This is a genomic window from Flavobacterium sp. N1719, assembly GCF_025947045.1.
GTDB lineage: Bacteria > Bacteroidota > Bacteroidia > Flavobacteriales > Flavobacteriaceae > Flavobacterium > Flavobacterium stagni.
This window is the reverse complement of the sequence record NZ_CP109993.1, coordinates 519,044-576,714: the sequence shown is the minus strand read 5'-3', so window position 1 is coordinate 576,714 and position 57,671 is coordinate 519,044. Positions and strand designations below refer to the sequence as shown.

The 57,671-nt window shown below is 40.2% G+C and carries 42 protein-coding genes and 1 tRNA gene (1 of these 43 cut by a window edge); 23 read left to right on the top strand and 20 right to left on the bottom strand.

Annotated features, from left to right (window positions below; all coding sequences use genetic code 11):
- Window positions 1–324 carry the 3' portion of a hypothetical protein gene (locus tag OLM45_RS02210; RefSeq protein WP_264511592.1) on the top strand. Its footprint begins 123 nt before the window's first position, so the window shows 324 of its 447 coding nt (coding positions 124–447); the start codon falls outside the window, past its left edge; it ends in the stop codon at window positions 322–324.
- Complete coding sequence (locus OLM45_RS02205) at window positions 308–1,111, top strand: M48 family metallopeptidase (RefSeq protein WP_264511590.1); 804 nt, start codon at window positions 308–310, stop codon at window positions 1,109–1,111. The genes OLM45_RS02210 and OLM45_RS02205 overlap by 17 nt, the downstream gene beginning before the upstream one ends.
- Window positions 1,112–1,156: 45 nt before the next feature.
- Here the strand turns inward: OLM45_RS02205 and OLM45_RS02200 are convergent, their stop codons facing one another.
- On the bottom strand, window positions 1,157–2,197 hold the full coding sequence (locus tag OLM45_RS02200) for an aldo/keto reductase (RefSeq protein WP_264511588.1): 1,041 nt from the start codon (window positions 2,195–2,197) through the stop codon (window positions 1,157–1,159).
- Between the two features lie 135 nt (window positions 2,198–2,332).
- Between OLM45_RS02200 and OLM45_RS02195 the strand changes: the two genes are divergently transcribed.
- The 6 genes from OLM45_RS02195 (at window position 2,333) to OLM45_RS02170 (ending at window position 11,301) form a co-directional block, all read left to right on the top strand.
- Window positions 2,333–3,013 carry a response regulator transcription factor gene (locus OLM45_RS02195; protein WP_264511586.1) on the top strand — a complete coding sequence of 227 codons (681 nt, stop codon included), beginning with the start codon at window positions 2,333–2,335 and terminating at the stop codon, window positions 3,011–3,013.
- Entirely contained in the window at window positions 3,010–4,374 is a 1,365-nt protein-coding gene (locus tag OLM45_RS02190) for a sensor histidine kinase (RefSeq protein ID WP_264511584.1), read from the top strand. The genes OLM45_RS02195 and OLM45_RS02190 overlap by 4 nt, the downstream gene beginning before the upstream one ends.
- 82 nt (window positions 4,375–4,456) lie before the next feature.
- The gene (locus OLM45_RS02185) at window positions 4,457–5,707 is read left to right on the top strand and encodes a TolC family protein (RefSeq protein ID WP_264511583.1); all 1,251 of its coding nucleotides are present in this window, start codon (window positions 4,457–4,459) and stop codon (window positions 5,705–5,707) included.
- A 12-nt stretch (window positions 5,708–5,719) separates the two neighbouring features.
- Entirely contained in the window at window positions 5,720–6,805 is a 1,086-nt protein-coding gene (locus tag OLM45_RS02180) for an efflux RND transporter periplasmic adaptor subunit (protein ID WP_264511581.1), read from the top strand.
- A gap of 18 nt (window positions 6,806–6,823) precedes the next feature.
- Window positions 6,824–9,925: an efflux RND transporter permease subunit gene (locus OLM45_RS02175; protein ID WP_264511579.1), complete on the top strand. Its 3,102-nt coding sequence runs from the start codon at window positions 6,824–6,826 to the stop codon at window positions 9,923–9,925.
- 62 nt (window positions 9,926–9,987) lie between these two features.
- Window positions 9,988–11,301 carry a carbohydrate porin gene (locus OLM45_RS02170; RefSeq protein ID WP_264511577.1) on the top strand — a complete coding sequence of 438 codons (1,314 nt, stop codon included), beginning with the start codon at window positions 9,988–9,990 and terminating at the stop codon, window positions 11,299–11,301.
- A 206-nt stretch (window positions 11,302–11,507) separates the two neighbouring features.
- On the opposite strand, the gene OLM45_RS02165 is transcribed toward OLM45_RS02170, so the two are convergent.
- Complete coding sequence (locus tag OLM45_RS02165; protein ID WP_264511575.1) at window positions 11,508–12,473, bottom strand: flagellar motor protein MotB; 966 nt, start codon at window positions 12,471–12,473, stop codon at window positions 11,508–11,510.
- Between the two features lie 39 nt (window positions 12,474–12,512).
- Window positions 12,513–13,274, bottom strand: coding sequence for an exodeoxyribonuclease III (locus tag OLM45_RS02160; RefSeq protein WP_264511573.1), 762 nt, complete (start codon window positions 13,272–13,274; stop codon window positions 12,513–12,515).
- 204 nt (window positions 13,275–13,478) lie between these two features.
- Here OLM45_RS02160 and OLM45_RS02155 point away from each other — a divergent pair, with 204 nt between their 5' ends.
- Complete coding sequence (locus OLM45_RS02155) at window positions 13,479–15,275, top strand: lysophospholipid acyltransferase family protein (RefSeq protein ID WP_264511571.1); 1,797 nt, start codon at window positions 13,479–13,481, stop codon at window positions 15,273–15,275.
- 46 nt (window positions 15,276–15,321) lie between these two features.
- On the opposite strand, the gene OLM45_RS02150 is transcribed toward OLM45_RS02155, so the two are convergent.
- The 11 genes from OLM45_RS02150 to panC form a co-directional block, all read right to left on the bottom strand.
- On the bottom strand, window positions 15,322–16,716 hold the full coding sequence (locus OLM45_RS02150) for a PQQ-dependent sugar dehydrogenase (protein WP_264511569.1): 1,395 nt from the start codon (window positions 16,714–16,716) through the stop codon (window positions 15,322–15,324).
- A 118-nt stretch (window positions 16,717–16,834) separates the two neighbouring features.
- On the bottom strand, window positions 16,835–18,508 hold the full coding sequence (locus tag OLM45_RS02145) for a DUF4139 domain-containing protein (protein WP_264511568.1): 1,674 nt from the start codon (window positions 18,506–18,508) through the stop codon (window positions 16,835–16,837).
- Window positions 18,509–18,527: 19 nt separating this feature from the next.
- On the bottom strand, window positions 18,528–20,354 hold the full coding sequence (locus OLM45_RS02140) for a DUF4139 domain-containing protein (RefSeq protein ID WP_264511566.1): 1,827 nt from the start codon (window positions 20,352–20,354) through the stop codon (window positions 18,528–18,530).
- A gap of 2 nt (window positions 20,355–20,356) precedes the next feature.
- On the bottom strand, window positions 20,357–20,887 hold the full coding sequence (locus OLM45_RS02135) for a hypothetical protein (RefSeq protein WP_264511564.1): 531 nt from the start codon (window positions 20,885–20,887) through the stop codon (window positions 20,357–20,359).
- Between the two features lie 54 nt (window positions 20,888–20,941).
- Window positions 20,942–21,400, bottom strand: a complete 459-nt coding sequence (locus OLM45_RS02130) for a hypothetical protein (RefSeq protein WP_264511562.1) — start codon at window positions 21,398–21,400, stop codon at window positions 20,942–20,944.
- Window positions 21,401–21,451: 51 nt separating this feature from the next.
- Window positions 21,452–23,416, bottom strand: coding sequence for a transglycosylase domain-containing protein (locus tag OLM45_RS02125; RefSeq protein WP_264511560.1), 1,965 nt, complete (start codon window positions 23,414–23,416; stop codon window positions 21,452–21,454).
- Complete coding sequence (gene radA, locus OLM45_RS02120; protein ID WP_129460486.1) at window positions 23,413–24,771, bottom strand: DNA repair protein RadA; 1,359 nt, start codon at window positions 24,769–24,771, stop codon at window positions 23,413–23,415. The genes OLM45_RS02125 and radA overlap by 4 nt, the downstream gene beginning before the upstream one ends.
- A 15-nt stretch (window positions 24,772–24,786) precedes the next feature.
- A complete protein-coding gene (locus OLM45_RS02115) occupies window positions 24,787–25,941 on the bottom strand; it encodes an alpha/beta hydrolase (protein WP_264511558.1) in 1,155 nt (384 codons plus the stop codon).
- A gap of 49 nt (window positions 25,942–25,990) precedes the next feature.
- A complete protein-coding gene (locus OLM45_RS02110) occupies window positions 25,991–26,953 on the bottom strand; it encodes a lysylphosphatidylglycerol synthase transmembrane domain-containing protein (RefSeq protein WP_264511556.1) in 963 nt (320 codons plus the stop codon).
- A gap of 6 nt (window positions 26,954–26,959) precedes the next feature.
- Entirely contained in the window at window positions 26,960–27,310 is a 351-nt protein-coding gene (gene panD, locus OLM45_RS02105; RefSeq protein ID WP_129460488.1) for an aspartate 1-decarboxylase, read from the bottom strand.
- Between the two features lie 15 nt (window positions 27,311–27,325).
- Entirely contained in the window at window positions 27,326–28,174 is an 849-nt protein-coding gene (gene panC / locus OLM45_RS02100; RefSeq protein ID WP_264511554.1) for a pantoate--beta-alanine ligase, read from the bottom strand.
- 119 nt (window positions 28,175–28,293) lie between these two features.
- Between panC and OLM45_RS02095 the strand changes: the two genes are divergently transcribed.
- From OLM45_RS02095 to OLM45_RS02045, 11 genes are all read left to right on the top strand, one after another.
- Entirely contained in the window at window positions 28,294–29,097 is an 804-nt protein-coding gene (locus tag OLM45_RS02095; RefSeq protein WP_264511552.1) for a glycogen/starch synthase, read from the top strand.
- 10 nt (window positions 29,098–29,107) lie between these two features.
- The gene (locus tag OLM45_RS02090) at window positions 29,108–30,742 is read left to right on the top strand and encodes a DUF4270 domain-containing protein (protein ID WP_264511550.1); all 1,635 of its coding nucleotides are present in this window, start codon (window positions 29,108–29,110) and stop codon (window positions 30,740–30,742) included.
- A 15-nt stretch (window positions 30,743–30,757) separates the two neighbouring features.
- Complete coding sequence (glmS, locus tag OLM45_RS02085) at window positions 30,758–32,605, top strand: glutamine--fructose-6-phosphate transaminase (isomerizing) (protein WP_264511548.1); 1,848 nt, start codon at window positions 30,758–30,760, stop codon at window positions 32,603–32,605.
- Window positions 32,606–32,858: 253 nt separating this feature from the next.
- Window positions 32,859–35,711, top strand: coding sequence for a TonB-dependent receptor (locus OLM45_RS02080; RefSeq protein WP_264511546.1), 2,853 nt, complete (start codon window positions 32,859–32,861; stop codon window positions 35,709–35,711).
- Between the two features lie 25 nt (window positions 35,712–35,736).
- The gene (locus OLM45_RS02075) at window positions 35,737–37,290 is read left to right on the top strand and encodes a G-D-S-L family lipolytic protein (protein WP_264511544.1); all 1,554 of its coding nucleotides are present in this window, start codon (window positions 35,737–35,739) and stop codon (window positions 37,288–37,290) included.
- A 221-nt stretch (window positions 37,291–37,511) separates the two neighbouring features.
- Complete coding sequence (atpD, locus tag OLM45_RS02070) at window positions 37,512–39,023, top strand: F0F1 ATP synthase subunit beta (RefSeq protein ID WP_264511541.1); 1,512 nt, start codon at window positions 37,512–37,514, stop codon at window positions 39,021–39,023.
- A 75-nt stretch (window positions 39,024–39,098) separates the two neighbouring features.
- Window positions 39,099–39,380, top strand: a complete 282-nt coding sequence (locus OLM45_RS02065) for a F0F1 ATP synthase subunit epsilon (RefSeq protein WP_129460496.1) — start codon at window positions 39,099–39,101, stop codon at window positions 39,378–39,380.
- A gap of 146 nt (window positions 39,381–39,526) precedes the next feature.
- Window positions 39,527–40,687 (top strand): aminotransferase class I/II-fold pyridoxal phosphate-dependent enzyme, encoded by a 1,161-nt coding sequence (locus OLM45_RS02060; RefSeq protein ID WP_264511539.1) that lies wholly within the window; start codon window positions 39,527–39,529, stop codon window positions 40,685–40,687.
- Window positions 40,688–40,855: 168 nt separating this feature from the next.
- Window positions 40,856–41,476, top strand: coding sequence for a dethiobiotin synthase (bioD, locus tag OLM45_RS02055; protein ID WP_264511537.1), 621 nt, complete (start codon window positions 40,856–40,858; stop codon window positions 41,474–41,476).
- A 59-nt stretch (window positions 41,477–41,535) separates the two neighbouring features.
- The gene (gene bioA / locus OLM45_RS02050) at window positions 41,536–42,807 is read left to right on the top strand and encodes an adenosylmethionine--8-amino-7-oxononanoate transaminase (protein WP_264511535.1); all 1,272 of its coding nucleotides are present in this window, start codon (window positions 41,536–41,538) and stop codon (window positions 42,805–42,807) included.
- Between the two features lie 23 nt (window positions 42,808–42,830).
- Entirely contained in the window at window positions 42,831–43,982 is a 1,152-nt protein-coding gene (locus OLM45_RS02045; RefSeq protein WP_264511533.1) for a beta-ketoacyl synthase N-terminal-like domain-containing protein, read from the top strand.
- Here the strand turns inward: OLM45_RS02045 and OLM45_RS02040 are convergent.
- On the bottom strand, window positions 43,977–44,420 hold the full coding sequence (locus tag OLM45_RS02040) for a regulatory protein RecX (RefSeq protein ID WP_264511531.1): 444 nt from the start codon (window positions 44,418–44,420) through the stop codon (window positions 43,977–43,979). The two genes, OLM45_RS02045 and OLM45_RS02040, sit on opposite strands and share 6 nt — an antisense overlap.
- A 150-nt stretch (window positions 44,421–44,570) precedes the next feature.
- On the opposite strand from OLM45_RS02040, the gene OLM45_RS02035 reads away from it, so the two are divergent.
- Window positions 44,571–49,874 (top strand): hypothetical protein, encoded by a 5,304-nt coding sequence (locus tag OLM45_RS02035; RefSeq protein ID WP_264511528.1) that lies wholly within the window; start codon window positions 44,571–44,573, stop codon window positions 49,872–49,874.
- 66 nt (window positions 49,875–49,940) lie between these two features.
- Here the strand turns inward: OLM45_RS02035 and bioB are convergent, their stop codons facing one another.
- Window positions 49,941–51,026, bottom strand: a complete 1,086-nt coding sequence (gene bioB, locus OLM45_RS02030; protein WP_264511526.1) for a biotin synthase BioB — start codon at window positions 51,024–51,026, stop codon at window positions 49,941–49,943.
- Between the two features lie 54 nt (window positions 51,027–51,080).
- Window positions 51,081–52,016, bottom strand: coding sequence for a bifunctional riboflavin kinase/FAD synthetase (locus OLM45_RS02025; protein WP_264511524.1), 936 nt, complete (start codon window positions 52,014–52,016; stop codon window positions 51,081–51,083).
- A gap of 134 nt (window positions 52,017–52,150) precedes the next feature.
- On the opposite strand from OLM45_RS02025, the gene OLM45_RS02020 reads away from it, so the two are divergent.
- A complete protein-coding gene (locus OLM45_RS02020; protein WP_264511522.1) occupies window positions 52,151–54,922 on the top strand; it encodes a reprolysin-like metallopeptidase in 2,772 nt (923 codons plus the stop codon).
- 64 nt (window positions 54,923–54,986) lie between these two features.
- On the opposite strand, the gene pth is transcribed toward OLM45_RS02020, so the two are convergent.
- The 3 genes from pth to OLM45_RS02005 all read right to left on the bottom strand — a co-directional run bounded on the left by pth (window position 54,987) and on the right by OLM45_RS02005 (window position 57,267).
- A complete protein-coding gene (gene pth / locus OLM45_RS02015; RefSeq protein ID WP_264511520.1) occupies window positions 54,987–55,553 on the bottom strand; it encodes an aminoacyl-tRNA hydrolase in 567 nt (188 codons plus the stop codon).
- Between the two features lie 143 nt (window positions 55,554–55,696).
- The gene (locus tag OLM45_RS02010; RefSeq protein ID WP_264511519.1) at window positions 55,697–56,305 is read right to left on the bottom strand and encodes a 50S ribosomal protein L25/general stress protein Ctc; all 609 of its coding nucleotides are present in this window, start codon (window positions 56,303–56,305) and stop codon (window positions 55,697–55,699) included.
- A gap of 20 nt (window positions 56,306–56,325) precedes the next feature.
- Window positions 56,326–57,267 (bottom strand): ribose-phosphate pyrophosphokinase, encoded by a 942-nt coding sequence (locus OLM45_RS02005; RefSeq protein WP_129460509.1) that lies wholly within the window; start codon window positions 57,265–57,267, stop codon window positions 56,326–56,328.
- Window positions 57,268–57,428: 161 nt separating this feature from the next.
- On the opposite strand from OLM45_RS02005, the gene OLM45_RS02000 reads away from it, so the two are divergent.
- A tRNA-Leu gene (locus tag OLM45_RS02000) sits at window positions 57,429–57,508 on the top strand.
- Window positions 57,509–57,671 lie beyond the last annotated feature (163 nt).

The window sequence follows — 57,671 nt, the reverse complement described above, 5'->3', positions numbered from 1 at the left end:
ATAGCCACGTTTTTCTTTTTTATTGCCAACCGTAAAGGTACCTATTTTGTGCGTTGGCATTGTACCCAAGCCTTGTTTTCCCAAGCGGGCTTGTTGTGCATGAATAGCTTTGGTTTCTGGTGGACCATTGACATTATTTTTTACAATTATCCGATTTCAGGTTCGTACTTCGCTTATCTTTTTACGGTAATTCTATTCAATATCACCGAATTTATATCGACCATTTATTTAGCCGTGACTACCCGAAAAGGAAAACACGTCGAATTGTGGTTTTTTGGTCCTTTAACAAATTTAATCTGTAAGCCCGATGCAACAGCTCAATAAAGTTATCATTCAAGGAATTGTCCTTTTGGCCTTATTTTTCGGTTTGTTTTTTGGGTTATCCCAAATCGATTTTATCAAAGTATTCCATATCAAGGAAACCAAATTGAATACCGCAAGTAAATTGGGCGATGTGCTTTGGAAACAAGTAGAATCTAGTGAAATCATTATCCATAATGATACCTTACAAAAAACCTTGGATTCTTTGATTTCCCCAATTCTAGAAGCCAACGATATCCCAAAAGATTCCATTCATTTGCACCTTGTCGAAAACAGTCAGGTGAATGCCTTTGCCATGCCAAATAATCACTTGGTGGTGTATACTGGTTTGATCAAAGATTGTAAAAAACAAGAAGCGCTACAAGCGGTTTTGGGTCACGAAATTGCGCACATTCGCAAGAATCACGTGATGCAAAAGTTATCCAAAGAAATCGGGTTGTCGGTTTTACTATCGGCCTCAGGCGGGAATGGCGCATTAATTCGTGAAATACTCAAAACACTTTCTTCATCGGCGTATGATCGCGCGTTGGAAAAAGAAGCTGACTTAACCGCGGTTGATTATTTGATGAAAGCCAACATCAACCCGAAACCCATGGCTGATTTCATGTACCAATTGGCCCAAAAAGACGTCATGCCCGACGGTTTTGGTTGGATTTCAACCCATCCCGAATCGGAAGATCGCGCCCAATATATCCTCAGTTATTTAAAAGGTAAAAAAATAGGCAACAAGCAAATGCTCAGCTCAAAAGGCTGGGAAACGTTTAAAGAACGAATTGCGGAGGAAGACTAAAAGTAAAATAAAAAAACCTGACACTTACGTCAGGTTTTTTGTATTTTAAGGAGCAGGGTTGGGATGCAATTCCTGTATTTTTTGAATGCCGGCTAACACGTCATCAGAGAGTTCGATCGAAAACGCATCGAGGTTTTCTTTTAATTGTGCCAAACTCGTAGCGCCTACAATTGTTGAGGTTACAAACGACTGACGGTGCACAAAGGCTTCCGCCAATTGCACCAAAGATAGTCCGTGTGCTTCGGCCAATTCTTTATACAAACGCGTTGCGGTAAAACAGTTTTCGTTGGTGTAGCGCGTGAAATTGGGGAACAACTTCATTCGCGAATTTTCGGGATAGCCGTTTAAATATTTTCCTGATAAAAATCCGAAAGCCAAGGGAGAATACGCCAATAAGCCTACACCTTCGCGGTAGCACAATTCGCTCAATCCCACTTCAAACAAGCGATTCAACAACGAATACGGATTTTGAATCGTGGCGACGCGTGGTAATCCATGACGCTCACTTTCTTGTAAGAAACGCACCACGCCAAACGGATTTTCATTGGAAACGCCAATATGTTTGATTTTCCCTTCTTTGATTAAACCGTCAAAAACCTGTAATACTTCCAAAATATTGTCTTGCCATTGGGTGTCAAATTCGGTTAACCCGCGTTTCCCAAACATATTCATTACGCGTTCGGGCCAATGCATTTGGTACAAATCAATATAATCGGTTTGGAGGTTTTTCAAACTCAAATCTACCGCTTCGTGCAAACTCTTTTTGGAAAAATCCAACGGCTGACGAATGTATTCCATGCCGCGGTTGGGTCCGGCAATTTTCGTCGCCAACACCAATTTCTCGCGTTCACTCGCCCCAATTTTCTTAATCCAAGTCCCAATAAATCGTTCGGTACTTCCAAAGATTTGTGCATTCCCGCCGATGGGGTACATTTCGGCCGTATCAATAAAATTAATGCCGCGCTCAATGGCGTAATCCAACTGGTCATGGGCTTCAGCTTCGGTGTTTTGGTTACCAAAGGTCATCGTGCCGAGGCAAATTGTACTCACTTTCACATCGGTACGGGGAAGAGTCGTGTATTTCATGGTTTGGGTGATTGAGGCACAAAAGTACACATTTCTAAAAAAGGCGGTTAACGAACTTTTGTTAAACAAACCTGAAAAATACATGGAAGCGATACTTGAAATATGTAAATTTACTTTTTTATAAATCCGCAAGTCATGAAAGCCCTTTTAATGGAAGATGATTTGGTGTTGTCCAAAGAAGTGGTTCACTTTTTACACCAAATGCAGTTTGAATGTGATGCCGTTTTTGATGGAGAAACCTTTTTTCGCCAACAGAAATCAGGGGGCTATGACATTTATTTATTAGACATCAATGTGCCTAAAATTAACGGACTCGATGTGTGTAAAAAAATCAGGGAAACGGATGCGACAACGCCCATTTTGATGTTGACCGCTTACCGCGATATTCAAGACAAACTGGATGCGTTTAATATGGGCGCCGACGATTACTTGGTGAAACCGTTTCATTTTGACGAGTTGTTTGTGCGCATTCAAGCCTTATTGCGTCGCAGCAGTCAGCCCCAAGAAGCCAAAGAATTGATCGTTATCGGCGATTTAGAAATAGATGTTCGGGAACAATCAGCCAAACGAGCCGGTCAGAAAATCGAGTTGACGCCGAAAGAATACCAACTTTTACTGGTATTAGCAAAAGCCAACGGACGGACCTTGTCCAAACATTCGATTTCGGAACAAATGTGGGACAATCATTTCGATAGTAATCTTAATACGATTGAGGTGTACATTAATTTTTTACGCAAAAAATTGGATAAAAATTTTGAAACCAAACTCATCCATACCCGCCCAGGATTTGGGTATTATTTAGCGGAACAAGCATGACCTTAAAACGAAAAATTGCCATCAATGTATCTATTGCCTTTTCGATTTTATTCGGATTGGCGGCCACTTACATTTATATCAGTTTTTCCAATTTTAGGAAAGAAGAATTTAAAGATCGCTTGACCGAAAAAGCCTTGACTACCGCCAAGTTGTTATTGGAAGTAAAAGAAATTGACAACACCATTCTCAAGTTAATCGATCAAAACACCATCAACAAACTCTACAACGAAAAAACCTTGGTGTTTGATGGTCAGTATAAATTGGTGTACCAAAGTTTGGACGATTCCAAAATCAAGTATACCAAGGACGATTTGGTGCGCTTGAACAATGAAAAATCGTTTTATAAAGTCAATGGTGACCAAGAGCTTTTAGGGATTTATTTGCCTTTTGAAAACACCGATTACTATGTGTTGATTTCAGCGCAAGACAAATACGGATATTCTAAGATGCAGTACTTGTTGTATTCCTTGATTATTACGTACATCATCAGTATTACGCTGGTTTGGTTGCTGACCTATTTTTTCATCAAAAAATTATTGCAACCCTTGGATGAATTCCAAAAAACAATCACGACCATTTCTGCGAATGCATTAAATATTCATTTGGTCGAAAACCAAAGTCACGACGAAATCAATTTGTTGACCAAAGCGTTTAACCAGATGTTGAATCGTCTGGAGTTTTCCTTCAATACCCAAAAAGAATTTACGTCCAACGCCTCTCATGAGTTGTATACACCGCTTACGCGAATTTCATTGCAGTTGGAAAACTTAATCAACGCGGGCAACCATCCCCCAGAAACCGAGCAGTATTTAAAAAACATCAATAACGATGTGCACCAAATGGCGGATTTGATTAATTCCTTACTCTTGTTGGCCAAATTAAATCAGGATGAAATTGGCAAGAAATTGGAAACGTTACGCGTGGACGATTTGGTTTTTGATGCTTATAGTCAGATGCAACGCAACTTCCCTGATTTTACTATGCATTTTGAATTGGAAGATAACGAAGCGGTTGACAATGCCTTCGAAATTCACGGGTTTAAATCCTTACTGCAAATCGTCATTGTGAATCTTTTAAAAAATGCTTACTTATATTCTGAAGATAAAAAAGCCACCGTATTGATTCAGCAACCCGATGCTTCAACCACGCTTGTTACGGTTACAAATTCAGGGGAAACAATAACTGCAGAGGAGCAACATAAATTGTTCCAACCTTTTGCGCGGGGAGAAAATTCGGCCAACATTCATGGCTCTGGATTGGGATTGCGGATTGTAAAACGAATTTTGGATTTTCATGAAGCCGAAATTCAGTATACTGCAGACGGCAAAACGAATCAATTTCAAATCGTATTTTCAGCCTAAAATTTCATTTAAGGTAAAATTAAGTCGGTTGTAAGGTCACTTTAAGGTGGATGCCGAAATTTTGTATCGTAAAACCTACGATATGAAAACCTTTACGTATTTATCATTTCTCTTGTGTACCATCGGGATGATGGGACAACAAAAGTTGACGCTTCAAGATTGCGAGCGTCAATTCTTAGACAAAAATTTAATGCTTCTCGCCAGTCACTATAACATTGACCAAGCGCAAGCGGCAGTCCTGCAATCCAAAATTTGGGATTTACCACAAATTGGCGGTGAAGTCAATGCTTGGGCGCCCAACAATGATCAAAAGTTTTTTAATGCAGGAAAAGAAGGTCAGAAAGCCGCTTACATTCAACAGGTAATTAAGATTGGTGGCCAGCGCAAAAACCAAATTGAATTGGCTAAATCCAATGCCGCTATTACCCAATTGGATTTTGACCAACTACTTCGGGATTTAAAATTTCAATTGCGTACCGCTTTTTTTGCCATTTACTTTGACACCCAATCCATTGCCGAAATTGACAAACAACGGGACAATTTAAAAACATTGATTGATGCCTATTCGGAACAAACCCAAAAAGGCAATGTGTCGCTAAAAGATTTGGTGCGCTTACAGAATTTGTATTTGAGTTTAAAAAGCGACCGCAATGCGTTGATGACGGAAATTTTGGACAACAAAAACCTACTCATTACGCTATTAAATACAAATGATATCAATTTGACACCGGCGCCAACTCCACAAGAATTGGAAGTCTATCAAGCGGGATTGCTATACCAACCGGAACAGTTGCAACAAATGGCATTAATCAACCGCCCTGATGTTTTGCGCAGTCAAAAAGTATTGGAAGCCGACAATTGGAACATCAAATTACAAAAGTCGCTTGCCTTGCCATCAATTACTTTGGGAGCAGCCTATGACCAACGCGGTGGGGCTTTTAACAACCAAACTAATTTGACGTTGGGTATTCCGTTGCCGCTTTGGAACCAAAATAAAGGCAACATCAAAATTGCCAAATTTCAATTGGATCAGGACAAAGCTGGAAACCAACAAAAGAATTTGGAAGTCCAAAACGAAGTGACCACAGCGTATCAAAAATACTTAGAATTAAAAGATAGCTTCGTGTCGTCTCGCAGTCCAATTGCTCAAGATTTGGAAACCGTTTACCAAGGAATTTATACCAATTTCAAGAAAAGTAATATCAGCATTTTGGAATTTACCGATTTTATGGAAAGTTATAATTCCAGTGTTATTACGCTAAATCAATTTCATAAAAACCTAATCAATGCCTGTGAAACGCTTAATTACGCCACAGCCGCTAAACTTTTTTAAAAACCAAATCGTATGAAAACAACCGTTTTAAAATATACCCTTATTACCTCCTTAGTTGTTTTGGTTTCTTGTTCTAAAAAAGAAGAAACTGAGAAAAAAGAAGTATTTCAAATCACCGATGTGATGCTGAAAACGACTCAATTTGCCAAAGTAGAATCCCAACAATTAAAAAATGAGTTGCGCTTTTTTGGAAAGATTAGTGCCGACAAAAACAAAATGATTGAGGTCTATCCTGTAGTGGGAGGTAATGTAGAAAAAGTCTATGTCGAATTGGGTGATTACGTAAAAAAAGGACAAATTATGGCCACCATCCGCAGTACCGAAGCGGCCGGTTATGAAAAGGATTTGCAGGATGCCCGCAGTCAGGTTCTGGTGGCCAAAAATGCCCTAAAAGTCGCCCAAGAAATGTTTGAAGGAAAGTTGGTTACCGAGAAAGAAGTGTTGCAAGCCAAAAGCGATTTGTCTATTGCTCAATCGCAATTGAATCGTATGCAACAAACCTATAAAATTTACAATCTCAAACCGGGCTCGATTTACCAAGTCGTAGCACCGATTAGCGGGTATGTGATTCAAAAAAACATCAATCAGGATATGCAATTGCGCAGTGATCGCACCGACAATATTTTTGACGTAGCCGATACCAATGATGTGTGGGCAATTGCCAATGTGAACGAAAGCGACATCAATCAAGTGGGCTTGGGCATGGATGCTTCGGTTTCTACGTTATCCAATCCCGATAAAAAGTTTTCGGGTAAAGTAGATAAGATTTTTAAAGTGATTGATCCCGAAACCAACGCTATGAATATTCGTGTGGTGTTGAATAATTCCGCGTCACTTTTGGTGCCCGAGAGTAAAGCCACGATTAACGTGTCTTATAAAGAAAACAAAAGTATGTTGGCGATTCCTGCTTCGGCTTTAATTTTTGACAACAACAAAAATTATGTGATGGTGTATAAATCCAAAACCAATTTGGAAACCCGTCCTGTGGAAGTTTTTCGCCAAGTGGGCGATATCGCTTATATCGCTTCGGGATTGAACGAAGGAGAAACGGTGATTACACACAATCAGTTGTACTTCTATGAAGCTTTAAATGATTAATTTAAACTCAAAAACACTATGAATCGTTTTATTCGAAATATCATTGCTTTTTCCTTAAAAAATAGAGCGTTTACCTTCTTTTGGGTCGGTATCATGGCTATCAGTGGGTTTTTGGCTTTCAAAAATATGCCTATAGAAGCGTTTCCTGACGTGACCAATACGCAAATCATTATTATCACCCAATGGAATGGGAAAAGTGCCGAAGAGGTAGAGCGTTTTGTTACAACGCCTATCGAGTTGTCAATGACTTCCTTACAGAAAAAAACCAGCGTGCGCAGTACTTCTATGTTTGGGTTGTCAGTGATCAAAATCATTTTTGACGATGATGTTGACGATTCTTTTGCCCGCAACCAAGTCAATAACCAATTGCGCAATGTGAATTTGCCTGATGATGTCGAACCCGAAGTGCAGCCACCTTACGGGCCAACAGGTGAGATTTTTCGCTATACATTGGAAAGTAAAACCCAAGATTCACGCTATTTGTTGACCCTTCAAAATTGGGTGGTGGACCGTGCTTTGCGTTCTGTTCCTGGCGTAGCCGACATTAATGCCTTTGGAGGACAAACCAAAATTTTTGAAATCAGTGTGGATCCTCGCAAATTGGAAAAATACCAACTCACCCCGCTACAAGTCTATGATGCGGTGAGCAAAAGTAACTTGAATGTGGGTGGTGATGTGATTGAAAAAAATGGGCAAGCCTATGTAGTACGTGGTATCGGCTTGTTGCAATCCATTCCTGATATTGAAAATATTATTGTTACCCAAGACAATGGTAATCCTGTTTTGGTGAAAAACCTAGCCGCGGTCAATGAAAGTTCAATGCCCCGCTTGGGTCAGGCTGGACTTAACAATAACGATGATGTAGTCGAAGGAATTGTCGTAATGCGTAAGGGTGAAAATACTCCTCAAGTTTTGGAACGGGTGAAAGATAAAGTGCACGAACTTCAAACGAAAGTATTACCCAAAGATGTGGAGTTGAAAGTCTTCTACGATCGGGATAATTTAATGGAATTCTGTACCCATACGGTAATGCACAATTTGTTGGAAGGCATTCTTTTGGTGACCTTGATGGTCTTGTTATTTATGGCCGATTGGCGAACAACCGTGGTGGTTTCGATTATCATTCCACTAGCGTTATTGTTCTCGTTCTTCTGTCTGAATTTAATGGGTATGAGTGCCAATTTATTGTCGCTGGGTGCAGTCGATTTCGGAATTATCATTGATGGCGCCGTCGTCATGGTCGAAGGACTCTTTGTTATGCTCGATCACAAGGCTACGCAAGTCGGGATGGAGAAATTCAATAAACTGGCTAAAGGCGGATGGATTAAAAAAACAGGAACCGAAATGGGGAAAGCGATTTTCTTCTCCAAAATGATCATCATTACGGCCTTGTTACCCATTTTCTCATTCCAAAAAGTAGAAGGGAAAATGTTCTCGCCATTAGCCTATACACTTGGTTTTGCCTTATTGGGAGCCTTATTGTTCACCTTGACCTTGGTTCCTGTATTATCGCACATGTTGTTGAATAAAAACGTGAAAGAAAAACACAACAAGTTTGTGGATTTCTGGAATCGAATTGTAGAAAAAGGGTTCCGATTCACGTTTCACCACAAACGATTAACCTTAACAGTTGCCATCGGGATTTTAGCGGTCACTTTGGGTTCGGCGAAGTTTTTAGGGACCGAATTCTTACCGCCGTTGAATGAAGGGGCTTTGTGGGTAACAGCTGAAATGCCAATGAGTGAAAGCTTGGAGGAAAGCGTAAAAATGGTAAAAAAATTGAAAAATGAAATTGCAAGTTTTCCCGAAGTCAATGGCGTGTTGACACAAACCGGAAGAAGTAATGACGGGACCGATCCTAGTGGATTTTATTTTGCACAAATGCAAGTGAATCTGAAACCAAAATCCGAATGGAAACGCAATATTTCCATAGATGAATTGGTAGATGAAATGGATCATAAATTAAAAAAGTATCAAGGGATTACCTACAATTATTCCCAACCCATTATTGATAATGTAGCAGAGGCCGTGGCTGGGTTTAAAGCTTCCAATGGGGTAAAAATATATGGGGAAGATTTAAAGAAATTAGATAGTTTATCCAAAATTGTGCTCGATCAAATCAAGAATGTTGATGGCGTAAAAGAACCAGGAATCATTCGCAATATCGGTCAGCCGGAGTTGAGTGTGACGTTGGATAAAGAGAAAATGGCAGCGTATGGTGTATCTATTGCCGATGCGCAAGCAGTGTTGGAAATGGCTTTTGGCGGAAAAACAGCCACGCAGAAATACGAAGGCGAACGCAAATTTGATATCCGTATCCGGTACGATAAAGATTACCGAAAAGATTCCGATGATATGGGGAATTTGATGGTGCCTACCTTGCGTAATACCAAAGTTCCACTTAAAGAGATTGCCGAAATTAAAGCGGCAACAGGGGCTGCCTTTGTATATCGTGATGATTTAAAACGGTATATTGGAATCAAGTTTTCTGTTCGTGACCGCGATTTGGGGAGTACTATTGCTGAAGCACAAGCAAAAGTTGCTAAAAATGTAAAATTACCAGAGGGTTATCAATTGGGATGGATTGGTGAATTTGAAAATCAAGTGCGTGCCACCAACCGTTTAGGACAAGTGGTTCCTGTAAGTTTGATTTTGATTTTTGTCTTATTGTTCATCATGTTCGGAAAAATCAAAGATGCGGCATTGGTCTTGGCAAATGTTCCTTTCGCCTTGATTGGTGGGATTTTAGCGTTGCATTTAACCGGAATTAATTTCGGGATTTCTGCCGGAGTTGGATTTATTGCCTTGTTCGGAATATGTATCCAAAATGGGGTGATATTGATCTCGGAGTTCCACAAGAATTTGAAAGCCAACATGGATATGGAAAACTCCATTTTACAAGCGGTAAAAGTACGAACACGTCCTGTTGTTATGACGGCTTTGATGGCGGCTATTGGTTTGATGCCTGCTGCGCTCTCTACCGGAATTGGATCAGAATCGCAAAAACCATTAGCGGTTGTGATTATCGGTGGTTTGATTTCAGCAACGATATTAACGTTATTGGTATTCCCCATCATTTTCTGGGTATTCAATCGTGTAAAAAATGAAGAAATAATCTAGAGTTGATTTTAATCGGAGTAGTGTTCCTTCAAGCATTGCTCCGATTTTTAAAAAAAACAAACATGAGAAAATTATTGATTGCAGTATTCACTTTGGGATTTATGGGGTTATATGCGCAAACAAAGGATACTACAGCGGTTTCACCGTTTAGTTTTCATGGGCAGACAACGGTGATTAACCAAACCAAGTCCGGATTTAAAGTGCCGTATTCAGGACCCAATAGTGTGTCACCCGATCACGAGTCGGCAACCTCCATGACGGCTACTTTTTATGCCGGTGTTCGTTTGTGGAAAGGCGCTTCCTTTTATGTGAATCCTGAGATTGCTGGCGGTTCCGGAATAAGTTCGGTACTCGGTATTGGTAGCGCAACCAACGGCGAAACCTTTCGTGTAGGATCGACAGCCCCCAAATTATATTTAGCGCGTTTGTATTTTAAACAGCATTTCAACTTGAATCAAGATTTTACCCAAGAACTTGATGACGTGAATCAAGTTGTGGAAAAAACAGCTTCACACCGCATCGATATTACGGTAGGGAAATTGAGTATGGCTGATTTTTTTGATCAAAACAGTTACAGTCACGATCCGCGAACACAATTTATGAATTGGGCGTTGATGGATGCTGGTGCTTGGGATTATGCGGCCAATACACGAGGTTATACGCCTGGTGTTGTAGCAGAATATTTTACCCCCAAAAATGAATGGCGTTATGGGTATGCTTTACTACCCCAAATTGCCAATGGAAATGCTATGAACTGGAATGTGAGCAAACAGTTTGCACAAACCTTGGAGTACACCCATTATTTCAAGATGTTGAATCGTCCAGGTGCTGTGCGGTTGCTCGGTTTTTACAATACAGCCCGAATGGGAAACTATCGCGAAAGCATTGCTTTACATCCGATGGCGCCTGATATTACGGCAGTGCGTCGCTATGGTAATACAAAATATGGTTTTGCTATCAATGCCGAGCAGCAATTGAGTACGAATTTGGGTGCCTTTACGCGTATGAGTTGGAACGATGGAAAAAACGAAACCTGGGCATTTACCCAAATTGACAATTCCATAACCTTAGGACTCCATGCGGATGGGAAAGCGTGGCATCGTAATGACGATGAGGCGGGTGTAGCCTTAGTGTCCTCGGGATTATCAAAACCGCACCAAAGTTATTTGAAATCGGGAGGTCAGGATTTTATGTTGGGTGATGGAACATTGCATTATGGACGTGAGCAAGTAATGGAATGTTTTTACTCGGCCGATCTTAGTCATCACCAAATATACCTGACTGCCGATTATCAATTGTTATTTAATCCGGGGTATAATACGGATCGCAAAGGACCGCTAAACGTTTTTTCTGTGCGGTTGCATTACGCGATTTAACAATGGTTCGTGAATTTTAGCCCCGATTGTAGTGAAAATCCTTTGCGGCGAAGCAAGCAAAGATTGCAACGGAAAGCGGGAAGACATTTGATTTAAAAACAGGGCATCTGCTCCTGAAACAATTAATGGTTAAGGTTGAGCGTTGATTTTTTGCCAAGGCAAGAATCAAAAAAAAAGGGGTCGAAATTCGGCCCCTTTTGGTGTTTTTATAATTCGTCCAACATTTTGGAAATCTCATCCAATTTGGGGGTCAAGATGATTTCGATGCGTCGGTTTTTGGCTTTGCCTTCGGGTGTGGTGTTGGGCATTAAGGGTGCATATTCACCACGACCGGCTGCAGTCAAACTTTGACGGTTGATGTCTTTATTTTCAGAAAGAATGTTGACGATGGCTGTGGCACGTTTGGTGGATAAATCCCAGTTGCTTTCAATTCCGCCGCCAATGTTTCCTAAGATTTTGTCGTCATCGGTGTGGCCTTCAATCAATACGGAAATATCAGGGTTTTGTGCGAGCACTTTTCCTAATTCCACCACGGCTTTTTTCCCTTCAACACCCACGGCCCAGCTACCCGTTTGGAATAACAATTTGTTTTCCATAGAAACGTAAACTTTGCCGTTTTTCTGTTCGATTGTCAATCCTTTTCCTTCAAAAGCATTCAAGGCTTTGGATAGATTTTCTTTCAATTTTTTCATGTTGGCATCTTTTGCCGCGATGTAGGCTTCTAGTTCGTTCAAACGCTTCGAACTCGCTTCTAATTCCGCGCGTAATTTATTCAAACGCTCTTGTTCGGCCGCGATGGTTTTTTCTTTGGCTTCTAGTTGTGCTAAGAGTTCGCGGTTCTTGCTAATGTTGCTGCTCAGTGCGTCATTGCTGTCTTTTTCAAGCGCTGAATAAGCGGCTTGCAAGTTTTTCATGTTTTTTTCAGAAGCTACGAGTTCGGCTTGCAATTTGTCGCGATCGGCTTTGAGTTTGTCGTAATCCGCTTTGAGTTTGGCTCCATCCAATTCGAGCTGCCCTTTTGCTTTTTGCAAGTTTTCGTTTTCGTCCGCCAATTGACGGTTTTCTTTTTTCAAATCGGCGTATTTGTTTTCCAATTCGTTGTAAATCTTTTTGGATACGCAGGAGGTTGACAAGGTAATCAATGCCAGACCTAAGGTTACTTTTTTAATCATTTTGTTTTTGTTATTTCGGTTTGGGGAAGGTTATACAGTTCAGTTAATTTCGACAACAATCGGACAATGGTCGGAGTGTTTGGCTTCGGGTAGGATTACAGCACGGTGCAAACGATCGCGCAGGGGTTCGCTCACCAAGTTGTAATCGATGCGCCACCCTTTGTTGTTGTTACGAGCATTAGCGCGGTAACTCCACCAGCTGTAGTGGTGTGGTTCTTTATTAAAATGACGGAAACTATCGATGAATCCTGATTTCATGAAGGCATCCAACCACGCGCGTTCTTCGGGTAAAAAGCCCGAAACAGTGGCGTTGCGAATAGGATCGTGAATATCGATGGCTTCGTGACAAATGTTGTAGTCACCGCAAATGATGAGATTGGGCACACTTTTTTTCAAATCGTTAATGTACGCTTGAAAGTCGTCCATGTATTTGAATTTATGATCCAATCGATCGATGTTGGTTCCCGAAGGCAAATACAAACTCATTACGGAAATATCACCAAAGTCGGCACGCAAGTTACGCCCTTCAAAGTCCATGTGTTCGATGCCTGTTCCAAATTCGACATGATTCGGTTCGATTTTGGATAAAATGGCCACACCGCTGTACCCTTTTTTTTGTGCCGAAAAATAATATTGGTAAGGATAGCCGGCGGCGGTAATGGCTTCGGTCGGGATTTGGTCTTCGGTGGCTTTAATTTCCTGAAGGCAAATTACATCGGGATTGGCTTGTTGGAGCCAGTCCAGAAATCCTTTGGTAATGGCAGCTCGAATTCCGTTGACGTTGTAAGAAATAATTTTCATGAATGATTTAGAATTCAGGGAATAAAATATTCCCTTTTGTCATTTGTTCAAAAATACTGATTTCGTCGGAACTGCAGGAACGATGTGGAAAAATTATAATAAATGTTTAACCTTTTTTTCGGGAAAAGGCTAAAATTTAAAATCGCTATTGGGAAGAATTGTTATCTTTGTTTTTTCACAATAAGCACACAACAGAAGAAGTAAATGGGTTTAGTCACAGCGAAAGAAGTAGCCAAAGCAATTAAAGCGGACAAATACGGTGTATTCGGTACGTTTGCAGGTTGGTTACTGATGAAAACACTTAAAATTTCGACGCTGAATAAAATCTATGACCGCAACAAGCATTTGAGCGAATTGGAGTTTTTGAATGCGATTTTGGATGAATTCCAAATCAAATTTGAAATCCCGGAAGAAGATTTAAAACGTTTACCCAAAGACGGTGCTTACATTACCATTTCCAACCATCCTTTAGGTGGAATTGACGGTATTTTATTATTGAAATTAATGTTGGAGCGCGAACCCAATTTTAAAATCATTGCCAATTTCTTATTGCACCGAATCGAACCGATGAAGCCGTATATCATGCCGGTGAATCCGTTTGAAAATCATAAAGATGCCAAGTCGAGTGTTGTTGGAATTAAAGAAACGTTGCGTCATTTGAGTGATGGCAAACCGTTGGGAATGTTTCCCGCGGGTGAAGTTTCAACCTACAAAGATGGAAAGTTGGTGGTTGATAAAGAATGGGAAGAAGGTGCAATCAAAGTGATTCGCAAAGCCCAAGTTCCTGTGGTTCCTATTTATTTTCACGCGCAAAACAGCAAGTTGTTTTATCGATTGTCCAAGATCAGTGATACGATGCGCACGGCGAAGTTACCATCGGAGTTACTGACGCAAAAGGACCGCACGATTAAAGTACGTATTGGGAAACCGATTTCGGTGAATGAGCAAAACGAACACGAGAATTTAGAAGATTATTGCGAGTTTTTACGCCGCAAAACCTATATGTTGGCCAATTCCTTTGACGATGAGAGTAAGTTTCAAGCGTTAAATGGATTAAAGCCCGCTAAAAATGTTAAGCAAATTGCCCATCCCGCCAATCACGATAAAATATTAGAAGATATAGCTGAGGTGCGCAAAGGCGATTTCCGTTTATTGCAAAGTAAAAACTATGAGGTTTTCTTAGTTTCTGCGGACAAAATTCCAAATATTTTGCACGAAATAGGCCGATTGCGTGAGATTACCTTCCGTGAAGTTGGCGAAGGAACCAATGAGTCCTTGGATTTGGATAAGTTTGATAAATACTACCAACACATGTTTTTGTGGGATGAAGAAACCCAACAAATTGCAGGGGCTTACCGCATGGGATTGGGAAGTGAAATATTCCCGCAATACGGAATCGATGGGTTTTATTTGAATGATTTATTCCGATTTGAACCCGAATTGCATTCCATGATGGCACAGTCGATTGAAATGGGTCGGGCCTTTATCATCAAGGAATACCAACAAAAACCGATGCCGTTATTCTTGTTGTGGAAAGGCATCGTGCATACCACGTTACGTCATCCCGAACACAAGTATTTGATTGGCGGCGTGAGTATCAGCAATCAATTTACAGAGTTTTCGAAATCCTTGATGATTGAATTTATGAAGTCGCATTACTATGATCCGTATGTGGCGCAATATATTCACCCAAAAATGGAATACAAGGTAAAGTTGAAAGATGCCGATAAAGATTTTGTCTTCAACGAAGCGGAAGCCGATTTGAATAAATTCGATAAAATTATTGATGAAATCGAACCCGGAAATTTGCGCTTACCCGTTTTGATTAAAAAGTACATCAAACAAAATGCGCGTGTGGTGGCTTTTAACGTTGATCCACTATTTAATAATGCCGTAGACGGTTTGATGTATATTCGGATCGCCGATTTACCCGAAAGTACGGTAAAACCTGTCATGGAAGAATTCCAAGCCGAATTGGAACGAAAAATGGGAGAAAAATAAACGACTATAAATAGAAAGCCCTTCAGATTCTGAAGGGCTTTTTTAATTATTCAAACAGTATTTTTTCTGTGTAAGTGGCGCCGTTTTGATTGATATGTAAAAAATACATTCCGGGCGCAACTCCTTCAAAGTTTAATGCAATTGTTGAAGTGGTTTCAGGCTTGTTTTCGGCAATTGTTTTTCCCGTAAGATCGGTCAGTTGAATGTGATCGATTGCGACAAGTTTTGGGTTTTGGATTTGAACTATTCCCTTTGTTGGATTGGGAGCTACCGCTAATCCAAGTGCTGAAAATTGGGCGGTATTGAAAGAAGTGTCTGTGATTCTAAAAATTGTACTTCCACCCGTAACATACAATTCGCCATTGACATCTTCACCAAATGTGGTGAAATTATTATTTCCATTGAAATAAGGTGTGTACGTTATACTTCCTGTGGCGATGTCTAAAATACCCATGCGATTTTGGCAATAATCGGCGAAGTAATATTTGTTCAACATGTTGGGGTATAAACTTCCCGTATACACATAACCACCCGTAATGGAACAGCCACCTGTAGCGGCGTGGGTATACTCAGCAACCGGAGCAATCATGCCTGTTGTATTGGAACATGAAGCATACACCACCGTTCCTTCAAAACATTTCCAGCCAAAATTGAGTCCGGTATTTGGAAGTGGCGTTGAAATACGGTTGATTTCTTCCACGGCATTTTGACCCACGTCAGCAATCCATAAGTCGCCATTCAAACGATTAAAGGAGAATTTCCAAGGATTGCGCAAACCTAAGGCCCAAATCTCTTGTTTGCCACTTTCGTTGATAAAAGGATTGGTGGGCGGATAGCCATAATTCAAAGTGCCAGCAGTCGTATTGACATCTAAACGCAGCATTTTACCCAAGTAAATTCGGGAAGGTGTAGTGGCATTTACCGTAAGATTTTGTGCAAAATTTTGGGGATCTCCGCCGCTGCCACCATCTCCCATACCGATATACAAATAACCATCGGGACCAAATTTTAACGTTCCTCCGTTGTGGTTGTTGTAGGGTTGATCGATGGTCATCAAAATCGTTCCTGTAGGATTGGCCACATTCGGATTGGAACTACTTACCGTATAACGCGCAATCACAGTATCGCCCGCGAGATTGGTATAATTCACAAAGAACTGCCCGTTTGTGGTATAATTGGGATGAAAGGCTAAGCCCAAGAACCCTTGTTCGCCACTATTTACGGTTAATGAGGAAATATCCAAAAAAGGAGTGGTGACCAAGGCATTGTTTTGGATAATCCGAATCTGTCCGCCTTTTTGTACTACAAACAATCGGGTATCACCACAGTGGGTAATTTCAACGGCACCCGATAAACCGGTAACATAGGTTTGAAGGCTAATAATTTGCCCCATAGAAAGGCAGCTCCAGCCTAGGAGTAGGAGTGAGTAAATCTTTTTCATGTTTTTTTTGTTTTTTACTAAGGTACAAAAAAAAGATAATGACCTAGTTATCAAATAAAAAATCCCGAGTTTCCCCGGGATTTAAGGCGTGAATAAAAAATGTGTGTTTTTGTTAGGCTTATAAATTATCGATGATTTTGTCTTTGGGATAGCGGACTTTATAACTGATCCGTATTTTTTTGGATTCGTTGGGTGCCAATTTGAGATCCCATGTCATGAAGCCTGTTTCTGGGTTGACGGATGCTTTGCCGTCTTCCAACAATTCAATCGTAATGTCTTTATCCGAACTCAACGGATATTGATCTTTTAAAGTCAGATTAATTTCTTCTTTTTTGTTGTTGCGAATGGTGATGTCATACGTAAATGTTTGCTCTTTGTACGAAGACAAAAACTTGGTGCCTGATTTATCCACTACTTTCTCACGTTTGATGGAAATCTTTTTGTCGCGACCCATGCTCAAACTCAAAGTGTCTCCCGTTTGTTCCGGATTGATGAAGGTTTTGCCTACATTCATTTCTTCAAAAACAATATTGGCTTCGCCAGGTAACAAATTGTATTGGCCGTAATTGTCAATTTTAGCCAACAAATAAGCTTCTTTTTCCAATCGTGGCGCACTGTAGAATTTGTAAGTGGCCGGAATCTGGATTTCTTTCAAAGACACACTGTGCATTTTTCCATTCGACAACACATCATACGGTATGTCAATGTCGAAGGTGATGTTGAGTTGGGATTCGGAGATTTGGGTGTAGTCGTCGATACCATTGTCAAATTCACCATCAGTGTCTGTTGTATCAGTGTATTTATATTCTTTTTTTACAGCGTCATTCAAAGTATAAGTATTTGAAGTGGCTCTATAACCTTGTACAACAACTTCTTCAAGTCTATTGGTTTGATACCTCAAAAACCACGCTTGCTGCAACGGTGCTTCGTTGCTTTGGTTGGGGTTGCCGCTCGACAAACTCATTTTGATTTTTTTCCAATCGATGCCGGTCGTTTGCCAAACTTGGGCTTTGTACAGCAATTGAATCGGGTCTTTAATGCTGTTGGCACGTAAGTCATACATGGGTTTCCACCCCGCATTGTTGGTGATGTACGAAAAATTCAAGGTGACATTCCCCGCGACTTCGTTTAAGACTTGCAGTACCAATTTCCCCTTCGACATTTTTTCTTCCTTGGCGGTATTCAACTGCAAACGTGCATTTAAGTTGGCCAAAGTTTTGTTCCACTTGGTTTCTTTTTCTTTGAACGCTTCAATTTGGTTGTCGAGTTCGATGCGTTTCGCTTTATAATACTCCACCATTTTCATCAACTCGGCGGTATTCAAACCCGAATTGGCGCCGCCCACTTGTTGGTTGGTGTCTAACAAGCCAATGGTTTGTTGGTACGAATAAATTTGAATCTGTACTTTTTTGATTTCCTTTTTAACGATTTCAATACTGTCGCGCACCTTTTTAATGGTGGGATTGCTTTCGTCAATTTCATATTCGGAGATGTAATTTTTAGTAAACTGCACCGACATTACGGTTACCGACTTCGGAGCTTTGATTTGCAACGTACTCTCGTTGATGTAATCGGCTACATTTTTAATTACGATTTCGCTATTCCCAACGGGCAAATTGAGTTGGGCCGAATGTTGGAGTTCTGCACCGCTAAAGTAAACCGTGGCGCCTTGAGTTTTGGCTGTCGTAAACAAGGGTTTTTGGGCCAAGATACTCACAGGAAGGAGCAGCAGCCAAAGAATATTTTTCATGTTTGGTTTTCGGTTGGTTAAGGGTATTAACGTCGGTTTCATGATTTCTATTGTTTTGAAATTATAATTTTCCAATCGATTTGTTTTTATCGGAACGAACGGTATAGCTCAACCGCACCTTTTTGGTTTCGTTGGGTTGCAATGTAATATTCCACCGTAAAAAGCCTTTATCCGTGTTGACTGAAGCTTTTCCGTCGTTGGTGAGTTCAATGAAAATACTCGAATCATTGCTCAACGGATATTGGTCGCGAAGGTCAACCGTAACCGCTTCTTTTTTGTTATTTCGAAGGGTGATTTCATACGTAAATTGCTGTTCTTTTTGAGACGACAAGAACTTAGTCGCTGATTTTGCTTTCACTTTTTCACGGAGAACAGTGATTTTTTTGTCCCGACCCAAACAGACACGCAACGAATCTTGGGTTTCATTCGGATTGAGTTGGGTAGTGCCTACAACAGTATCGTCAAAATACAATTGGGCGGTTCCTGGTAGCAGATTATATTTTCCGAAATCAGTAATCTCCGCCATTAAAAACACGTCCTTATTCATTTTTGGTACGGAATAAAATTGGTAGTTCGCCGGAATCTCGAGATTTTTAATTTCGATACCGTGTTTCTTTCCATTGGATAAAATAGCATATGGCAAATCAATGTCAAACGAAACGTTGAGTTCCCGTTCTACTACTTCGGTATAATCGGAAACGTTTTGTTTGGTGGTAATTAAAATAACCCCGTTACTGGCGCGACTTCCGTAAATGGAAACTGCACTCGCATCTTTTAACACTTCCACACTTTTTACAGTTTGAGGCGGAAGATTTCTAAAATCATCTGAACTGGTTGGCTTACCGTCAATAATGTATAAAGGTTCGGCGTTAGTATTTGCAGACGAATATCCCCGAATGATTATTGCACTCTTTGCGCCAGGATTCCCTGTTCCTGCAGTAATATTGACACCAGCCAGTTGACCTTGTAGTGCATTCAAAACAGGAGCATTTTGCTGTACAGCCACTTTTTCTTTCCATCCATACGGATTGCGGTAAACTAACGTCCACGCTTGTTGTAACGGCGCTTCGTGTTGGGTGGCCGGATTTCCGTTGGAGAGCGTGAGTTTGATAGAATTCCAATCGATGCCTGTGGTTTGCCACAACTGACTTTTCATCACCAATACTAAAGGTTGGGTTAGGGAAGTCGCTTTGAGGTCGTAGGTAGGTTCCCAGCCCGCCAAAGTTGTTGTGTAGGATATTTGGATTGGATGCGTTCCCGCTTGAGCAGTGCTGAGATACAACACCAATTGCCCTTTGGATTTAACGGATGAATTGGGTTGGGGTGTTAATTGTTGATTCCAAAAATCCAATTGCTTTTGGAACTTGACTTGCTTTTCACCCAACACAAAGGCATCCCAAGAGATTTCGTAGAGTTTGGATTGATAATACAACGAATAATTCGCCAGTTGTTGGGTTACAACTCCGTTATTGCTCCCGCCGAGTTTGGTGTTAGCGTTCAACAAGGCAATTGTTTTTTCTACAGCTCCTTTTTGGATGATAATGGATTGGAGTTTGGATTGAAAAAAGCGAATGCTGTCGTGGACTTTGGCGAGTTCGGGACGTTCGTATTCAGGATCAAATTCGGTAGCATAGTGTTGGGTGAATTGGGTGGCCAAAACGGTAACCGACTTTGGTGTACTGATGCGCAGCGACGATTCATCCAATGCATTGGCGATATTAGAAATCACTACTTCTGAAGTTCCTTCAGGCAAAGTAACGCGGGTTGTATGTCGGAGTTCGGCACCGGAGAAATATACGGTTGCCGATTGGAGTTCGGCTTGTGCAAAAACAGGTTTTTGGGCCCATATTGTGCACGAAAATAATATGAGGAAAAGAAAGGCTTTCATGGTTATTTTTTCAATTGGAAGTAGTATTCAGTTTTGTGGTACCAACTCGATTGATTGCCGTTCGGATAACTATGTACATAGCGCAAACAGATACGATTATCGCGTAAGGAAAAGACCACCCATTTCCCATTATACGGCGCGCCACGTTCTTCCGAAAGTAAGTTGACCATGAGTGGGTCACCACTGTAAAGCAAGGTGTCTTGGCGGTAGAACTTCACAAAATCCAATAGCATTGTGCCTGAAATTATATTTCCAGGATGACCCACGGCGAGTTCCGAAATGTAATAGCGTTGATTCGGCATGTTTTCGTGCCAACCCGATTGATAGCGGTAGAGCAGTTCCCACTGACTTTCGGGCGTGATTTTTTGATCACTCTCTTTTTTGGGATTGGAATTCCAAACGGTTAGCGTGGCTAAATCCCGTTTGATAATTTCAGGATCGGTGATTCGGGTCAAATATTTGTCCAAAGGAGTATCACTTTGGGTAAAGCTCCAAAGGATAAGACACAAGGGAAGGAAAACTAGTTTTTTCATACAATGGCTTTTTCTATAAGAGGAGCTATTGTGTGAAAAGGTTGGAAAGGAAGTTTATTTTTCTTTTTCTAGGGAAACACCAAGAGCAATAATGTTAGGAAAATACGGAAATTCAAAGGTGTTTTCGAAGGTAAAGGTGTAGGTTCCGGGTTCGAAATGTTTTTGGGTAAAAAGCGACTGTTTCACATCACAAACATCGCCGGTACAATCACCAACTTCTTCTCCTTTGTCATTTTTAATTTTAAGATCGACCGATTGGTTTTCTAAAATTTCATTTTTTGCAATGGAGAAATGTAAAGGGAGTTTAGGAAATTGCGACCCGTATACAAAACTACCGTTGATGAATCCGTTGTAGTTGCCCGCTTCTTTCACTGTAAGGGTAAACGTCTTTTTATCTGATTTTAACCATTGATGATTTTCTGGAAAATCATACGATTCGCGAATCACAGTTTCATTTTGACAAGCTTGCAATAGTAATGCAAGCAATACGAAGGGTAAAAATTTGATGTTCATGGTCGGTATTTTTTTAGCTAACGTTAAAAAGCTAAATTTTCGTATACCTTTTTAAAATTCAGGGAATTCTATTCCTAAACTATCTATTGAAATCGTGTCCGTTGCATTCCCCTTAATGCGATATTGGGCCGGACCCGTTAAATGTAAGGGTTGATGAAATCCGAGGGTGTCTTCAGCGGTAATTAATTGGCGCCGCAGCATTAATTTGGCCAAAAAATCTTGTTGTTGAACAGCAAATTTCTTTTGTTCCCGATTCGAATCAAAACGGTACATGAAGCCTTTGGGTTTTGGTACAATAGTCGCTAAATACAAACATTCTTTTAGCGTGAGTTCGGAAGGTCTTTTTTGGAAATAATACTGAGCAGCTTCCCCAATTCCGTACACATCAGGGCCCCATTCAATGATGTTGAAATAGACTTCTAACATGCGTTCTTTGGTAGCGATGCGTTGGTTTTCTAAAATATACACCAATAGAATTTCTTCCAATTTTCGCGAAAGCGTTTTTTCTCGGGTAAGAAATACATTTTTCACCAATTGCATACTAATCGTACTGGCGCCTCGGGCAAATTTTTTGGTGCGAATGTTTTTGGCAATGGATTGTTTAAATGCTTCTGTGATGAATCCGCGGTGGTGCATAAACGAAGGGTCTTCGCTGGTCAATACACATTTTTGCAAGTAAGGCGAAATTTCAGAAAGCGGTGTGTACATTGGATTGTCGATGCTTACCAAAATGGGCCGCTGGGGCACACCTCGCTCCATAGCACGGTAAACAAATTCGGTGTTGATTTTACTGAGATCGGCGGCGCCATAAAGCACGATTTTTAACCCTTCCGGTTGCAGTTTGTTTTCAAAAACAACTTCATTGGGTTTTTGGTCATTGTATTTAAAATCCAACGAATAACTAAAACTTCCCATGGTTTTCATCCCTTCAAAATGGGAAAACAATCCTTTGGGTAAGGCATCGATAAAGTCTTGGGCTTTGGTTTTTGGGATGTGAAGTTGGAGCGCATAGGTTTTACCCTCTTCTTTTTCATAGAAAAGATACGGACGGCATTTTAACTTGCCTAAAGTGAGAAGCGAACTCGAATCCAAGGCAATGCTGCGTTCGCCAATAATCCAATGAAAATCCATCCGGGCATTGGCGACTTGAACATCTTTGGAAGCAATTTTGGGATGATTAAGTACCAATTGTTGAATGGAAGCAAATCCGTCAGTATGAAAATCGCCGCTGTCCATTCCCATATTATCCAAATGAAAGCGCGCGGATTGGAAGGCGGTTTTCAAATGAAATTTATGTTGCAAATAAGGTAAAACTAACGTGTCGTTCTTTTGATTTTTAAAGATTAAATCGGCTTTACGATTCCGTGGATCGGCAAATCCAGAAAGTTGCCATTGTTGATGAATGGCGCCTTCGGTAAGTTGGATTGCGGTTTTTAATTGTTCGTTGTGTAAGGCCAATTGCGTAAAATCCAAATGCACTTTATGTCCTTTGTCATTGATTTTAAGGGCAAAACCTGTAATCTCCATTTGGGTCGGAATCAGGTTTAAGAATCGGGACGACAGACGGTTGGCCAATTCGGCATAATCCAAAGTTGTCGTTGTATTTTGTTTTTCTTTTTTCCGAAGGAAGGCATCAAAATTAGATCCGTTTTTGGTTTTTACCAATTGAATATAACCCCGATTGATTTCCAAATCGGTGATTTGTAGCGTACCTGTGAGTAATTTCCAAAGATTAAAACCGGTACGTAGGTGTCCGACATAAACCAAAGTATCGGCATGATGCGGCGTTAGGCTGATGCCTTCGATTTCAATATGGTTTAAGCCTTCAAAATGTGGGTTTTTGACCACTAATTCGCATTGGTAGTCGGATTGCATTTTAACGGCTGCTTTGGCGATAATTTGTTCCAAAATGGCATTGCGGAAGGCAAAACCCAATACAATTGCCAGCACTAGTATTCCGAGAATACTGAAGCCAAGGGTTCTTACTTTTTTACGTGAAAAGTTCAATCGTTTCATCCAAATAATTCACTGACTACTTCTTCGATTTTGGAGACTAGTACGATACGGATTTTAGCATTGGGCACCGTAATTTTATTGTATTTCGAAACAAAAATGGTGGTAAAACCCAGTTTTTCGGCTTCTTGAATCCGTTGTTCAATGCGGTTCACAGGCCTAATTTCTCCGGAGAGTCCGACTTCCCCAGCGAAACAAACGTCTTTGCCTACAGCGATGTCTTCATTGGATGAGAGAATGGCTCCAATAACTGCCAAGTCAATAGCGGGATCATCGACAGAAATTCCACCGGTAACATTTAAGAAAACGTCTTTGGTTCCCAAACGGAAGCCCGCACGTTTTTCCAAAACTGCCAAAATCATATTTAAGCGTTTGGCGTTATATCCCGTAGTGCTGCGTTGCGGCGTACCGTAAACGGCTGTGGATACTAAGGCTTGAATTTCGATCATTAACGGTCGCATCCCTTCCAAGGTAGAGGCAATGGCGGTACCCGATAGTTCTTCTTCGCGGTGCGAAATCAAAATTTCCGAAGGATTGGACACTTCGCGTAAACCCGAACCTTGCATTTCGTAAATTCCGAGTTCGGCGGTTGAACCAAAACGGTTTTTTAGGGCGCGCAAAATGCGGTACACATGATTACGGTCGCCTTCAAACTGCAAAACCGTATCCACCATGTGTTCGAGAATCTTGGGTCCGGCAATGTTTCCGTCTTTGGTGATATGACCAATTAGGATAACAGGAACGTTGGTTTCTTTGGCAAATTTGATGAGTTCGGCGGTACATTCGCGAATTTGCGAAATACTTCCGGCGGTGGATTCGATATAATCGGTGTGCAGGGTTTGAATCGAATCAATAATCAGGATTTCGGGGTCGACTTCCTGAATTTGACGAAAGATATTTTGTGTTTTGGTTTCGGTAAGAATGAAGCAACTTTCGTTGTTGGGGTTAATGCGTTCGGCACGCATTTTTATTTGTTTCTGACTCTCTTCTCCCGAAACATAGAGCGTTTTGTAGGGAAGCATGAGGGAAAGTTGTAATAACAATGTACTTTTCCCGATACCGGGTTCGCCCCCCAATAAGATGACAGAACCGGGAACTATGCCGCCTCCGAGCACGCGGTTGAGTTCGCCGTCACCTGTATTTAATCGGATTTCTTGTGACGAATCGATTTCTTTTATTTTGAGAGGCTTGGGCGCTTTTTTTACTTCGGTGGTCGCTTTCCAAGCCACTTTTTCTTCTTTCTGAATAATTTCTTCAACAATGGTGTTCCATTCTTTGCAGGCATTGCATTGCCCTTGCCATTTGGCATACTGGGTGCCACAATTTTGACAGAAGAAGGTTGTTTTTAGTTTTGCCATTGATTTGATTAACGCTTATTTTTTCTTGACTTGAGGTTTGAGCTCTTCCATTTTATCCATCATCATATCTTTGGTCAAATCGCCAATTTCTTGCAATTGAAATGCATTTTGATAATGTTTCATGGCCATTTTTAAATCGCCATTATTTTCATAAAAACGCGCCATATGGTAATCCGCCAGCATGGATTTTGGGTAGGCTTTTCGCGAAAGTTGGGCCAATTGTTCAAACTCATTAAACGCTTTATTTTTGATAATAGCGGCTTCAATGGCTTTGAAGTCATTAACACGGATATTCATTTTCATGCCCAATGCCTTTTCGACCAATTCGTATTTGTTTTTCAAATAATCGGCATAACCCGAAGTGAGTGTGACGATTTTTTCCTGAAACTCATTGGTTGAAATGGGTTGGTATACCGAGAAAAATTGGTACAACGCGCTAGGGATGGCAAAGGGAACAAGTGAATAATGTGAGCAGCCTTTAAAATCATCAAAGCGATAATTAACGGTACTGATGTTGGCCGCTTTAAAATTGGTGTCTAATGCAATGATCTTGTCCTTAATCGTTTTGATATCTCCATCAGCGGATGCTACATAATAAAACATATTGTTTTTGAAGGTAGCCATGCGTTCTGGAATGTGAGTTTCCATATCGAGAGGCATAACGGGACTTAACGATATGTAGGCATTGAAAATGGGGTTGTCTTTGTATAAATAGAAATTCATAAAACCGGCGGTGACATCGTGACCCGCAACAATTTTAAAGGGCGCAATGCGTAAGTTTTTTTGAAGATAAGGCAGTAATTCGCCGCCAATAAATTCATAAAATGATTCGCCGATTCCTTCTGGAAGCCCAGTAGATTCATCTACTTTACATTCTTCATCGCGTTCGGTATCGGTGGTGTGATTGAGTCCGACCAAAATCACTTCGGGCAAATCGTCCCAATAGTACCCGTATTTCAAGGTTCCTAAAATGGGGTCAAAGAGATAATCTCCATCAAGGGCCAATAATAGCGGGAAGGCTCTTTTGGTGTCTTTATTGTAAGAAGGGGGGAGCGAGATGGAAAGGTAACGGTATTTATCCAAGCGATTGGAAAAAATACTGTCTTTAACTACTTGACCAAATCCGTTTAGACTCAGGGCTAGAGCTAAAATCAGAAGTGTTTTTTTCATTTTTTGTAATCCGGTTGATTTTTGTTATTAGAGTCAACCAATATAACAATTATTTTCTATTCGTGATAGGTAAAAATAGATATCCTATTAATCCTAATAAAATGGTGAGTATTGTTTGTGAAGTCCACGCTAACCAACCAAAGGCAACACTAATTTCTTCGGGGATGTTATAAAGTCCGAAAATGAGTGAGATGGAGAGTGGAAACGCTCCGATTCCGCCGTTGGTAAATCCGATAGCTAAACTTCCAAAAATAAATCCCATGATGACGATGTTAAAGCTGATTTTCTCCGTTTCAGGAAGGGCGAAAATAGGGATATAGAACATGATAAGGTAGCATCCCCAAATTAGAAAAGAATGGAAGATGTACTGCCATTTTTTTTCCATGTACCATACACTCAATATGCCTTCGGTGAGTCCGGCCAATTTTTTCTTGAGCTTTAACAAGATGGACCATTCGGCATAAATCCAAATGATAAGAAAAAGGACAGCCATTACAAGAAATGCGATACCCGAAAAGGCAATCGTTCGCAAGGAAACATTTTGATCAATAAAAAATTGATGGAGTTTTTCGTATTGCAATACAAATCCGATGATTACAAATAAGAAGAAGATGGCTAAATCGATAATTCTTTCGGCAACAATGGTTCCGAATGCTTTGTCAAAGGGAACATCTTCGTATTTTTTTATCAGGGCGGCTCGGGTAACTTCCCCAGATCGTGGAATCGTTAAATTGACTAAATAGGATACACAAACGGTGAAGAAATTGTTGCTCATTTTGGTTTCGTAACCCAAATGATGAAGGGCAAATTTCCAGCGGTAAGCGCGTGCGCCATGACTAATTACGGCAACCAGTAAAGAGAGTAAAATATAAAAATAGTTGGCGTTCCACAAACTGTTTTTTATACTGTCTAGTTCATGGGTTGAAAGGGAATTGTATTGATAATAGATAATTCCACACCCAATGAATAATGGTATAATTAAAAGTAGAAAATTTTTAATTGATGTTTTCAATTAGTTTTACTTCAATAAATTGGTTGTTTCGTCAGGGAATACAAGCCAAGGCTTAAAGGTTTTTGCTTCTTCAAATTCCAATAAAGCATAGGAAATGATGATAATGATATCGCCAGCATGAACCTTTCTAGCTGCGGGACCGTTGAGTGTAATTTCACCAGAATTTCGCGCGCCTTTGATGGCATACGTTTCAAAGCGTTCACCGTTGTTGATATTTACGATGGCCACTTTTTCACCTTCAATCAAATTGGAAGCATCCATCAAAGCTTCATCAATAGTGATGCTGCCGATGTAATTTAAGTCGGCGCCGGTCACTTTTACACGGTGAATTTTAGATTTAACTACTTGAATTTGCATGGGGGCAAAGGTAAATTAATTTAATGAAATTGTGTCTATAAGTCGGACATTGTTTGCAAAAACCGCAATGAATATCCGATAGGTTTTGTTTTTCGATTTTCGAATACAAGTTTGAAGTGTTGCTTCGTCGGCAATTTCAACGTATTCGAGTTGGAAAAGCGGGTGGTTTTGAAACACTTTTGCGACTCTTTTTTTAAGAGAAGAAGTCGATTTATTTGGAAAAAGTGTTTTAATTTCTTGTAATGTTTTGAAGATAATTCCGGCTTCTTTTCGTTCTTGGTCACTTAATCGTTCATTTCTTGAGCTCATAGCAAGACCATTCGCTTCTCTAAAAATGGGGCAGCCGACGATGGTCACAGAGAGCTTTTCTTTGGCGACTAATTTTTTTACAATTTGGAGTTGTTGAAAATCTTTTTCACCAAAATAAGCGAAATCAGGTTGGACAATTTCAAACAGTTTTTTTACTACGGTGCCTACACCATCAAAATGTCCGGGTCGAAATTTGCCTTCCATTTGGTGTTCTAATCCGTCAAAATCATAGGCTTTGGATTGGGTGTTGCCTTCATAAATATCTTGAACGGTAGGCGCATAAACGATGATGTCTTCTGAAACCTGTTTAATTTTTTTTAAATCGGCTTCTAAAGTTCGGGGGTATTTTTCTAAGTCTTCAGGATTGTTGAATTGTGTAGGATTGACAAAGATGCTAATCACCGTTAGGGTGTTGTTTTGTAACGAATTACTAAGTAATGAAAGGTGTCCTTCGTGCAATGCGCCCATGGTAGGCACAAAACCGATAGTGGCTTTCGGCTTCTTTAAAGTCGTAAGGTGGTGCGAAAGCGCAACTTTATGTTCAAAAACCAACATCGATTTGTTTTATGAAATAGGGTACAAACTTACTATGTTTCGTGAAAAACTCCATAAAATTTTGTAGTTTTGCGTGTTTTTTAAACAGCAGTAAAACCAAAACCAACAATAATCAACCCATGGAAGATAAGAGGATATTGTATGTATCATCTGAAGTAGTGCCGTATTTGGCTGAAAATGAGGTGTCTTTAATGTCGTATGATGTTCCAAAAATGATCAATGATCAAGGCGGACAAATTCGTATTTTCATGCCAAGATATGGAAACATTAATGAACGCAGACATCAATTGCACGAAGTAATTCGTCTTTCGGGGATGAATTTGGTGGTTAATGATGTTGATATGCCGTTAATTATCAAAGTGGCTTCCATTCCTAAAGAACGTATTCAAGTCTATTTTATTGATAACGATGAATACTTCAAAAGAAAGTCAACGTTTACGGATGAAGATGGGGTGATGTATCCCGACAATGATGAGCGCGCCATCTTTTTTGCAAAAGGTGTAGTAGAAACGGTTAAGAAACTCAATTGGGTGCCGGATATTATTCATGTTCACGGTTGGTTAGCTTCTTTGTTGCCTGTTTACATGAAGCATTATTACAAACACGAAGCGTTATTTTCAGAGACAAAAATTGTAACGTCTGTTTACAATACTGGTTTTGAAGGTGATTTGGATGCTGCAGCTATTGAAAAAGTAAAATTTGACGGAATTCCCCAAGAGAGCGTGCAGGTTTTGGAGCAGCCGAATTACGCGAATTGGATGAAAGTAGCTGTTGATCATTCCGATGCAGTAATCATTGGGTCAGAAAATTTAGACGGAGGTTTAACAAAAATTATAGAATCTTCAGGAAAACCTTTTTTACCTTTCACCCCAAAAGAAGCCTTTGCGCAAGCGTACACTTCTTTTTATAAGCAAATGTTATAAATTGGTTTTTATGAAATTAAAGCAGTTAGTCGCGGTTTTTAGTCTATTTTTTGCCTTGTCATTAGTTTCCTGTGACAAAGAGTTTTCCGATGTTGGGGCGGATCTTGTAGGGGATGAACATTTTGGTCTCAACACAACTACTTATGACGTTACCGCATACAATCAAGTAACGGGTGATGTACAGACGAATGATATGGCCGTTCAATCGTTGGGCTACTACAACAATCCTGTTTTTGGAAAAACAAAAGCAAGTATTGTGACGCAATTGGAATTGGCGGCGAATAACCCCAAATTTTATGCGCCAGATGCTATAGATTCAGTCTACATGCACATTCCTTATTATGCAACGATTACGGGTGCTGATGATTCTGGAACAGCCATTTACCGATTGGATTCATTATTACCAGCTTATGATGCCACCAACACTCCTAAAATTAAGTTAAGCGTATACGAATCGGGATACTACATTCAAGATTACGATCCAAGCACGAATTTGCAGCAAACGCAACGCTATTATTCGAATCAACAGTCTGAATTTGAGGCTTTGATTGCTAATGGTGGACAACGCTTAAATGATGACAATACTAAAATTCAAGATGCAACGGTTACGGATTACAGTCAGAATGATCAATTTGTCTTCAGCAATCAACCTATTAAATTCTACAAAACCAACGGTGATGTGCGTGAAACACTTGGGCCTGGATTGTATATGAATTTGAATAAAACATTTTTTCAAAATAAATTTTACAACGCACCTACAGGCGCACTCCAAAACAATAACACCTTTAAGAATTATTTTAGAGGCTTGTTTTTTAAAGCGGAAAGTGCTTCGGGCAGTGATAATCAAGGAACATTGGCACGACTCAATTTAAGTCGGGGAACCATCACCATCATTTACAAAGATTACTTAAGTCAGTCAACCTACGAAAGCAGTTTGACAGACCCAACCGTTAAAAAAGTAAGAAAGAAAATTACGATTAACTTAACAGGTCGAACAGTTAATTTCTTCGATACAGATTATTCTAATCCCATTACGCCAAATGTAACTTTAGGAGACGAGCGTTTACAATTGAAAGGCGGAAAAGGGTCTATGGGTGTGGTTAGCTTATTTGGAGGTCAATCGACAACAAGTTCGCCACTAATTCAGCAAATGAAAAATGAAAATTGGTTGATTAATGAAGCCAACATGATTTTTTATATTGATAAAACATCTATGGCTAATGCGCCTGAACCGAATCGAATTTTATTGTATGATTTAGACAACAGTCGACCCGTTATCGATTATTATAATGATTTGTCTTCTGCTGCCAATTCGAAATTCAATAAAGTGGTGCATGGCGGAATTATCTCCAAAGGAAGCGATGAAAGAGGCGAATATTACAAAGTAAGATTAACCAATCACATTCGAAATATTGTTGAACACGATTCAACCAATGTGCGTTTGGGGTTAGTTGTTACTGAGAATATAAATAATGTCAACCGCGCCTACATGAAAGTGCCTTTCACGGTAGGGTCAAAACAAATTAAATACGTGCCTGCGATGTCTGTTGTGAATCCATTGGGAACTATTTTATATGGTTCTAATTCCAATGTACCTGCGGATAAACGTATTAAATTACAAGTTTACTATACCAAACCTGACTAATAAAACAAACAGATTATGTGTGGAATCGTTGGATATATAGGACACAGAGAAGCTTATCCTATCGTAATTAAAGGATTAAAGCGATTAGAATATAGAGGATATGATAGTGCCGGAGTCATGTTGTATGATGGTTCCGACTTAAAAGTATCAAAAACCAAAGGAAAGGTTTCCGATTTGGAAGAACGTTCCACAAAGGAAATTTCGACTTCGGGAACAATTGGTATGGGACATACCCGTTGGGCTACACATGGTGTGCCTAATGATGTCAATTCACACCCTCATTTATCCAATTCGGGTAATCTAGCCATTATTCATAATGGTATTATTGAGAATTACGAACCTTTAAAAAAGGAGCTAATCAATAGAGGTTATACTTTCAAGTCTGATACAGATACAGAAGTATTGGTGAACCTTATTGAAGATGTTCAAAAGAAAGACGGACTTAAATTAGGAAAAGCGGTACAAGTTGCCCTTAACCAAGTTGTAGGCGCTTATGCGATTTGTGTGTTTGACAAAAACAAACCGGATGAAATCGTAGTTGCTCGTTTGGGCAGTCCGTTAGCCATTGGAGTAGGGGAGAATGAGTTTTTCATTGCTTCCGATGCGTCACCTTTTATTGAATATACTTCGAATGCCATTTATTTGGAAGATGAAGAAATGGCTATAGTGCGTTTGCATAAACCTTTGAAAATTCGAAAAATTAAAGACGATTCCTTGGTTGACCCTTACGTTCAAGAGTTGCAAATGAATTTGGAACAAATTGAAAAAGGAGGCTATGATCACTTTATGTTGAAAGAGATTTATGAACAACCCAATGTGATTAAAGACACCTACCGCGGTCGTTTGCATTCCACTTCAGGAATTATTCAAATGGCTGGTGTTGAAGATAATTTAGAGAAGTTTTTAAATGCCGATCGTATATTAATTATTGCTTGTGGAACTTCTTGGCATGCTGGATTGGTTGCTGAATATATTATCGAAGAGTTTGCGCGTATTCCCGTTGAAGTAGAATATGCATCGGAGTTCCGTTACCGCAATCCGATAATCACTTCTAAGGATGTAGTTATTGCCATTTCACAGTCAGGTGAAACGGCTGATACTTTAGCCGCTATTAAATTGGCTAAAGAAAAAGGCGCTTTTGTATTTGGCGTGTGTAATGTGGTAGGTTCTTCCATTTCGAGAGAGACCAACGGTGGGGCTTATACCCATGCAGGTCCAGAAATTGGGGTAGCTTCTACCAAAGCCTTCACTACTCAAATTACGGTATTAACCATGATGGCTTTACGATTGGCTAAAGCGAAAGGAACTTTGTCTAATTCGGACTATTTCCGCTACTTACAAGAGTTGGAATTGATTCCTGAAAAAGTATTGGAAGCCTTAAACACCAACGATATTTCTAAAGAAATTGCTTCTATTTATAAAGATGCTTCCAATTGTTTGTATTTGGGAAGAGGATATAATTTTCCGGTAGCTTTAGAAGGTGCTTTGAAATTAAAAGAGATATCCTATATTCACGCTGAAGGATATCCTGCTGCAGAAATGAAGCACGGTCCGATTGCTTTAATTGATGAAAAAATGCCAGTGGTCGTCATTGCTCCGAAACAAGGGCACTATGACAAAGTGGTGAGTAATATTCAAGAAATTAAATCCCGTAGTGGGAAAATCATTGCCATTGTGACTAAAGGTGATGTTCAAGTGAAAGAATTAGCCGATCACGTGATTGAAATTCCTGAAACTTCAGATGCTTTATCACCGTTGATTACTACAATTCCATTGCAATTATTATCGTATCATATCGCAGTATTGCGAGGATGTAACGTGGATCAACCGCGAAACTTAGCAAAATCAGTAACAGTTGAATAAGTAAAATAAAAATTCTAAAGAATGGAAGCAGGGCACAGTCCCTGCTTTTTTTATGAAAAAAAATAAGAAGCAAAAAATCCCTTTAAAAATTGATAATTCACAGGATGATTTTAACAAGAGTATTGCTTTTTATTTATCGATTCACTGTTAAATTAGTTTAAATAATTATCAGATTAGAAAAATTATGCACGCATAATTAATAATTTCAAAAATATTCGTATTTTGGCTACATAAACCAACAAAATAATATCAGATGAAGATTTACCATCTTTTTGTAACGCTGTTGTTCTGTGCAGTGAGTATGGCACAAACAACGATTACAGGTTCGGTTAAGGATAGCAAAAACGAACCTGTGCCAGCAGCCAATGTTAAGGTTGCCGGAGAATCTTCAGGAACTGTCACGGATGCTGACGGTAAATTCACCCTGAAAGTTTCCAAAAAACCACCTTTTACCATTGAGATTTCCAGTATTGGATTTGCAGCTCAAAAGGTGCAGATCACTTCAGCTTCTCAAAATGTAAGCGTGGTGCTTCAAAATGAAGATACCCGTTTGGAAGAAATTGTTGTTTCTGCGTCACGTACACCTGAGCGAATCAAAGAATCTCCGGTTACTATTGAGCGTATGACCATTAAGGACATCAAGAAAACGGCTTCACCTTCTTTTTATGATGGGTTAGAGAATTTAAAAGAGGTACATATGAATACCAGTAGTATGTCTTTCAAATCCATCAACACACGTGGTTTTGCTACAGTGGCCAATACACGTTTTATGCAATTGGTAGACGGAATGGATAACTCTTCACCATTGTTGAACTTCGTTTTAGGAAACCTTATCGGAATTTCTGAATTGGATGTGCAAAGTGTAGAATTATTGCCAGGAGCATCTTCAGCGTTGTATGGTGCGAATGCCTTTAATGGTATTTTATTTATGAATAGTAAAAGTCCTTTTACAAGTCAAGGGATTTCTGCGTATGCCAAATACGGTCAAACCAATCAAAAAGCAGCGGGAGCGAATGAATATGTGGATTATGGCGTGCGTGTTGCACATGCCTTTACCAAACATTTCGCAGCCAAAGCCAACTTTTCATTCATGAAAGGTACCGATTGGTACGCAACAGACTATCGTGATAAAGATTTAGTGAATAATATCGGAATGGATCGTTCGGCACCAAACTATAATGGTATTAATGTCTATGGAGATGAGGCTTCAACAAACATTAGAGGTGTCGCGACAGGAATGTTAAATGCAGGGGTGATTACACCAGCACAGTTTTCTGTGTTCCAACAAATTTTACCCAACTACAATGTATCACGAACTGGATATAATGAAGTGGATTTAACAGATAATAAAGTACGCAATGCCAAAGTCGATTTCTCGTTACATTTCAAGCCTTGGGGCGATGATAATGAAATCATTTGGCAAAGTAAATTCGGATTTGGGAATACCGTGTATCAAGGAGCCAACCGTTATTATTTGAATGGCTTTTTTATGCAGCAACATAAATTAGAATTGAAAGGGAAAAACTATTTCATTCGTGGTTATTTTACTACAGAAGATGGCGGAAATTCATACGACATGTTGTTCACTGGTTTAAATGTAAACCGTCAATGGAAATCAGATGCTACATGGTTTGGTCAATATGCCGCAACTTATGTTCAATCCACATTAGCAGGGGCTACTCCAACACAAGCGCATGCTGCTGCTCGTAATGTTGCTGATACGGGTCGTTTGATTCCTGGAACACCAGAATTCCAAGCGGCATTCAATAGAGTAATTTCCGATTCTGATGTATTGACAGGTTCGAAATTGGTTGACGATTCAAAATTATACCATTCGGATGCCAATTATAACTTTAAAGATTTAATCAAATTTGCTGAAATTCAAGTAGGTGGTTCATTCCGTATGTATGAATTGAATTCATTAGGAAGAATTTATACTGATAAAGGAACAGATATTCTTTACAGAGAACACGGTTTGTATACTCAAGTTCAAAAGAAATTCATGGAAGACCGTTTGAAATTTACAGGTTCGGTTCGTTATGACAAATCGCAAAACTTTGACGGGAATTTCTCACCACGTGTATCTTTGGTTTATTCAGCTGGAGAACAAAAAAATCACAACTTCCGTGGGTCTTTCCAAACCGGTTTCCGTAACCCAACGACGCAAGATCAATATATCGGATTTAATGTAGGAAGTGCCGTATTACTTGGGTCTGCACCCGATAACTTAATTCGATATACAGAAACATTACCTGTAACATCGGCTTCAGGGCAAGCTATTGTTGGAGGTACATCAACTACGATTAACGGTAACAATGCTTACTATAACTCGTATACCGCTTCTTCCGCTTCACAGTTTGCGGCTTTGGCTAGTACAGATCCCGTTGCGGCTTCTGCATTATTACGTAAAGCGAATGTAAATTTAGTAAAACCAGAAACGGTAAAAGCATTTGAATTGGGCTATCGTGGTCAAATCAAAAACTTATCGTATGATTTAACAGGATATTACAATATTTACAATGACTTCATTGGAAATATCAATGTAGTAACTCCTTTGTATGGTACGGCGCAAGATGCTCCAAATCCATTGGCTGGGCCAACTAACCCCGGAGCACAATCGATTGATGCATTAGCAACGGGTAACACACGCGTTTTCCAATTGTATACCAATACAGATGTTGAAGTGCGTTCATTAGGTTTCGGCGCAGGATTAAATTATAAATTGCCAAGAAACTTTGAGGTAAGTGCTAATTATAATTATGCGCAATTTGAATTCGATCAAGGAAAAGATCCAGGGTTTGAAGCAGGTTTCAATACACCAAAACACCGTGTGAAAGCGAGTATCAGCAATGATAAATTGTTCAAAAACTTCGGTTTCAACATCAGTGGTCGTTGGAATACAGGTTACAAATGGGAATCTACTTTTGTAGATGGTTACATCAACGAAGCAACTGTATTTGATGCACAAATCAATTACAACATCCCAAAATTGAAAGCAATTATTAAATTGGGAGCAACCAACCTTGGCGGTAAAGAATACCAACAAGTACTTGGAGCTGGTTTTATCGGAAGTCAATATTTTGCTTCTTTAACGCTTAACCCATAATTTTTAACTTAAAACATCTTTTACCATGATAAAGAATTTTAAATGGCTGTTTGTTGTAGCAATTGCTTTCACAGCCTGTAATAATGATGATGAGGTGGTAGCTGATCCCAATTCTTCTGATGGTCAGCCATTGACCGCGGGAACTGCGGATTTCTCCAAATATGTATCTTTAGGTAATTCGTTAACTGCGGGTTATTCAGATAATGCATTATTTATCGAAGGGCAAAAAGGTTCCTATCCCAATTTAATGGCTCAAAAATTTGCACTAGTTGGTGGTGGTGAATTCAAAATACCCTACATGAATGACAACGTAGGGGGGTTATTGTTCGGAGGGACTCCAATTCAAGGAACTCGTTTGTATTTCAATGGTTCAGCTCCTGTGAATGTTGCAGGAACTCCTTCTACAGAAGTGACCAATGTATTAACAGGGCCATTCAATAATATGGGTATTCCAGGAGCGAAAAGCTTCCATTTAGTAGCCAATGGCTATGGAAATGCTGCAGGTGTGCCACTTGGGCAGGCCAATCCCTATTTTGTGCGTTTTGCATCTTCACCAACGACAAATGTATTGGCTGATGCAGTTGCTCAAAACCCAACATTCTTCTCCTTATGGATTGGAAACAATGACGTTTTGGCTTATGCTACTTCTGGAGGAACAGGGGTTAACCAAAATGGAAATTTAAATCCAGCAACATACGGTGCAAATGATATTACGGATCCAAACGTGTTTGCCAGTGTTTATTCAACTTTAGTGAATGGATTAACTTCCAACGGTGCTAAAGGAGTTGTAGGTAATATTCCTGATGTGACTTCTGTACCGTTCTTCACTACGGTACCAACAGATCCCATTCCAGGATTACCCGCTGCAAGTGCAGGTCAGTTAAACACCTTGTTTGGCGCAGTGAATCAAATATGTGCCGCTATCGGTCAGCCCGCTCGTTTTCAAACTTTAGTGGCTGATGACGGTAATGCAGCAACGACTGAGAAAAATCCGTTGTTGATTGCTGATGAAACTTTAGTAGATTTATCGGGACCAATTGCTAGTGCTTTATCACCAGTTTTAGGTCCAACAACAGCTACTTTCGTAGGAAGTTTATACGGAAAAGCACGTCATGCTAAAAATACCACAGGCTCTCGTGATTATATTTTATTACCTGCTCGTACAGTTATTGGTACAACTACGGCTAGTGCACCTTCACCATTCAATACAGTTGGAGTGTCTTATCCAATGCAAGACAACACAACGTTAACAGCTTCAGAAACGGCAGAAGTAAAAACAGCGACTACCGCATTCAATAATTCCATTGCAACTATTGCTGCTTCAAAAGGTTTGGCATTAGTGGACGCAAATACATTATTAACACAAGTGGCCAATGGCGGTATTTCCAAAGACGGATTTAATGTGACTTCAGTTTACGTTACAGGTGGTGGATTCTCACTAGATGGTGTACACCCAAGTCCGAGAGGCTATGGTTTAATTGCCAATGAATTCTTGAAAGCGATTAATGCTACGTATGGATCTAATTTCAAAGGGTACAATTTCGGCGACTTTAGAATCTTATACCCAGCCAGTTTGTAATTATTAATTATATGTTTTTTCAAAACCACCGTTATTTGCGGTGGTTTTTGTTTTTTATACAGAATTGTAGGCGGTTTCAAGTTTCCGTTTGGAAAAATCAATAAAGGCTTAAAAAAATCAATTTTTTGTATTGATTTTCTATTTCGAAAATGTATCTTTGCACTCGAAAAAAAACCGACGTTTTTTCAAATCTAATTCGCTATTAAATAAATACATAAGTAATGTCAAACGCAATAGGAAAAGTTTCACAGATCATCGGTCCGGTTGTTGACGTGGTGTTCAATACTAAAGAGCATGAGTTACCCAGAATTTACGACTCGTTAGAGATTGTAAAAAAAGACGGTACAAAGTTAATCCTTGAGGTTCAGTCACATATCGGTGAAGATTCGGTACGTACGATCTCTATGGACTCTACCGACGGATTGAGCAGAGGTGCTGTTGTACAAGCAACAGGAGCGCCTATCCAAATGCCAATCGGTTCAGATATCTACGGACGTCTTTTTAACGTAGTAGGTGATGCTATCGATGGTTTGGGAGATTTACCAAAAGAAGGTGCAAACGGGATGCCTATCCACAAAGCAGCTCCAAAATTTGACGAACTTTCTACTTCAACTGAAGTGTTGTTCACAGGGATTAAAGTTATTGACTTGATTGAGCCTTATGCAAAAGGAGGTAAAATCGGTTTGTTCGGTGGTGCCGGTGTAGGTAAAACCGTATTGATCCAAGAATTGATCAACAACATCGCTAAAGGTCACGGTGGTCTTTCTGTATTCGCTGGTGTAGGAGAACGTACCCGTGAAGGAAACGATTTGTTACGTGAGATGTTGGAGTCGGGAATTATTAAATATGGTGACGATTTCATGCACTCTATGGAAAATGGAGGATGGGATTTGTCTAAAGTAGATAAAGCTGGAATGCGCGATTCAAAAGCGACATTTGTTTTCGGTCAGATGAACGAACCACCAGGAGCACGTGCTCGTGTAGCGTTGTCAGGTCTTTCTATCGCTGAGTATTTCCGTGATGGTGCCGGTTCTGATCAAGGGAAAGACGTATTGTTCTTCGTAGATAACATCTTCCGTTTTACACAAGCGGGTTCTGAGGTGTCTGCGTTATTAGGACGTATGCCTTCTGCAGTAGGTTACCAACCTACTTTAGCCACAGAGATGGGGGCTATGCAAGAGCGTATTACTTCTACCAAAAAAGGTTCGATTACTTCAGTTCAAGCGGTTTACGTACCTGCGGATGACTTAACGGATCCAGCGCCAGCAACAACGTTTGCTCACTTGGATGCGACTACCGTATTGTCTCGTAAAATTGCAGAGTTAGGTATCTATCCTGCGGTAGACCCTCTAGATTCTACTTCACGTATCTTAACACCACTTATTTTAGGGGATGAGCACTATAACTGTGCACAACGCGTGAAAGAAATTCTTCAGAAATACAAACAATTACAAGACATCATCGCCATCTTAGGTATGGAAGAGTTGTCTGAAGAAGATAAATTAGCCGTATCACGTGCTCGTCGTGTACAACGTTTCTTGTCTCAACCCTTCCACGTGGCGGAACAATTTACAGGTATCCCAGGCGTATTGGTTGATATTAAAGATACCATCAAAGGATTTAACATGATTATTGACGGTGAATTAGACCACTTACCTGAAGCAGCTTTCAACTTGAAAGGAACTATCGAGGATGTGATCGAAGCGGGTCAAAAAATGTTAGCAGAAGCATAATTGAGTAGCCAGTGTACAGTCGCAGTTAACAGTACTGCACTAATCACTAATTACTAATCACTAATCACTCAAGTTATGATTTTAGAAATAGTATCACCCGAAGCTACGTTGTTCAAAGGAGAAGTTACTGCGGTAACGCTTCCTGGAGTAGATGGATCGTTCCAACTCTTAAACAACCACGCTCCTATCGTTTCGATCTTGAAAGATGGTGCTGTGAAAATTACAGCAACTTCGTTCAACTTTGAGGAAACTGTAAAAGGTCGCTTTACCAAAATTAACGACCAAAATTACAGCTTGTCCATCAACTCAGGAACCATCGAAATGAAAGACAATAAAGTTATTGTATTGGCCGACTAATAGCGACCCTTACAAATCCTATAAACCCGATGCAGCATTGTATCGGGTTTTTTTATAGGGAGCAATTTCCGGCTCTCCGCTGTATCTCCCTCCTAACGTCGGGAGGATGCCGCTGCGATCCGGGCTAAATCACGTATATTTGAACGATGAAGTTTCCAGAAAATTTACAACATAAGTTAATCCAACGCCAAGCGGCAAATGCCTTGCGCCAATTACCTGTTTACGGTAATCGATTGGACTTTGCCTCCAACGATTATTTGGGATTTGCTCAAAATGTCGATTTGTTTGAGGCCGTACATGATTTTCTGATCTCCCGAAATAGCAAAACCAATGGCGCTACCGGCTCGCGTTTAATTTCGGGAAACCATTCATTATATTCAGAAACGGAAGCAGCCATTGCTCAATTTCATCAAGCGGAATCGGCCCTGATTTTCAATTCGGGTTATGATGCCAATGTGGGCTTTTTCAGTGCCGTGCCGCAACGCGGTGATGTTATTTTGTTTGACGAACTTTGCCATGCCTCCATTCGGGATGGTTTGCAAATGAGCAAAGCCAAATCCTATAAGTTCACTCACAACGATCCCGAAGAGCTGAAACAATCTCTTGAAAAATGGAATTCCAAACGCACGGCTGAAAATCACTTCGAAATCTATGTCGCACTCGAAACGGTCTATTCTATGGATGGTGATACACCGCCGCTGGAAGAAATTGTCCTACTTTGCGAACAGTACAATGCCTATCTTGTAGTTGACGAAGCCCATGCCTTGGGGGTTATGGGGGAACACGGCGAAGGTGTCGTGCAGTATCTCAACCTACAATCTCGTATTTTTGCCCGTATCGTTACGTTTGGCAAAGGCTTGGGTTGTCACGGCGCTGCAATATTGGGTTCTCATGAATTACAGTCGTACTTGGTCAATTTTGCCCGAAGTTTTATTTATACCACCGGTTTGTCACCGCATGCTGTAGCGACGATTCACGTGGCTTATCAGTTTTTGCAACAGGAACAAGCCACCGTGCAAGCGCTACAAACGCGCATTGTGCACATGAATCAAGAAATTAAGCGTCTCGGACTCCAACCGCTCTTCGTGTATTCCAAGTCGGCGATACATTGTGCTATTATTCCGGGGAATGACAAAGTACGTGCAATCGCTCAATCGTTGCAAGAGGCCGGATTTGAGGTCAAACCCATACTTTCTCCCACCGTTCCCGAAGGACAGGAGCGCCTTCGATTTTGCTTGCACGCGTTCACGCCGTTAGAAGCGATTACTGCAGTTCTGGAACGGTTGGCCAGCACTTTATTTCAATAGGAGCAGGAATCCGCGGTAGGGATAGAAGCAAAGTGCCCTGCCTGACGCCAGGAAGGCCGGCACTGCGGATAGCCCGGGCCGGAGGCACCGCCCAAATTAATAAGCTTTCGTTAAAATTTGATGGTATTTTCCAATCACTTCCCGAACTTTGCCAAAAAAATTGAAGGCATGAAATTATTTATCACAGGGATTGGAACCGATGTGGGGAAAACTGTAGTCGCAGCGATCGTTACAGAAGCGTTGGAAGCCGATTATTGGAAACCCGTTCAGGCGGGAGATTTGGAAGATAGCGATACGCATAAAGTCCGTCGTCGTGTATCCAATACCAAAACCCAATTTCACCCCAATGCCTATGCGTTACATACGCCGGCGAGTCCGCACCTAGCCGCAGCTCTCGATGAGATTACTATTGATGTAGCGCAAATTCAAGAGCCGACAACCGAAAATCATTTGGTGATTGAAGGAGCAGGCGGTGTATTTGTGCCTTTAAATGCTACGGATTGTGTCATCGATTTGATTCGCCCCGATTACCAAGTGATAGTAGTTTCGCGGCATTATTTGGGTAGTATCAATCATACTTTGTTGACGATTGAAGCTTTGCAAGCGCGAAAAATAAACATTGCAGGGATTATTTTTTCGGGGGACGAACATGAACCGACGGAATCCATTATTTTACAAAAAACAGGCGTTCCTTTTTTAGGGCGCATCAATAATGAACCTTATTTTGACGAAAATGTAGTGCGCGATTATGCTGAGCAATTGCGTGAAACCTTGTTGAAATTGGGATAAGAAAAAAGAGAAAAGAAGCAAGAAGAAAGAGTTGTCTCATACTTCTTTACGTTAATAATATGAATTTATCTGAAAAAGATCAGCTGTACAACTGGCATCCGTATACGCAACACCAAACGGTAGGTTTGTTACCTGCCCTTGTCAAAGGGCAAGGTGCGGTGTTGTGGGATGAAAACGGCAAAGAATATTTGGATGCGATTGCATCGTGGTGGGTGAATCCCTATGGGCATTCCAATCCCGTGATGGCGGAAGCGATTTACAAGCAATTGACCACACTCGAACATGTATTGTTTGGGGGTTTTACGAATAAACCTGCGGTGGAATTGGCGGAAAAATTACTTGCATTGTTGCCTTCCAATCAAAAGAAATTATTCTTTTCCGACAACGGTTCGACTGCAGTAGAAGTCGCCCTCAAAGCGGCTATGCAGTTTTTTTATAACAAAAAGGAAGTTCGACGCCGTATCCTTGCCTTTGAAGATGCTTTTCACGGGGATACTTTTGGAGCGATGGCTTCGAGTGGCATTACCTTTTTTACGGAAGCATTTCAGGGATCGCTGGTCGATGTGTACCGCATTCCGGTGCCTGTCGATGGGCAAGAAGCGCATGCATTACAAGTGTTGGAAGAGCAATTACAAACGGGCGAATTTGCTGCTTTTATCTTCGAGCCCTTGTGCCAAGGCGCTGCGGGAATGGTGATGTATAGTGCTGAAGTTTTGGATAAAATGATAGTGTTATGTCGCAAATACGGCGTGTTTACAATTGCTGATGAAGTGATGACGGGTTTTGGAAAAACGGGAAAGAACTTGGCTTGCGACTATTTAACGGAACAACCCGATATGTTGTGCTTGTCTAAAGCGTTAACAGGCGGCACGATTCCGATGGCGATTACCTCGTTTACCCAAGAAATCTTTGACGGATTTTTGGACACGGATGTCAACAAAGCCTTGTTTCACGGACATACGTTTACGGCGAATCCGACGGGTTGTGCAGCGGCGTTGGCCAGTATTGGATTGTTGGAATCGGATGCAATGCAAGCTAATATTCAACGAATTCATACGCATCATTTGGCTTTCGCCGAAAAAATGAACGCGCATCCTCGGGTAAAAACGACGCGGGTTTTGGGTGTTATTTTTGCGTTGGAGATTGCTCGTGAAGGCGTGGAAAGTTATTATGGAAATTTCCGGAATCGCTTGTATCACTATTTTATTGAGAATGGCGTGATTTTGCGCCCTGTGGGGAATATCGTCTATATTTTGCCGCCGTATATCATGACCGATGCACAATTGGAAAAAGTGTATGAAGTGGTGGAACGCGCGCTTGAAATAGACTAACTTTGCAATCTTAATAATCACTTGTGAAACACCGTATTTCCATTACTGCATTAGCAACCGTATCGCCTTTGAGTTCGGATGTCCGGACTATTCGTGAGGCGTATACTTCTAAAGCCACCGCGATTCAAAAAATGCGTATTGGGGCGCAAGAGTATTGGGTGGCTCCTTTAATGGAATCCGATCAAGCACGTTTAGCGGCTATTCGACTCTCGGAGGCGAAGTACAAAAACTTGGATCCTTCGGTGATTATGGCGTTGGATGTGAGTCGGCGTGCCGTAGCACAAGCCGGTTGGCAAGCGGGCGATGCGATTGGTATCAATATCGGTTCGTCGCGCGGGGCTACGCAGTTGTTCGAACAATTTCATCACGAGTTTATCACCACAGGCAAAACGGCAACCTTGAGTTCGCCCACCACCACTTTGGGCAATTTGTCGAGTTGGGTTGCCCACGATTTAAAGTCGGCCGGACCCGAATTATCCCATTCCATCACCTGTTCGACTGCCTTGCATGCTATTTTAAATGCCGTGGCTTGGTTGGAAGCAGGAATGGCCAATCGATTTATTGCAGGTGGGAGTGAAGCCCCTTTGACTCCTTTTACCTTAGCCCAAATGCAAGCCTTAAAAATTTATTCTCGTGAAACCGAAGGCTATCCATGCAAGGCCATGGATTTGGATAAACTACGCAATACCATGGTGTTGGGTGAGGGGGCAGGTGTAGTGGCTTTGGAGCGCGATACCGAAAATGCATTGGCTTATATCACAGGTTTGGGTTATGCTACGGATGAATTGGAACACAATATTTCCATATCGGATGAGGCGGTTTGTTTTCAAAAATCGATGACAATGGCGATGGGAGATTTGCCATTATCTGCTATTGATGCCATTGTAATGCATGCGCCGGGAACCATCAAAGGTGATTTGTCGGAATACAAAGCGATTCAAAAAGTATTTGGTGATAATTTGCCGTTATTGACGACAAATAAATGGAAAATCGGTCACACTTTTGGGTCATCGGGGATCTTGAGTTTGGAGTTGGCTGTGTTGATGTTGCAGGAACAAACTTTTTTCGGAACTCCTTTTGGATTTTCAATTTCCCTCCCAAAACCGATGAAAAACATTTTGGTGAATGCAGTAGGTTTTGGAGGAAATGCGGTATCGCTATTGATTTCGCTATAATTCGGGGGCGTTTTTTTCGAATTCATGGGCTTTTTCAAAAACCCGATCATTTTCCCACCCTTTTCGCAATAGGTAATCACAAAATTTCTTTTTCTTTTTTAGGGCATTGGTTTCACGAATTTGCTCCCATTGAAAAGCCGCGAGTTGTTCAAAGGTTACTTCATATTCCTCAGGGTTGATTTCTTTCAACGCTTTCTGAATGAGAAAATCTGAGATTTGGCGCGCTTTGAGTTCGTTTTTAATACGCACTTTTCCCCATTTTTTTTGATGGAATTTACTTACGGCAAATAACAAGGCAAATCGCTCTTCGTTTAAATAATTGTTTTGCAAGAGAGAGACAATAATTTCGTCTTTTTCAGCGGTCGAAATTGCGTATTCTTTCAGCTTTTGCTGGACTTCTGCATGACAGCGTTCCTGATAGGCGCAATAGTGCTCCATTTTGGAGCGAACTTCTTTCGGGGAAAGTGCTGAATTTGAGGCCAAAACGTAAAAAAATGAGTGTTAAATTGTTAATAATTTAGTAATACAAAACTATTGAAATTCTGTGATTTGGATGTAATTTTGTAAGCTGGAAAAAAATTAAATTCTATGATACTCAAAAGAGTAATTTTAGTTGTACTACTACTTTTAAAATTTACTTCGTATTCCCAAGTAAATTTAACGGCTGGAGCACCAACCTATTTTGAAAACTTTAATACGTTGGCAAATACAGGTACTCCAACATGGACAGACAACACCACGCCGCTTGTTGGTTGGTACAGTACTAAAAATGGTACAACTTATGGGATCAATACAGGTTCAAACAATGCGAATAATGTCTATAGTTTTGGTGCTAGCTTAGCAACAGATAGAGCTTTGGGTGCAATATCTACTGCTACAACACATCGTTTTGCAGTTCGAATCAAAAATAACGATCCTGTTCAGAGTATTACTTCTTTAACCATAAATTTTACGGGGGAACATTGGCGTGTAAACACTACGACTCAAGCATTAGTTTTTGAATACCAAAAAGGAGCTACAGCATTGGCAACGGGTACTTGGACAGCAGATACAAATTTAGATTTTGGAAATTTAAGTACTGGAGCAGCAGCAGCTATTGACGGGACGTTACCAGCTAATCAAGCTGCAAAGTCTTCCACAATTACGATTACATTAGCTCCCGGCGAAGAAATTTGGTTACGATGGACAAAATCGGCTACAAATAGTCATGGTTTAGCAATTGATGATTTGAATATAGCGGCCACTTTTGTCTCTCCCTGTACTCCACCAACTAATCCTTCAGGTTCTATTACAGGGACTACACCCGCATGTTCGTCCACAACATTGACGTATACGGGTACGGCTACTGCACCAGTGGTGAACTATTGGCAAACCACAGCAACAGGAATATCTACAGCCAATAATGCGGCTTCAACTTTAGCGGTGACTACTTCTGGAAGTTACTTTGTACGTGCTTATGATCCAACCTCGGGTTCGGGGTGTTGGTCAACTACTGCAGTTGGGCCGTATGCTGTGGTGATAAATCCAGCGCCAACAATTACTATTCAGCCATCGAATCAATCGATAGCCGCTGCACAAAACACTACTTTTTCGGTTATTACTTCAAATGCAACCGCATACCAATGGCAAGTATCCACAGATAGTGGTGCTACATGGACCAACTTAACCAATACCGGTGTTTATACTACAGTAACTACCGCAACCATGAACATTACTGGGGCAACCTTTGCGATGAATGGATACCAATACCGTTGTGTAGTAAGTGGAACGGCTCCATGTGCTGCGGTGAATTCAACAGCGGCAACATTGTCTGTTGTGAATGCGATAAATACCATTGCCGATTTAGGAACACAAGTAACCGCTGCTTTTGTCCCTCAAGCAACATTGGATCATGTAATTTTTAAATTTCAAGTGAGTCCGACGGTAACTACCAATCTACAAGGTATTGCCAACGTGGTAACTGCGGGTACTTATGTTTCTGCGGATATTGTGAATTTAAAAGTGCGATATTCAGTTGATAATATTTTAGATGCTGCTGATGTGACGTTAAGTACGTTAACCACTCCTGGTGGGGCAGGAACCAAGACATTTCCTGCTTTTACTGCACAGTCGATAACAGGCGGTACAACAGGTTATATTTTCATTACCGCAGATGTTTCTGGAACCGCTGTAGTTGGGAATACGATTTCTTTGAATGCAGTTACTACGGCGAATTTAATTTTCTCTTTAGGGACAAAAACGGGAACTACGACTGCAGGTGGTACACAAACAATTGCGCCTTCTGCACCTTTAGTGCCTGCGAGTTTTACCAAAGGTTGTACAACCAATACTACGCAAGTCTTGAATTGGACGGCGCCAGCTTCCGGGTCTTATGATGGTTATATAGTGGTTGCCCGTCAAGGCGGTTTAAATCCGCATGCGATTACTTCGCTAGTGGCTTCTTCTCAAACTTTTAATACTGATTTTTCGTTGGCTCCTACTTATGGAAGTACAGCACCCTTATCGCGCGTAATTTATATTGGAACGGGTACTACGGCTACGATTACAGGTTTGACGACAGGTGCTACCTATGTTTTTGAAATTTATACTTTTAGAAATAACGGTCCGACTAACTCAGTCTATTCCACAACATCACGCACGACTACACAAGTGATCGGACTTAATAACGTCACTAGTGCTTCGTCAACAGCTGGGAATACCACTGGATTGATTGGCTGGGTGAATCCAAACGCCATTTGTTATGATCAAGTGTTAGTTGTTGTAACCAGTGCAGCGGGTATTACCTTTACTCCCTCAGGGGATGGAAGTGCCTATACCGCGAATCCAGCATTTACAGCTTTTAACCAAGTGGTTTATGCTTCCAGTGGAAATAATGTGAACATAACAGGATTAACCAATGGAGTAACCTACTATGTCGAAATTTTTGTTCGCTTTGGAACCCAATGGAGCACAGGCGTAGAAGTAAGTTGTACACCACAAAACATAGTGCCTACGGTTTTTAAAACAGGGGATTTGTTATTGATTGCTTATAACAATAATGCAGCGGGAGGAGATGATGATATACGTTTAGTTACATTAGTTGATGTAAATCCAGGCACTAGCTTTTTATGGACTAATGCAACTTATGAAACAGGAGGCTCACCAGCCGCCAATGTAAGAACCGATAAATGGTATGAATGCCGCGCAGATATCGCTCCTACAGGAAATGTACCCTATTTAGAATTTACATACAATGGTGCTACACCTATACCTGCCGGTTCTGTTTTTTGTATCACAACCGATAACGGCGGAACAGCAACCGTTATTTCTTGTGTTTCGCCATCAGGAACAACGTATACAACATTTACAATTAGTGGGAAATCAGCGGATGGAAATTCTCTATTGAGTCATACTTCTGTAAATGTATCAACATCAAATCCAGATTCCATGTTTTTGATGCAAGGCTATTTTACATATAATGCTTCGGGCTCAACATTTACAGGTACAGTATTGTCGGGTGTTCAAGATGGTGGTTTGTGGTATACTTTAGCGGATGATTTAAGTGGTGTGGTTACTCCATCTGCTAATCTTCGTAGATCTAGAAAACACCCTGCATTGGAATGTGCTTCATTGCAAGCAAATACAACGACAGGTACTTATGCTCGTAGTTATACGGTATCTCCGACAGCCACGTATACTGTAGGAAATAGAGCCTATTTGATCGGAAATATTGTAAATTATTCCACCAATTGGACGAGTAGTTTCGGGACTTGTCCTTCACCTTCACCTTTTGTAATTAACGCTTCAGATCCATTTAACAAATGGAATGGTTCAGCCAATACCAATTGGTTTGACTGTAATAACTGGAGTTTGCTTACAATTCCTGATGAATTAACAGACGTGGTAATTGATAATACGGCTGTTAATGATGCCGTAGTCGATTATACTGCAGCTAATTCGGATACTTTTTCAGATTTGGCAAAATGTAAAGATTTAACGGTTTCTGGGCGTAAAGTTCAAATTCAAGGAAATGTTTTGAATAAATTGGAAGTACATGGTAATTTATCAATAAGCTCAACTGGAATAGTTGATATGGATGATTCCAATTCAGCTACAAATGATGGTCAATTGTATTTGTATGGGAATTGGACGAATTCAATTTCGAATGCCGCTTTTGAAGAAGGAAATGGTACCGTTCATTTTGTAGGAAGTGCAACACAAGTGATTAACTCCAATGTGCATACCAATGTAGAGCAGTTTTTCAATGTGGTTTTAGATAACGACTTTAATACTGCAGTTTCTAATAATTTGTATGCCAAAGGTAATTTAGAATTGAAAATCAATAAAATATTGACCATTGGTACGGGCGATCATGTGTTTGCTTACAAGAAACTAACCAACAATGGAGATATTATCATAAACAATTCAGGGCAATTGGTACAAGTAGATGAAACCGACACCAATGACGGGGATTACTCGGGAACAAGATTCCGTTTGACACGAACAGCACAAGCAAAGCATTATGACTATATTTATTGGAGTGCGCCAACGGAGAATTACACGGTAACTAACTTGCCTACCGATTACCATTATTTCTGGAATCCGACTTACGCCAACACCAATGGAACACAAGGGAATTGGAATAGTGCCTCAGGTTCTATGGTGAAAGGAAAAGGGTATATCGCTAGAGCGTCCAATAATTCAACAACAGCTGTAGCTTTATCAGCTACATTTACAGGTAAACCCAATAACGGTCAACTGACATTACCGATTAGTCGTGGGAATTATGATGGAGCCGATTATGATGCAGATTTAACGAATGCTACCAATGCCTTAACAACGAGATACGATGACAACTGGAATTTAGTAGGAAATCCGTATCCTTCAGCTATTGATGCTGAGGAGTTTTTGGTACTCAACCAATCGGTTATTGAAGGATCGATTTGGGTTTGGAAGCATGGATTGAATCCGACTTCATCTACAAGTCCGTTTTACAATAACTACCAATACAATTATAATCCGACTTCAGATTACATCAAATACAACGGGTTAGGTTCGACAGAGCCCGATACATTTGCGGGTAAAATCGCTTCTGGACAAGGGTTTATGGTGAATATGTTGCATGCTGCGGCGACACCTAATACGTTAACTTTTACCAATAATCTTCGCGCTGATGCTTCAATTTTATCGTATGATAACACGGATTTCTTCCGTTCGAATTGGATGCAAAATCAGAAGCACCGAATTTGGTTGGATATTGTGAACACAAATACAGGATCCAAAGATCGTACACTCGTAGGCTATGCCACCAATGCCACCAATGGTCGTGATCAATTGTATGATTGTATTTCAAAAGTAACTGGTGATTTGAGCGTTTATTCGATGATTCAAGATGAACCGTTTTCTATTCAAGGAAAAGGATTGCCTTTTAATAGTAATGATCGAATTCCTTTAGGAGTTAATGTGAATACAAACGGCACTTATCAATTGGCTATTTACAAAACCGATGGTTTATTTGCGGGTCAGCAAGCTATTTACATTGAAGATAAAGTGACGGGTCATTTCCATGATTTAAAAGCAAGTCCGTTTACATTTACCTTGCCTCAAGGTGTGTATAATAATCGTTTCGTGTTGCGTTTCAATACCCCAGGTTCAAGTTTAAACAATACTGATTTTACATCATCACAAACAGTGATTACTGCAGTAAAAAATCAAGTAATTACTGCGCAATCTGCAGAAGAGCCTATTCAAGAAATGCACGTGATGGATGTTTTAGGACGAACGCTTTGTTTGGTTAAAGGGAATGATACAACTACCCTTGCCACTCCTTCTTTAGAAGTTGCTCACCAAACCGTAGTCGTGAAAATACAATTAGAAAGTGGAATTGTTGTTACTCGAAAAGTGCAATTGTAATTTCAATAATAAGTAATAAAAAAGTCCCGATGTTGTCGGGACTTTTTTTATGAAGTAAAATAGTTTTTATTTTCCTTTAATTGAAGCTTTCACATTACGTTCAATACTATGTCCTGGACGTGACCATTTTGGTTTTTCTCCTAAGGGTTGGAACTGTGAATCTTCTGCTTCAACCGTTTTGGGCTGCATCAATTTGATGAACGGTTTTTGGGGTTGCAATCCAAGTAGTTCAAACATTTTCATGTCTTCGTTTACATCTGGATTAGGTGTAGTCAATAACTTGTCACCCGCAAAGATTGAATTGGCTCCTGCAAAGAAACACATGGCTTGTCCTTCACGTGACATTTCTGTTCGACCCGCAGACAAACGGACTTGCGTTTCGGGCATCACAATACGGGTAGTGGCTACCATGCGGATCATTTCCCAAATTTCAACGGGTTTTTCGTTTTCCATTGGCGTACCTTCTACAGCTACTAGTGCGTTAATTGGCACCGATTCAGGTTGTGGATCTAGCGTAGCTAATGCCACTAACATTCCGGCACGGTCTTCAACACTTTCTCCCATTCCGATGATTCCTCCACTACATACGGTAACATTCGTTTTGCGAACATTCTCAATGGTTTGAATTCGGTCTTCAAATCCGCGGGTAGAAATTACTTCTTTATAATATTCTTCAGAAGTATCGAGATTATGGTTGTAGGCATATAATCCTGCTTCAGCCAAACGTTGTGCTTGGTTTTCAGTTAACATACCTAGCGTACAACACACTTCCATATCTAGTTTATTGATGGTGCGTACCATTTCTAACACTTGGTCAAATTCAGGTCCGTCTTTCACATTTCGCCAAGCGGCTCCCATACAAACACGAGAGGAACCTGAGGCTTTAGCTCGTAAAGCTTGTGCTTTCACTTGGTTTACCGACATTAAATCGTTTCCTTCAATATCGGTATGGTAGCGTGCCGCTTGTGGACAATAGCCACAGTCTTCTGGGCAGCCACCTGTTTTAATTGATAAAAGCGTTGACACCTGAACCACATTTGGGTCATGATGTAAACGGTGTATGGATGCTGCTTCAAATAACAAATCCATTAAAGGTTTGTTGTAAATAGCAATAATTTCTTCCTTGGTCCAATTATGTCTAATTTCACTCATATGTGAAGGGTTTTAAGAATTTCAAAGGTAACGAATTCCTTTGGTTTTGCAATATTATGACTGAGCGTCTAAAAAGTAGTCGGTGGCTATTTGTTTGTCTTTGGCTATCTGTAACTTAAGCGCGTTGAGGTCTTCAAATTTTTGTTCTGGGCGAATGTATTCAATCAATTCAAGCGTGATTTTTTCACCATAAATTGAAGTGTTAAAGTCAAATAAATGAATTTCGATACTTTGGGATTGACCGTTGACAGTAGGTCGATTACCGATATTCATTACACCTTCGTACTTCTTATTATCGATATGGGCAAAAGCAATATACACTCCGTTGCACGGAATTAATTTTTCAGTAGTCTCTATCGCTATATTCGCTGTTGGAAAACCAATTGTTCGTCCAATTTGTTGACCTTGAACAACTGTTCCACTCAAAGTGTAATTGTATCCCAAATAGTCATTGGCAACTTTGATGTTGCCTTGGTGAAGGGCTTCACGAATTTTAGTAGAACTAATGGTGATTTCATTTATTTCTTCTGCAGAAATCTGTTCAACTTCAAATCCGTGTACAGCTCCAAAATGAATTAAGTCTTCAATGGTTGCTGTGCGATTGCGGCCAAATCGATGATCATAACCAATAATGATTTTTTTTACATTAAATTTTTTTACCAAAACATCCACAACAAATTCTTCTGCAGTGAGTCGCGAAAATTCTTTATCAAAAGGATGAATGACCAAGATATCAATATTTTGATGGGCTAACAAAACTTTTTTTTCTTCAATAGTATTTAAAAGTTGTAGAGAAGAGGAGTCTTGTAATACGGTTCTTGGATGTGGGTGAAATGTAAGCACTAAACTTTTTAGCGCCATTTTTTGAGCAGATTCCGTAAGTTTTTTAATTATTTTTTGATGTCCTAAATGCACACCGTCAAATGTGCCTAAAGTCACGACAGTGCCTTTGGATGTTGGGAATTCTGCTATGTTAAAAAAGGTTTCCAAATCTTCAAAACGATGGCTCCAAAGGTAGGGTATTTTTAGAATTAAAAACTAATGTATTTACAAATGGGCTGAATTAACAAAATTTCAGCAAAAAACTTATATATTTGTTAGCTATTATAACCAATCTAATTAAAATGAAAAAAAGTTTACTACTTTCTGTAATTTTCTTGGGTTTGGCTACTGCCAATGCACAAACAGGTAGATATTGGTCTCCTGCTGAAAAGCGTGCAGATATTGAAAGAGCCAAAGGAACGTTCAGAAGTACATTTCCTACGCAGTATGATTTGTATACTTTGAACTTCAACCAAATTAAATCAAAATTGTTTACAGTTGTTGACCAACCTGGGGCAACCTGTGTAATTACTTTACCTAATTCTCAAGGTAAATTGGAAGATTTTATTGTGAATGAAGCTTCCAACTTTGACGCTGAATTACAAGCACAATTTCCTGAAATCCGTGCTTTTTCTGGAAAAAGTACAGTTGATCCATCGGCTTACTTAAAATTAAGTATTGCTCCACAAGGTATTAAAACTGTGGTTTTCAGAGCGGGTACAACAAGTGAATTTATGGAGCCTTTCTCAGCTGATGGAAGTACTTATGTTGTTTACAACAAGAGTAACAATGGTCAAGCTATCGCATGGAAGTGTGATGTAAATGATGAATTCGGTGGTATTGCTGCACCAAATAATCGCAATACAGGAAATGTTGCTTTAGCAAGCAATGGTGTTTTAAAAACGATGCGTTTGGCACAATCTTGTACAGCTGAATATTCCAACTATTTTGGTGCTACAAGTGCTGCACAAGTAAATTTAGTTTTAGCAGCTTTTAATGCTACTTTAACACGTGCCAACGGTTGTTACGAGAAAGATTTGGGAGTACATTTAAATATTGTAGCTCAGTCAACTAACGTAATTTATTACAATGCGGCAACCGATCCCTATTCAGCTGCTGCAACAGGAGCTGGTGGAGCATGGAATGCAGAATTACAAAATACGTTAAGTGGTAATTTAACTGGTACAGGTACTACATTGGCAGCAAATAATGCCGCTTATGATATTGGTCACTTGTTTGGTGCTTCTGGTGGTGGAGGTAATGCCGGTTGTATTGGATGTGTTTGTACAGATGATACAGCAAGTACTACGGATAAAAACAAAGGTAGTGGATATACTTCTCCTGGTGATGGTATTCCTGAGGGAGATACCTATGATATCGATTATGTTGTTCACGAAGTGGGTCACCAATTAGGCGCTAACCATACTTTTACCCATGCTAATGAAGGTTCGGGTTATAATGTTGAGGTTGGTTCTGGTATTACAATTATGGGGTATGCAGGTATTACTAATTATAATGCTGCAATGCACTCAATTGATACTTACCATGTTTTGTCAATTTCTCAAATTCAAAACAATTTAAATACAAAAACTTGTCCCGTTTCTTCTCCATTAGCAGGGGTAAATGCAACTCCAACAGCTAATGCAGGCGGAAATTTTACTATTCCAAAAAGTACTCCTTTTATGTTGATTGGTTCGGGCACAGATGCTGACGGAGACGCGTTAACCTACAGCTGGGAACAAGTAAATGTTGATTCAGCGGGGTCTTATACTGCAGCAAACAGTGTGGCTTCACCAACGAAAGCAGGAGGTCCAAACTGGATTTCTTATGCGCCTTCAACATCACCAGTTCGTTATTGTCCTGTTTTACCTACTGTGTTTAATGGTGGTCAAACTACTTCTGGAACTGGAAACATTGTGGTAGAAGCTTTAAGTTCTGTAGCTCGTACATTGAATTTCAGATTAACCGTTCGTGATAATGCAACGTATGTTGCAAATACAAAAGTAGCTCAAACAGGAACAGCTAATGCTGCTATTACTGTAGATGGAACAAAAGGCCCATTAACGGTAACTTCACAAAATACTAGTGGTATTTCGTATACTGTTGGTTCAACACAAACCGTAACTTGGGCTGTAAACAGTACAGATACGATTACTGGTGGTGCAAATGTTGACATCTTGATTACTACAGATAATGGAGCTACTTGGACAACTTTATTATCGGCTACGCCAAATGACGGTACTGCAGACGTAGTTATGCCAACCACTCCAGCGGTTTATTGTCGTTTAATGGTTAAAGCAAGTAATAATATTTTCTTTAACGTTAACAGTACAGATTTCTCTGTAGGTTATACCATTACTACAACTTGTGCAACGTATACCAATACTACTCCAGTAGCCATCCCTGATGGGTTAGGAGCGAATACGCAAGGCGCAGCAGTTAGCAGTGTGATTAATGTACCAGCAACTGGTAACATTTCTGATGTGAATGTAAGTTTGAATGTATCACATACCTATCCAAACGACTTAGTGTTGCAATTGGTTCACCCTAACACAACTACTTTTGTAAATGTTTGGAACAGAGCATGTGGTTCGAATGACAATTTCAACGTAACCTTAAGTGACGGATCGCCAGCATTTACTTGTGTGGCTAACATGACAGGTACCTATGCGCCTTCTAGTCCTTTGTCAGCTTTTAATAATTTAGCAGCAAATGGAAACTGGACGTTATATGCAGCTGACTTTTACAATACAGATACAGGAACTTTAAACAGCTGGGGAATTGAAGTGTGTACAGCCGTAGTTCAATTGAACAATGATACCTACAACCTAGACGGATTTGTAGTTTACCCGAATCCAAACAATGGTATTTTCAATGTTAAATTTAATCCTGCATCTAACGATATCAATGTTACGGTTCACGATATTCGTGGAAGAGAAGTATACAACAAAGCGTATACAAACAATGGTATTTTTGATGAGTCATTAAATTTAGGTACTGTTGAAGCTGGAGTTTATCTAGTTACAGTAAAAGATGGTTCTAAGAAAGAAGTTAGAAAGATTGTAATTAAGTAATTCTTCTCACTATAAAACAGAAAAGCTCCCAAATTGGGAGCTTTTTTTATTCTATAAGTAGATTTTATTTTCCGTTAAATTCATTCATAGTGTTAGCAAGTCCGGCAAGTACAAATGAATGAATTGCTGCAGCACTTGTCTCATATCTTTCGGGTAATTTGGCTTGTTCTTCTTCATTCCATTCGCCCAAAACATAATCCACTTGTTGCCCTTTTTTAAATTGATCACTGATGCCAAATCGAAAGCGCGGATATTCAGTAGTATTCAATAAAAGCTGAATGTTTTTGAGTCCGTTATGCCCGCCATCACTTCCTTTGGCTTTAATACGAAGGGTGCCAAAGGACAAGTTTAAATCGTCGGTAATCACCAAAATGTTCTCCTTGGCGATATTTTCCTTATCCATCCAATATTTAACCGCTTTGCCGCTTAAATTCATATAGGTGTTGGGTTTTAAAAGCAATACGGTGCGGCCTTTGATTTTGAATTCGGCTAAGTCGCCCAATTTGGCCGTTTGAAAACTCACCCCTTCTTTTTTTGCTAAGAAATCAACTATTTTGAAACCTATATTGTGGCGCGTATTCACATATTCGGCACCAATATTACCTAACCCTATAATGAGGTATTTTTTCATGGGATCTGTTTTTTCTTGAGTTGTAGTCGAGCGAAATAATTGATGAAACCAATTCATGGCCACAAAAGTACTTTAAAAAGTAATTTCTATTCAAAAAAAAAGCACCGGAAACTCCGATGCTTTCTCTGTATAAGTTGAAAAGATTATTTTTTCTTTCCTTTTGCAGCTGCCTTTTCTGCTTTTGCAGCCTCTTGAGCGGCTTTCATTGCAGCACGTGAAATCTTCACTTGACACACTACTGTATTGTCTGGGTGCATTAATTTGTAGTTTTCGTTACCTAATTTAGTAACGTACAATTTGTTCCCCATTTGTAATTCTGAAATATCAGCATATACATAATCAGGAAGGTTTTTCGGTAATGCTTTTACTTTTAAACGACGTAAGTTTAAGTTCAAAACACCTCCTAAAAGTACCCCTGGAGAAGTACCTGTAATTTTAACTGGAACTTCCATTACGATTTCTTTCTCCTCATTCAATTGGTAGAAATCGATGTGTAAAATCGCATCAGATACCGGGTGAAACTGGATATCTTGTAAGATTACGTTATACACTTTTCCTCCTAAATCAACCGCAACTGTGTGCGCATCTGGAGTGTAAACTAAACTTTTGAAAGCTTTGCTTTCTGCTTGAAAGTGTACTGGTTGTTCTCCTCCGTAGATTACGCAAGGAACCATTCCAGCATCACGTACGGCCTTCGTTGCCTTTTTGCCTACGCTTTCTCTTTCAGATCCTTTGATTGAAATTGACTTCATTATATAAATTAATTAATTATTTACATTAAAAATTTTCCGCTGATGGAATTGTTATGCTGTACCATATGCATTACTTCTGCAAATAACGGCGCACAACTCACCACTTTTATTTTCGCCGATTCCTTTTTAAGCGGAATAGAATCGGTAACTATTAATTCACTTAATTGCGAATTTTCAATTTTTTCATACGCCTCTCCCGAAAGAATGGCATGAGTACAAATTGCGCGAACACTCAAAGCACCACGTTCAATCATCAAATCAGCGGCTTTGGCCAATGTTCCTCCGGTATCGATCATGTCGTCTACCAAAATCACATTGCGACCTCTTACATCCCCAATCAACTCCATCGTTTCAATTACGTTAGCCGCTTTACGTTGCTTATAACATACCACAACATCCGAGGTCAAAAATTTCGAATAAGCATACGCTCTTTTCGAACCGCCCATGTCGGGTGATGCAATGGTGAGATTTTCTAGGTTCAAACTTTGTACATACGGCAAGAAAATCGTCGATGCAAATAAGTGATCTACTGGTTTTTCAAAGAAGCCTTGAATCTGATCCGCATGTAAATCCATGGTCATGATTCGCGTAGCTCCTGCCGTTTCCAATAGTTTGGCAATTAATTTTGCCCCTATAGGAACTCTCGGTTTGTCTTTACGGTCTTGTCTTGCGTAGCCAAAATAGGGTATTACCGGAGTAATGTGTCGGGCTGATGCACGCTTTGCCGCATCAATCATTAACAATAACTCCATTAAATTGTCTGCCGACGGGAAAGTCGAACAAACAATAAAAACGCGTAATCCACGAATGGACTCTTCGAAAGACGGTTGAAACTCGCCGTCGCTAAATTTTGAGAACGTAACTTTACCTAGCGGCACGCCATAATTTTTGGCGATTTGCTCCGCAAGGTGTACACTTTGGGAACAAGCAAATATCTTTGCTTCCGGTTCTTGATGTGACATTGCTTTTAATTTGTTGTTTAGTAGTCAGTTAGTGTGTGTTGTGCAATTCGAGGTGCAAATTTAGGAATTAAATTCGACTAGGGAAGGATATTTTTAAGTATTTTTTTATTGTTTATTTTAAATTTTGATTACATTTGCACCCACAAAACACTAAAATCCATGCCCGGATGGCGGAATTGGTAGACGCGCACGACTCAAACTCGTGTTCTTAGGAGTGTGGGTTCGATTCCCACTCCGGGTACAAAACCTCTCACAACGAGAGGTTTTTTTTATTTCTTTTTTTGGGCGCGTCCCGGTCTGGCCTAACGACTGCAACCGGGTCGGGTTATCCGTTACAAGCTGCCTCCTACTGCGTCGTCAGCAGGCTTTCCACTGCTACCCCTCGCGCGAAACTGCACAAATCA

What these genes read in the sequence shown, in the direction of transcription:
- OLM45_RS02205 (WP_264511590.1), top strand. Translation starts at nt 308, where the DNA reads ATGCAACAGCTCAATAAAGTTATCATTCAAGGAATTGTCCTTTTGGCC.
- OLM45_RS02200 (WP_264511588.1), bottom strand. Translation starts at nt 2,197, where the DNA reads ATGAAATACACGACTCTTCCCCGTACCGATGTGAAAGTGAGTACAATT.
- OLM45_RS02195 (WP_264511586.1), top strand. Translation starts at nt 2,333, where the DNA reads ATGAAAGCCCTTTTAATGGAAGATGATTTGGTGTTGTCCAAAGAAGTG.
- OLM45_RS02190 (WP_264511584.1), top strand. Translation starts at nt 3,010, where the DNA reads ATGACCTTAAAACGAAAAATTGCCATCAATGTATCTATTGCCTTTTCG.
- OLM45_RS02185 (WP_264511583.1), top strand. Translation starts at nt 4,457, where the DNA reads ATGAAAACCTTTACGTATTTATCATTTCTCTTGTGTACCATCGGGATG.
- OLM45_RS02180 (WP_264511581.1), top strand. Translation starts at nt 5,720, where the DNA reads ATGAAAACAACCGTTTTAAAATATACCCTTATTACCTCCTTAGTTGTT.
- OLM45_RS02175 (WP_264511579.1), top strand. Translation starts at nt 6,824, where the DNA reads ATGAATCGTTTTATTCGAAATATCATTGCTTTTTCCTTAAAAAATAGA.
- OLM45_RS02170 (WP_264511577.1), top strand. Translation starts at nt 9,988, where the DNA reads ATGAGAAAATTATTGATTGCAGTATTCACTTTGGGATTTATGGGGTTA.
- OLM45_RS02165 (WP_264511575.1), bottom strand. Translation starts at nt 12,473, where the DNA reads ATGATTAAAAAAGTAACCTTAGGTCTGGCATTGATTACCTTGTCAACC.
- OLM45_RS02160 (WP_264511573.1), bottom strand. Translation starts at nt 13,274, where the DNA reads ATGAAAATTATTTCTTACAACGTCAACGGAATTCGAGCTGCCATTACC.
- OLM45_RS02155 (WP_264511571.1), top strand. Translation starts at nt 13,479, where the DNA reads ATGGGTTTAGTCACAGCGAAAGAAGTAGCCAAAGCAATTAAAGCGGAC.
- OLM45_RS02150 (WP_264511569.1), bottom strand. Translation starts at nt 16,716, where the DNA reads ATGAAAAAGATTTACTCACTCCTACTCCTAGGCTGGAGCTGCCTTTCT.
- OLM45_RS02145 (WP_264511568.1), bottom strand. Translation starts at nt 18,508, where the DNA reads ATGAAACCGACGTTAATACCCTTAACCAACCGAAAACCAAACATGAAA.
- OLM45_RS02140 (WP_264511566.1), bottom strand. Translation starts at nt 20,354, where the DNA reads ATGAAAGCCTTTCTTTTCCTCATATTATTTTCGTGCACAATATGGGCC.
- OLM45_RS02135 (WP_264511564.1), bottom strand. Translation starts at nt 20,887, where the DNA reads ATGAAAAAACTAGTTTTCCTTCCCTTGTGTCTTATCCTTTGGAGCTTT.
- OLM45_RS02130 (WP_264511562.1), bottom strand. Translation starts at nt 21,400, where the DNA reads ATGAACATCAAATTTTTACCCTTCGTATTGCTTGCATTACTATTGCAA.
- OLM45_RS02125 (WP_264511560.1), bottom strand. Translation starts at nt 23,416, where the DNA reads ATGAAACGATTGAACTTTTCACGTAAAAAAGTAAGAACCCTTGGCTTC.
- radA (WP_129460486.1), bottom strand. Translation starts at nt 24,771, where the DNA reads ATGGCAAAACTAAAAACAACCTTCTTCTGTCAAAATTGTGGCACCCAG.
- OLM45_RS02115 (WP_264511558.1), bottom strand. Translation starts at nt 25,941, where the DNA reads ATGAAAAAAACACTTCTGATTTTAGCTCTAGCCCTGAGTCTAAACGGA.
- panD (WP_129460488.1), bottom strand. Translation starts at nt 27,310, where the DNA reads ATGCAAATTCAAGTAGTTAAATCTAAAATTCACCGTGTAAAAGTGACC.
- panC (WP_264511554.1), bottom strand. Translation starts at nt 28,174, where the DNA reads ATGTTGGTTTTTGAACATAAAGTTGCGCTTTCGCACCACCTTACGACT.
- OLM45_RS02095 (WP_264511552.1), top strand. Translation starts at nt 28,294, where the DNA reads ATGGAAGATAAGAGGATATTGTATGTATCATCTGAAGTAGTGCCGTAT.
- OLM45_RS02090 (WP_264511550.1), top strand. Translation starts at nt 29,108, where the DNA reads ATGAAATTAAAGCAGTTAGTCGCGGTTTTTAGTCTATTTTTTGCCTTG.
- glmS (WP_264511548.1), top strand. Translation starts at nt 30,758, where the DNA reads ATGTGTGGAATCGTTGGATATATAGGACACAGAGAAGCTTATCCTATC.
- OLM45_RS02080 (WP_264511546.1), top strand. Translation starts at nt 32,859, where the DNA reads ATGAAGATTTACCATCTTTTTGTAACGCTGTTGTTCTGTGCAGTGAGT.
- OLM45_RS02075 (WP_264511544.1), top strand. Translation starts at nt 35,737, where the DNA reads ATGATAAAGAATTTTAAATGGCTGTTTGTTGTAGCAATTGCTTTCACA.
- atpD (WP_264511541.1), top strand. Translation starts at nt 37,512, where the DNA reads ATGTCAAACGCAATAGGAAAAGTTTCACAGATCATCGGTCCGGTTGTT.
- OLM45_RS02065 (WP_129460496.1), top strand. Translation starts at nt 39,099, where the DNA reads ATGATTTTAGAAATAGTATCACCCGAAGCTACGTTGTTCAAAGGAGAA.
- OLM45_RS02060 (WP_264511539.1), top strand. Translation starts at nt 39,527, where the DNA reads ATGAAGTTTCCAGAAAATTTACAACATAAGTTAATCCAACGCCAAGCG.
- bioD (WP_264511537.1), top strand. Translation starts at nt 40,856, where the DNA reads ATGAAATTATTTATCACAGGGATTGGAACCGATGTGGGGAAAACTGTA.
- bioA (WP_264511535.1), top strand. Translation starts at nt 41,536, where the DNA reads ATGAATTTATCTGAAAAAGATCAGCTGTACAACTGGCATCCGTATACG.
- OLM45_RS02040 (WP_264511531.1), bottom strand. Translation starts at nt 44,420, where the DNA reads ATGGAGCACTATTGCGCCTATCAGGAACGCTGTCATGCAGAAGTCCAG.
- OLM45_RS02035 (WP_264511528.1), top strand. Translation starts at nt 44,571, where the DNA reads ATGATACTCAAAAGAGTAATTTTAGTTGTACTACTACTTTTAAAATTT.
- bioB (WP_264511526.1), bottom strand. Translation starts at nt 51,026, where the DNA reads ATGAGTGAAATTAGACATAATTGGACCAAGGAAGAAATTATTGCTATT.
- OLM45_RS02020 (WP_264511522.1), top strand. Translation starts at nt 52,151, where the DNA reads ATGAAAAAAAGTTTACTACTTTCTGTAATTTTCTTGGGTTTGGCTACT.
- pth (WP_264511520.1), bottom strand. Translation starts at nt 55,553, where the DNA reads ATGAAAAAATACCTCATTATAGGGTTAGGTAATATTGGTGCCGAATAT.
- OLM45_RS02010 (WP_264511519.1), bottom strand. Translation starts at nt 56,305, where the DNA reads ATGAAGTCAATTTCAATCAAAGGATCTGAAAGAGAAAGCGTAGGCAAA.
- OLM45_RS02005 (WP_129460509.1), bottom strand. Translation starts at nt 57,267, where the DNA reads ATGTCACATCAAGAACCGGAAGCAAAGATATTTGCTTGTTCCCAAAGT.